Annotated in this window: 57 protein-coding genes and 3 pseudogenes; 39 read left to right on the top strand and 21 right to left on the bottom strand. The window is 68.2% G+C overall.

All coding sequences use genetic code 11. The features are described 5' to 3' along the window. Positions 1-47 precede the first annotated feature (47 nt). Positions 48-3,677 (bottom strand): glucodextranase DOMON-like domain-containing protein, encoded by a 3,630-nt coding sequence (locus VGP60_RS16635; protein ID WP_327548913.1) that lies wholly within the window; start codon positions 3,675-3,677, stop codon positions 48-50. On the opposite strand from VGP60_RS16635, the pseudogene VGP60_RS16640 reads away from it, so the two are divergent. The 3 genes and pseudogenes from VGP60_RS16640 to VGP60_RS16650 form a co-directional block, all read left to right on the top strand. Beyond that, positions 3,676-3,858, top strand: a pseudogene (locus VGP60_RS16640) (response regulator transcription factor); the annotation flags it as partial. The gene VGP60_RS16635 and the pseudogene VGP60_RS16640 sit on opposite strands and share 2 nt — an antisense overlap. Positions 3,859-3,905: 47 nt before the next feature. Continuing rightward, positions 3,906-4,139, top strand: coding sequence for a hypothetical protein (locus VGP60_RS16645; RefSeq protein WP_327548914.1), 234 nt, complete (start codon positions 3,906-3,908; stop codon positions 4,137-4,139). 86 nt (positions 4,140-4,225) lie between these two features. Continuing rightward, on the top strand, positions 4,226-4,588 hold the full coding sequence (locus tag VGP60_RS16650) for a hypothetical protein (RefSeq protein WP_327548915.1): 363 nt from the start codon (positions 4,226-4,228) through the stop codon (positions 4,586-4,588). On the opposite strand, the gene VGP60_RS16655 is transcribed toward VGP60_RS16650, so the two are convergent. Beyond that, complete coding sequence (locus tag VGP60_RS16655) at positions 4,563-5,672, bottom strand: tyrosine-type recombinase/integrase (RefSeq protein ID WP_327548916.1); 1,110 nt, start codon at positions 5,670-5,672, stop codon at positions 4,563-4,565. The two genes, VGP60_RS16650 and VGP60_RS16655, sit on opposite strands and share 26 nt — an antisense overlap. After that, positions 5,669-6,238 (bottom strand): TetR/AcrR family transcriptional regulator, encoded by a 570-nt coding sequence (locus VGP60_RS16660; RefSeq protein WP_327548917.1) that lies wholly within the window; start codon positions 6,236-6,238, stop codon positions 5,669-5,671. The genes VGP60_RS16655 and VGP60_RS16660 overlap by 4 nt, the downstream gene beginning before the upstream one ends. A gap of 107 nt (positions 6,239-6,345) precedes the next feature. Here VGP60_RS16660 and VGP60_RS16665 point away from each other — a divergent pair, with 107 nt between their 5' ends. Continuing rightward, positions 6,346-7,290, top strand: a complete 945-nt coding sequence (locus tag VGP60_RS16665; protein WP_327548918.1) for an ATP-binding cassette domain-containing protein — start codon at positions 6,346-6,348, stop codon at positions 7,288-7,290. Continuing rightward, a complete protein-coding gene (locus VGP60_RS16670) occupies positions 7,287-8,108 on the top strand; it encodes an ABC transporter permease (RefSeq protein WP_327548919.1) in 822 nt (273 codons plus the stop codon). Before VGP60_RS16665 ends, VGP60_RS16670 begins: the two co-directional genes overlap by 4 nt. On the opposite strand, the gene VGP60_RS16675 is transcribed toward VGP60_RS16670, so the two are convergent. After that, positions 8,105-9,151, bottom strand: coding sequence for a serine hydrolase domain-containing protein (locus VGP60_RS16675; protein ID WP_327548920.1), 1,047 nt, complete (start codon positions 9,149-9,151; stop codon positions 8,105-8,107). The genes VGP60_RS16670 and VGP60_RS16675 overlap by 4 nt on opposite strands. 182 nt (positions 9,152-9,333) lie before the next feature. Here VGP60_RS16675 and VGP60_RS16680 point away from each other — a divergent pair, with 182 nt between their 5' ends. Together VGP60_RS16680 and VGP60_RS16685 are read left to right on the top strand one after the other, a co-directional pair. Next, positions 9,334-9,666: a hypothetical protein gene (locus VGP60_RS16680; RefSeq protein WP_327548921.1), complete on the top strand. Its 333-nt coding sequence runs from the start codon at positions 9,334-9,336 to the stop codon at positions 9,664-9,666. A gap of 44 nt (positions 9,667-9,710) precedes the next feature. Next, positions 9,711-11,858 carry a TerD family protein gene (locus VGP60_RS16685; RefSeq protein ID WP_327548922.1) on the top strand — a complete coding sequence of 716 codons (2,148 nt, stop codon included), beginning with the start codon at positions 9,711-9,713 and terminating at the stop codon, positions 11,856-11,858. A gap of 65 nt (positions 11,859-11,923) precedes the next feature. On the opposite strand, the gene VGP60_RS16690 is transcribed toward VGP60_RS16685, so the two are convergent. Beyond that, complete coding sequence (locus tag VGP60_RS16690; protein ID WP_327548923.1) at positions 11,924-12,835, bottom strand: helix-turn-helix transcriptional regulator; 912 nt, start codon at positions 12,833-12,835, stop codon at positions 11,924-11,926. Between the two features lie 154 nt (positions 12,836-12,989). Between VGP60_RS16690 and VGP60_RS16695 the strand changes: the two genes are divergently transcribed. Next, entirely contained in the window at positions 12,990-13,937 is a 948-nt protein-coding gene (locus VGP60_RS16695; protein WP_327548924.1) for an alpha/beta hydrolase, read from the top strand. Between the two features lie 64 nt (positions 13,938-14,001). Here VGP60_RS16695 and VGP60_RS16700 read toward each other — a convergent pair whose 3' ends face one another. Continuing rightward, positions 14,002-14,625 (bottom strand): hypothetical protein, encoded by a 624-nt coding sequence (locus VGP60_RS16700; RefSeq protein WP_327548925.1) that lies wholly within the window; start codon positions 14,623-14,625, stop codon positions 14,002-14,004. A 356-nt stretch (positions 14,626-14,981) separates the two neighbouring features. On the opposite strand from VGP60_RS16700, the gene VGP60_RS16705 reads away from it, so the two are divergent. After that, positions 14,982-16,013, top strand: coding sequence for a hypothetical protein (locus VGP60_RS16705; protein ID WP_327548926.1), 1,032 nt, complete (start codon positions 14,982-14,984; stop codon positions 16,011-16,013). Positions 16,014-16,189: 176 nt separating this feature from the next. Here VGP60_RS16705 and VGP60_RS16710 read toward each other — a convergent pair whose 3' ends face one another. Both VGP60_RS16710 and VGP60_RS16715 read right to left on the bottom strand, forming a co-directional pair. Further along, positions 16,190-16,393, bottom strand: coding sequence for a hypothetical protein (locus VGP60_RS16710; protein WP_327548927.1), 204 nt, complete (start codon positions 16,391-16,393; stop codon positions 16,190-16,192). Positions 16,394-16,573: 180 nt separating this feature from the next. Beyond that, the gene (locus VGP60_RS16715) at positions 16,574-17,113 is read right to left on the bottom strand and encodes an AAA family ATPase (protein ID WP_327548928.1); all 540 of its coding nucleotides are present in this window, start codon (positions 17,111-17,113) and stop codon (positions 16,574-16,576) included. A gap of 482 nt (positions 17,114-17,595) precedes the next feature. Between VGP60_RS16715 and VGP60_RS16720 the strand changes: the two genes are divergently transcribed. Further along, positions 17,596-18,078 (top strand): hypothetical protein, encoded by a 483-nt coding sequence (locus VGP60_RS16720; RefSeq protein WP_327548929.1) that lies wholly within the window; start codon positions 17,596-17,598, stop codon positions 18,076-18,078. A gap of 24 nt (positions 18,079-18,102) precedes the next feature. Continuing rightward, positions 18,103-18,597: a hypothetical protein gene (locus VGP60_RS16725; protein ID WP_327548930.1), complete on the top strand. Its 495-nt coding sequence runs from the start codon at positions 18,103-18,105 to the stop codon at positions 18,595-18,597. A gap of 516 nt (positions 18,598-19,113) precedes the next feature. Here the strand turns inward: VGP60_RS16725 and VGP60_RS16730 are convergent. After that, complete coding sequence (locus tag VGP60_RS16730; protein WP_327548931.1) at positions 19,114-21,330, bottom strand: DEAD/DEAH box helicase family protein; 2,217 nt, start codon at positions 21,328-21,330, stop codon at positions 19,114-19,116. 1,031 nt (positions 21,331-22,361) lie between these two features. Between VGP60_RS16730 and VGP60_RS16735 the strand changes: the two genes are divergently transcribed. Continuing rightward, positions 22,362-23,393 (top strand): hypothetical protein, encoded by a 1,032-nt coding sequence (locus tag VGP60_RS16735; protein WP_327548932.1) that lies wholly within the window; start codon positions 22,362-22,364, stop codon positions 23,391-23,393. A 104-nt stretch (positions 23,394-23,497) separates the two neighbouring features. Here VGP60_RS16735 and VGP60_RS16740 read toward each other — a convergent pair whose 3' ends face one another. Together VGP60_RS16740 and VGP60_RS16745 are read right to left on the bottom strand one after the other, a co-directional pair. Next, on the bottom strand, positions 23,498-24,481 hold the full coding sequence (locus VGP60_RS16740; RefSeq protein ID WP_327548933.1) for an SDR family NAD(P)-dependent oxidoreductase: 984 nt from the start codon (positions 24,479-24,481) through the stop codon (positions 23,498-23,500). Between the two features lie 107 nt (positions 24,482-24,588). Then, the gene (locus VGP60_RS16745) at positions 24,589-25,623 is read right to left on the bottom strand and encodes an aldo/keto reductase (RefSeq protein WP_327548934.1); all 1,035 of its coding nucleotides are present in this window, start codon (positions 25,621-25,623) and stop codon (positions 24,589-24,591) included. A 129-nt stretch (positions 25,624-25,752) separates the two neighbouring features. Between VGP60_RS16745 and VGP60_RS16750 the strand changes: the two genes are divergently transcribed. Next, entirely contained in the window at positions 25,753-26,391 is a 639-nt protein-coding gene (locus tag VGP60_RS16750) for a TetR/AcrR family transcriptional regulator (RefSeq protein ID WP_327548935.1), read from the top strand. Between the two features lie 30 nt (positions 26,392-26,421). Here VGP60_RS16750 and VGP60_RS16755 read toward each other — a convergent pair whose 3' ends face one another. Further along, positions 26,422-27,201, bottom strand: a complete 780-nt coding sequence (locus VGP60_RS16755; protein ID WP_327548936.1) for a TetR/AcrR family transcriptional regulator — start codon at positions 27,199-27,201, stop codon at positions 26,422-26,424. A 71-nt stretch (positions 27,202-27,272) separates the two neighbouring features. On the opposite strand from VGP60_RS16755, the gene VGP60_RS16760 reads away from it, so the two are divergent. From VGP60_RS16760 to VGP60_RS16780, 5 genes are all read left to right on the top strand, one after another. Continuing rightward, entirely contained in the window at positions 27,273-28,235 is a 963-nt protein-coding gene (locus VGP60_RS16760) for an ATP-binding cassette domain-containing protein (protein ID WP_327548937.1), read from the top strand. 5 nt (positions 28,236-28,240) lie between these two features. Beyond that, positions 28,241-29,023 (top strand): ABC transporter permease, encoded by a 783-nt coding sequence (locus VGP60_RS16765; protein ID WP_327548967.1) that lies wholly within the window; start codon positions 28,241-28,243, stop codon positions 29,021-29,023. A 26-nt stretch (positions 29,024-29,049) separates the two neighbouring features. Continuing rightward, a complete protein-coding gene (locus VGP60_RS16770; protein ID WP_327548938.1) occupies positions 29,050-29,496 on the top strand; it encodes a nitroreductase family deazaflavin-dependent oxidoreductase in 447 nt (148 codons plus the stop codon). Between the two features lie 90 nt (positions 29,497-29,586). Continuing rightward, on the top strand, positions 29,587-32,208 hold the full coding sequence (locus tag VGP60_RS16775) for a DEAD/DEAH box helicase (RefSeq protein WP_327548939.1): 2,622 nt from the start codon (positions 29,587-29,589) through the stop codon (positions 32,206-32,208). Beyond that, on the top strand, positions 32,205-33,272 hold the full coding sequence (locus VGP60_RS16780; RefSeq protein WP_327548940.1) for an SWIM zinc finger family protein: 1,068 nt from the start codon (positions 32,205-32,207) through the stop codon (positions 33,270-33,272). The genes VGP60_RS16775 and VGP60_RS16780 overlap by 4 nt, the downstream gene beginning before the upstream one ends. A gap of 203 nt (positions 33,273-33,475) precedes the next feature. Here VGP60_RS16780 and VGP60_RS16785 read toward each other — a convergent pair whose 3' ends face one another. Genes VGP60_RS16785 through VGP60_RS16795 form a run of 3 tightly spaced genes read right to left on the bottom strand, consistent with a single transcriptional unit; the run spans position 33,476 to position 35,405 of the window. Further along, positions 33,476-34,057, bottom strand: a complete 582-nt coding sequence (locus VGP60_RS16785) for a DUF4865 family protein (RefSeq protein ID WP_327548968.1) — start codon at positions 34,055-34,057, stop codon at positions 33,476-33,478. Positions 34,058-34,075: 18 nt separating this feature from the next. Next, the gene (locus tag VGP60_RS16790; RefSeq protein ID WP_327548941.1) at positions 34,076-34,630 is read right to left on the bottom strand and encodes a TetR/AcrR family transcriptional regulator; all 555 of its coding nucleotides are present in this window, start codon (positions 34,628-34,630) and stop codon (positions 34,076-34,078) included. Between the two features lie 25 nt (positions 34,631-34,655). Continuing rightward, positions 34,656-35,405 (bottom strand): hypothetical protein, encoded by a 750-nt coding sequence (locus tag VGP60_RS16795; protein ID WP_327548942.1) that lies wholly within the window; start codon positions 35,403-35,405, stop codon positions 34,656-34,658. A gap of 77 nt (positions 35,406-35,482) precedes the next feature. Here VGP60_RS16795 and VGP60_RS16800 point away from each other — a divergent pair, with 77 nt between their 5' ends. The 7 genes from VGP60_RS16800 (at position 35,483) to VGP60_RS16830 (ending at position 38,983) form a co-directional block, all read left to right on the top strand. Continuing rightward, positions 35,483-35,953: a DUF6518 family protein gene (locus VGP60_RS16800; RefSeq protein ID WP_327548943.1), complete on the top strand. Its 471-nt coding sequence runs from the start codon at positions 35,483-35,485 to the stop codon at positions 35,951-35,953. Beyond that, on the top strand, positions 35,950-36,114 hold the full coding sequence (locus tag VGP60_RS16805) for a hypothetical protein (protein ID WP_327548944.1): 165 nt from the start codon (positions 35,950-35,952) through the stop codon (positions 36,112-36,114). The genes VGP60_RS16800 and VGP60_RS16805 overlap by 4 nt, the downstream gene beginning before the upstream one ends. A gap of 12 nt (positions 36,115-36,126) precedes the next feature. Beyond that, positions 36,127-36,648 carry a GNAT family N-acetyltransferase gene (locus VGP60_RS16810; protein WP_327548945.1) on the top strand — a complete coding sequence of 174 codons (522 nt, stop codon included), beginning with the start codon at positions 36,127-36,129 and terminating at the stop codon, positions 36,646-36,648. A 38-nt stretch (positions 36,649-36,686) separates the two neighbouring features. Then, positions 36,687-37,031 carry a metalloregulator ArsR/SmtB family transcription factor gene (locus tag VGP60_RS16815; RefSeq protein WP_327548946.1) on the top strand — a complete coding sequence of 115 codons (345 nt, stop codon included), beginning with the start codon at positions 36,687-36,689 and terminating at the stop codon, positions 37,029-37,031. Beyond that, the gene (locus tag VGP60_RS16820) at positions 37,028-37,600 is read left to right on the top strand and encodes an SRPBCC family protein (protein WP_327548947.1); all 573 of its coding nucleotides are present in this window, start codon (positions 37,028-37,030) and stop codon (positions 37,598-37,600) included. The genes VGP60_RS16815 and VGP60_RS16820 overlap by 4 nt, the downstream gene beginning before the upstream one ends. A gap of 91 nt (positions 37,601-37,691) precedes the next feature. After that, a complete protein-coding gene (locus tag VGP60_RS16825) occupies positions 37,692-38,129 on the top strand; it encodes a helix-turn-helix domain-containing protein (RefSeq protein ID WP_327548948.1) in 438 nt (145 codons plus the stop codon). Next, complete coding sequence (locus VGP60_RS16830) at positions 38,126-38,983, top strand: alpha/beta fold hydrolase (RefSeq protein WP_327548949.1); 858 nt, start codon at positions 38,126-38,128, stop codon at positions 38,981-38,983. The genes VGP60_RS16825 and VGP60_RS16830 overlap by 4 nt, the downstream gene beginning before the upstream one ends. On the opposite strand, the gene VGP60_RS16835 is transcribed toward VGP60_RS16830, so the two are convergent. After that, positions 38,959-39,243 carry a DUF3626 domain-containing protein gene (locus VGP60_RS16835; RefSeq protein ID WP_327548950.1) on the bottom strand — a complete coding sequence of 95 codons (285 nt, stop codon included), beginning with the start codon at positions 39,241-39,243 and terminating at the stop codon, positions 38,959-38,961. The two genes, VGP60_RS16830 and VGP60_RS16835, sit on opposite strands and share 25 nt — an antisense overlap. A 35-nt stretch (positions 39,244-39,278) precedes the next feature. Between VGP60_RS16835 and VGP60_RS16840 the strand changes: the two are divergent. Then, positions 39,279-39,649, top strand: a pseudogene (locus VGP60_RS16840) (VOC family protein). Here VGP60_RS16840 and VGP60_RS16845 read toward each other — a convergent pair. After that, on the bottom strand, positions 39,633-40,061 hold the full coding sequence (locus VGP60_RS16845; RefSeq protein WP_327548951.1) for a protein-tyrosine phosphatase family protein: 429 nt from the start codon (positions 40,059-40,061) through the stop codon (positions 39,633-39,635). The pseudogene VGP60_RS16840 and the gene VGP60_RS16845 overlap by 17 nt on opposite strands. A 196-nt stretch (positions 40,062-40,257) precedes the next feature. Here VGP60_RS16845 and VGP60_RS16850 point away from each other — a divergent pair, with 196 nt between their 5' ends. Both VGP60_RS16850 and VGP60_RS16855 read left to right on the top strand, forming a co-directional pair. Further along, positions 40,258-41,049 carry a putative protein N(5)-glutamine methyltransferase gene (locus VGP60_RS16850; protein ID WP_327548952.1) on the top strand — a complete coding sequence of 264 codons (792 nt, stop codon included), beginning with the start codon at positions 40,258-40,260 and terminating at the stop codon, positions 41,047-41,049. A 58-nt stretch (positions 41,050-41,107) separates the two neighbouring features. Then, positions 41,108-41,704, top strand: a pseudogene (locus VGP60_RS16855) (sigma-70 family RNA polymerase sigma factor); the annotation flags it as partial. Between the two features lie 19 nt (positions 41,705-41,723). Here the strand turns inward: VGP60_RS16855 and VGP60_RS16860 are convergent. Continuing rightward, positions 41,724-42,119, bottom strand: coding sequence for a helix-turn-helix domain-containing protein (locus VGP60_RS16860; protein ID WP_327548953.1), 396 nt, complete (start codon positions 42,117-42,119; stop codon positions 41,724-41,726). Positions 42,120-42,207: 88 nt separating this feature from the next. On the opposite strand from VGP60_RS16860, the gene VGP60_RS16865 reads away from it, so the two are divergent. Genes VGP60_RS16865 through VGP60_RS16880 form a run of 4 tightly spaced genes read left to right on the top strand, consistent with a single transcriptional unit; the run spans position 42,208 to position 45,321 of the window. Next, on the top strand, positions 42,208-43,008 hold the full coding sequence (locus VGP60_RS16865; protein ID WP_327548954.1) for an NAD(P)H-binding protein: 801 nt from the start codon (positions 42,208-42,210) through the stop codon (positions 43,006-43,008). Positions 43,009-43,023: 15 nt separating this feature from the next. Further along, positions 43,024-43,884: a haloalkane dehalogenase gene (locus VGP60_RS16870; RefSeq protein ID WP_327548955.1), complete on the top strand. Its 861-nt coding sequence runs from the start codon at positions 43,024-43,026 to the stop codon at positions 43,882-43,884. A 13-nt stretch (positions 43,885-43,897) separates the two neighbouring features. After that, positions 43,898-44,671: a class I SAM-dependent methyltransferase gene (locus VGP60_RS16875; protein WP_327548956.1), complete on the top strand. Its 774-nt coding sequence runs from the start codon at positions 43,898-43,900 to the stop codon at positions 44,669-44,671. Continuing rightward, positions 44,668-45,321: a class I SAM-dependent methyltransferase gene (locus tag VGP60_RS16880; RefSeq protein ID WP_327548957.1), complete on the top strand. Its 654-nt coding sequence runs from the start codon at positions 44,668-44,670 to the stop codon at positions 45,319-45,321. The genes VGP60_RS16875 and VGP60_RS16880 overlap by 4 nt, the downstream gene beginning before the upstream one ends. A 3-nt stretch (positions 45,322-45,324) precedes the next feature. Here VGP60_RS16880 and VGP60_RS16885 read toward each other — a convergent pair whose 3' ends face one another. Next, positions 45,325-45,741: a hypothetical protein gene (locus VGP60_RS16885; RefSeq protein ID WP_327548958.1), complete on the bottom strand. Its 417-nt coding sequence runs from the start codon at positions 45,739-45,741 to the stop codon at positions 45,325-45,327. A 5-nt stretch (positions 45,742-45,746) separates the two neighbouring features. Beyond that, positions 45,747-46,826: a hypothetical protein gene (locus VGP60_RS16890; RefSeq protein ID WP_327548959.1), complete on the bottom strand. Its 1,080-nt coding sequence runs from the start codon at positions 46,824-46,826 to the stop codon at positions 45,747-45,749. A 152-nt stretch (positions 46,827-46,978) separates the two neighbouring features. On the opposite strand from VGP60_RS16890, the gene VGP60_RS16895 reads away from it, so the two are divergent. From VGP60_RS16895 to VGP60_RS16915, 5 genes are all read left to right on the top strand, one after another. Next, positions 46,979-47,386 (top strand): YciI family protein, encoded by a 408-nt coding sequence (locus tag VGP60_RS16895; RefSeq protein WP_327548960.1) that lies wholly within the window; start codon positions 46,979-46,981, stop codon positions 47,384-47,386. A gap of 28 nt (positions 47,387-47,414) precedes the next feature. Continuing rightward, a complete protein-coding gene (locus tag VGP60_RS16900; RefSeq protein ID WP_327548961.1) occupies positions 47,415-48,560 on the top strand; it encodes an RNA polymerase sigma factor in 1,146 nt (381 codons plus the stop codon). A 614-nt stretch (positions 48,561-49,174) separates the two neighbouring features. After that, positions 49,175-50,131 (top strand): tyrosine-type recombinase/integrase, encoded by a 957-nt coding sequence (locus VGP60_RS16905; protein WP_414640363.1) that lies wholly within the window; start codon positions 49,175-49,177, stop codon positions 50,129-50,131. Positions 50,132-50,228: 97 nt separating this feature from the next. Next, the gene (locus tag VGP60_RS16910) at positions 50,229-50,948 is read left to right on the top strand and encodes a TetR/AcrR family transcriptional regulator C-terminal domain-containing protein (protein WP_327548963.1); all 720 of its coding nucleotides are present in this window, start codon (positions 50,229-50,231) and stop codon (positions 50,946-50,948) included. A gap of 22 nt (positions 50,949-50,970) precedes the next feature. After that, positions 50,971-52,119: an NAD(P)/FAD-dependent oxidoreductase gene (locus tag VGP60_RS16915; RefSeq protein WP_327548964.1), complete on the top strand. Its 1,149-nt coding sequence runs from the start codon at positions 50,971-50,973 to the stop codon at positions 52,117-52,119. 128 nt (positions 52,120-52,247) lie between these two features. On the opposite strand, the gene VGP60_RS16920 is transcribed toward VGP60_RS16915, so the two are convergent. Then, complete coding sequence (locus VGP60_RS16920; RefSeq protein ID WP_327548969.1) at positions 52,248-52,580, bottom strand: hypothetical protein; 333 nt, start codon at positions 52,578-52,580, stop codon at positions 52,248-52,250. Positions 52,581-52,697: 117 nt separating this feature from the next. Here VGP60_RS16920 and VGP60_RS16925 point away from each other — a divergent pair, with 117 nt between their 5' ends. Continuing rightward, positions 52,698-53,483 carry a glycerophosphodiester phosphodiesterase gene (locus VGP60_RS16925; RefSeq protein WP_327548965.1) on the top strand — a complete coding sequence of 262 codons (786 nt, stop codon included), beginning with the start codon at positions 52,698-52,700 and terminating at the stop codon, positions 53,481-53,483. Positions 53,484-53,569: 86 nt separating this feature from the next. Further along, positions 53,570-53,856: helix-turn-helix transcriptional regulator (locus VGP60_RS16930; protein ID WP_327548966.1), on the top strand; the 287-nt coding region annotated here is incomplete at its 3' end.

A 53,856-nucleotide genomic window follows, 5' to 3' on the forward strand; every position in this document is an offset into this window, starting at 1 on the left:
ACACTCGTAGCCACTCACGAGCCACGCACCCAAGCTACGCCTTTCGGCTAGCTCAGCGGCACTCCTTGCACCCTCACCGGTCCCAGCGTCGGGTTCAGTTCGGTGGTCTGGTCCACCCCGGCCGGGGTGAGGACGTCCATCGCCTTCGGGGCGGTGGACGGGTCGACGCCGCAGATCGGGCTCGTCCCGCCCGCCGCGCACAGCCCGAAGGTGTAGCTGCCCGCGGCCGGGGTGAACCCCCGCGCCTGATCCGGGTTGCCACCCTCTTGCCCGGTGAGCACGACGGCGAACTTCCAGCCCGGACCCGGTGTCCCGAAAGCCGCCTTCGGCACGCTGATCGAGATATAGCGCGAACTCTGGCTCGCCTGCACGGCCGCCGTCCCGAGCCTGGCGCCGGACGCATCCGAGAACACCGGATCGGCGAACCCCTGCACCTCGATGATCCGGCTCCACGCGTCCGCGGGCGCGATCGTGTACTGACGAGCCGGGAAAGGCGCCGCGACGGATGTGGTGGCCGCCGCCGGATCATGCGCGTAGACGGTCAGCAGCTGCGCACCGAGCGCCGAACCGAACGTCGGGCTCAGATCACGCAACCGCGCCCGCAGGACGAGGGTCTCGCCGGCGTCGATCACCTGGAACCGCTGGAGGTCGAACGCCCCGGCGTGGAAGTCGCCCGCGGTCGGGTAGGTGTACGTCCCCGGCCCGTAGTCGTCCCCGTCGGGGTCGGCGAAGTCGGCCAGCACGGTTCCGGTCACGAAGTCGGACGTGATCGTGCGCTGGACGTATCCCGTGCCGCGGTGCGTGGTCGCGGCGGCGGTCACCACGGTCGTGCCCAGCGGCGTCGGGACCTGGGCCGTGAACGTCCCGGCGGCGCTCGCTTTGGTGCTGACCACGGTCGTCGCGCCGCCCGCATCGGTGGCCGTCGCGGAGACCTCGACGGTGCTGCCCGCCGGAGCCGTACCGGTGACGGTGGCTGTCGCCGTCTCGACGCTGTCGGGAGCGCTCACCGTAACCGGCACAACTGCCGGGGGAGCGTGGTCGACGTACCGCGACCGGACCTCACCCGGCTGCTCGACGAGACGCCCGGCGTCGACGGCGCGGGCCAGCCGGATGTACTGCGCCTGCGCCCAGCTCAGTGGCGACGCCGAGCCGACGGACTCGCCGGGCTTGAACCCGATCGAGGCCACCGCCGGATCCGTGCCGAAGGGCGACGCGGGAACGGGCGGGTTCTCCCAGATCTGCTCGGGGATCAGCCCGGAGCCACCGGTCTGCGCCTGCATCGCCGTCAACAGCCCACTCGCCGCGCGGCGATCACCGGTCTGGATCAGCTGCTCGCCGCGTTCGCCCGCGAGCACCGGCCAGAGGTGCCCGGACCCCGTGTTGCCGGTGGGCCACGGCCGCCCGGTCGGGTCGCAGGTCGTCGGATCGGGCTCGTAGCAGTCGCCGTAGCCGTCTTCACTGCCTGCCGAGCCGGTGCCGTAGCGGTACCAGCCGGGCCCGTTCGGGGTGTCGCGCTTGAGGACCTGGTCGACCACGGCGAGGGACTTCTTGACGTCCGGATCGTCGGCGGGAAGCACTCCGAGCCTGGTCAGCTCGAGGAAACCGGCGTCGACGACCGCGCGCTGATCGGTAACGACTGAGCCGTTACCGAGGTTGTACTCGGTTCCGGTGTCCGGATCGCCGTTCTTGGTGAGCCGGACGAAGTACCGGCCGTCGCCGTACGGGCCGGTGGTCGTGACGGTCCAGTTCTTGATGCTGCGCTGGAAGTGGTCCGCCGTCGCGAAGTACACGCGCGACCGCGCCGGGTCGCCGTTGCGCTCGGCGATGGTGCCGGCCGCGACGAGTCCGGCAATTTCGGCGGCGATCGTCGAGGGCGAGTACCCGCCCTGCTCTTCCCAGCGCTCCGAACCGAAGGACGGGCCGTGCGCGACGACGAAGTCCGCCGCCGGTCGGATGTGGTCGCGGTAGAACGCGCGATCGCGGTCCAACCCGACCTGCAGCGCCATCAGGATCGGGTACGCCGTCTCGTCGAGCTGGTCGCCGCCGGAGTCGGGTGCCTTCTTGCCGTTGAGCATCGAGTTACGCGGGAACCGGCCGTCGGGTTGCTGCTGCCTGCCGAACAACCAGGTGACGGTGGAACGCGCGGTTTCGAGGTCACCCGCGGCGAGCAGCCCGGAGAAACTCTCGTAAAGGTCGCGGGCGAAGATCTCGCGGTACGAACCGAAGTAGACCGGTTTCCCACCGGGAGCGTCCCCCGCGCTGACGGCCTGGCCCCACGGGCTGCCCAGCGACGCGACCACCGCGCCCTTGAACGTCTTGTCCTCACTGGCTTTGAGCACGTTCACCGAGTGCAGGTACGCGGCCCGGTCGGAGTCGTTCACCCGCCGCAGCTTCGCGTCGTAGTCCCGCCAGCCGGCCGTGTAGCGCTGGTAGGTCTGCGCGTACGGCGTCCGGACGCTGGCGCCGGCGGTGTCGACCGCGGCCGACGGCGTCCGCCCGAAACCGAGCGAGAGCGTGACGGGCTCGCGCGGCTGGAGGTCGAGCTGCGCGGTCTGCACCACGTTGCCCTTCGACGCCGTCGGCGTGGTGTCGGTCAGCTTGCGCGCGGTGTCCAGCTGCGTGAGCCCGTCGCGAGCGGTGCCCGCGAAACCGCTGCTGGTGGCGAGGAACTTGCGGTCCGCGCGCAGTGCCGCGGCCTGCGGGACACCATAGTCGCGCTCTGGAGCGCTGGTGACGGTGTTGGTGTCCCCGCTGACCAGCGCGGTGGTCCCGGCGTCGACGGAGGCGTCGTCCGCACCGCCGTTGGGTGCGCCGCCACCGCCGTTGCCGTTGATACTGGCGTCGTACCGGACATAGACCTTGAGGTCGTTCCCGTTGCCGCGCAACGGGTCCAGCCGGGTCCGCAGCACGACACTGTCACGCGCGGGGTCGGTGATGTACTCGGTGACGAGCCGGTACTTGCCGTTGCGCGCGGTCGAGGTGACCTCGCACGCCATACCCCCGGCGTCGGTCGCGCGGACGGTGTACGTGGTGTCGCGGCTCTGCAGGTCGGTGAAACTCCGGCCGTCGGTGACGACGAACTGCAGCGTCTCGACGTTGGTGTTGTCGACCGTCGGCGCGTAGACGTCGGACAGCACACCGCCGGCGACGGTGTACCAGACCTTGCTGGTGTCGTTGCGTGCCGTGCCGAGGCAGTCCTTGCGGGCGAGGCCGAAATGCGACAGCGCGCCCGGCCCGGGATCGGGCGCGGCCGCCGCCACCGGCGTGAGCGTGGTGAAACCCAACAATGCGCAGAACGCTAAAGCCGGTACGACCCTGGACCGATTCATACCTCGAATCCGAACACACCCACGCCCGGCGGACAACGGCCGAACGGCGGTACCCGTTAGACGTCCCGGCGGCGCAGCGCGATCACGGCCATGAGCACGGCGGCGACTCCGTAGCCCACCAGCACGATCAGCGCGACGGCCCACCGCGCCGAGCCCCAGCCCGGCCAGCGCCAGCACGGTCACCGACAGGCCGGACGCGAGCAGCAGGGGCAGGTCGTCGGTGAACGAACCGGCGTTGAATCCCATGGTGCGTTCACCCACGATGACCCGTCCGAGTGCGTAGCTCGCGAACAGGAACCCGTACGCGGCGACGAGCGAGGTGGCCGCGACCACCGACGCCTCGGCCACGCCGATCGCCCGGGGCCTGTCGAACACCGAACTGGCGGCTCATCTGCACCTCGGCGCGGCGACGGTGAAGACCCATATCAGCCGCCTGCTCACGAAACTCGGCGCGCGGGACCGGGCGCAACTCGTCATCACCGCCTACGAGAGCGGGCTCGTTACCGCGTCCGGGAAGAGCACCGGATGAGGGCGGTCATTATCGTTGGGGTCGCTACCGACACGAGATTGGCCACGATGACAGAGTCACAAGCGGACGGATCGCTCACCGTCGAGCAAGCACAGGCGAAGGTCGACGGTGAACGGGGCAAGCTCGGCACGATCATCCGCATCGCGGCGCGGGGGCGGGTCACGTTCAACTGGCACCACGCCGAGCGCGTGTACGTCGTGCTCAAGAACCGGAAGGTGATGCACCGCGGTCCCGTCCTCGCCGACGCCGTGGACGCCTACAACAAGACGGTCGCCCGCTGAGTCTCACCAGCGGCTGAGAGCCTTCGACGGCGAAGTAACCCCGGTCGGGCCCGCTTTCCTGGGACTCCCGTTACTAGGCTGGTCGTATGCATCCACTCGCCAACGTCGAAGGTCAAGACATCCATGGAATCCCCGCGACCCAGTGGGGTGAGCTGGACGCCGACCTGGTCGGGACTGTCGTCGAGGTGAGGATCGTGTGCGCCCATGCCTTCGGAGTGGGCGTCGAGTTGACCGCCCATAGGGCCTACGGGCATGTCGACATTCCTAGCATCAAGGATGGTTACGTAACGCTTGAGATAATCTCGGAATATGTCGGCGAACTCAGGAAAGCTCTTCTGCTGGCAGCGGATCCGGGTCGGCAACCCAAGCTGACGCTCCGTCAGTCTGTAATTCAGGAGAGAACCGGGGCGAAGTATCCGGCCCTCAGCCGCCCCGGTGGTCGGCGATGATCTGAGCGAGGGTGTGCACGGGCGAGGTGTCGAGCTTGTGGCGATGCGCGTCGTAGCTGTCCCGGGTGGTGCGGATGTCCGCGTGCCCCAACAGGTCCTGCACCTTCTGTACCGGAACGTCATGCGACAGCAGCAAAGTACCGGTGGTGCGCCGCGCGGTGTGCGGGCTGATGTGCGCGGCGCCGGGGATCCCCGCCTGCTCGGCGAACTTGCGCAGCGTCTGCCAGACATCCCGCTGCCGCAACGCTTTCCCGCCCGGTTTGCCGGTGTCGTGGGCATGCGGCGCTGTCGCCAGCAGTGGTCCGGACAGTTTCGTGACGGCCACGCCTTCGCGGGCCGCGCGGACTTCGAGGTAGCGGTGCAACGGCCGTAGCGCGGGCGGGACGAGTGGCACGAAGTCCCGCAGGCCGCCTTTCGCGGTGTAGCGCAGAATGGTGTGCCCGGAGTCGACGTCGAGATCCGGGACAGTCGCGCTGGTGATGCCGGTGACCCGCAGACCGGTGTAGAACAGCAGACACAGCAACGCCGCGTCCCGCCAGGACGCCTCGGTTTCGTTGCGGCGCGCGCGGCTTTCGGCGTAGTCCAGCAGCGTCGCGGTCGAGCGCTCGTCCAGTGCCGGCAGCGGTGACACCTTGCCGCGTTTGGGCCGGGTCACCGCGCCGATCGGGTTGCGGTCGGCGACGTCGTTCGACTGCAGGTACCGGTACCAGCTCGACACCCCGGCGAGCGTGCGCGCGACCGTCGACGGCGCCGCGGGCCGGGGGAGACCGTCGCGGCCGGTCACCGTCAGCGTCGTCTTCCACGCGTCGACGTCGGCGCGCCGGGCGTTGAGCGGGTCGAGTCCGGTGCGGTCGCACCAGGAGAGCCACGCGGCGAGGTCGGCGTAATAGGCACGGCGGGTGTGGTCGGTCTTGTCGGCGGCCAGCCAGAGCATCGTCACGTGACGGATCGCGTAGCGGTCCAGCGGATCGGCCGGGGGGAGTGCTGGCAGCGCGTCGATCGCCTCGGCCAGGCCCTCCCAGCTGACCACGCCGGAGGCCTCACCGGTGGGCGGGCCGAGCTTGTCGAGCTGGTACGAGGTCATCGGAGGATGCCCTTCTCGAAGGTCCGGATCACCGTGGCGGTGATCGCGTGGCGGGGCATCTTGCCTCTCGCGGCGTCTTCGCAGGCGGTGTAGACGAGCGCCCAGAGCGCGTGCTCGATCCACGCGGCGCTGACTTCGGCGTCGAAGACCCCTTCGGCCTGGCCGCGTTCGATCAGCGCGATCCCCGGTTGCGGATCGTCGGGCTCCTCGGTGGACTCGCGTCCCTCGAGTGTGCGCGGGTCGCCGAAGAGGAACTGCAGCCTGTCGCCGACGTCGACCAGTGCGGCGACGAGCCGGCGCATGGCTTCCAGCGGCGGCCCGTCTTCGAGTGCTGCGGCCGTGAGGGATTCGTAGAGGACTTCGAAGGAGTCTTCGATGACCGCTTTGAGGAGTTCGTCGCGGTCTGGGAAGTATCGGTGCAGCGTGCTGCGGCCGACGTCGGCCGCGACGGCGATGTCGGCGAGGGTCGCGGTGCGGTCGCGGGCCAGTACGGAGGCCGCCGCGCTCAGGATCGCGCGCCTGGTCCGGCTGCGTGCGCCGGACTCCTGGGTGTCGGTACCGCTCATGATCAAAGCGTAGCAGCGAGTGACCGATCTGGAACTCCGAAAGATATTTATGGGACATTTATGTCCCATACTGCTACCTTAAAGTCTCATCCGAACAAGGGGCAGACATGGACACCTTCGCGGTCGTCGCCGAAGGACTACGCAAGCGCTACGGCGACACCCACGCACTCGACGGCTTCGACCTCGCCGTCCCGGCCGGCACCGTCTGCGGACTGCGCCCGAACGGCGCCGGGAAGACCACGGCCGTCCGCATCCTCAGCACCCTGCTGCGCGCCGACAGCGGGCACGCCACGGTCGCCGGGTTCGACGTCACCCGCGACGCCGCCGAGGTGCGCTACCGGATCGGCCTGACCGGCCAGGAACCGACCGTCGACGAGATCCTCACCGGCCGCGAGAACCTCCAACTGTGGGGACGGCTCTACCACCTGGGCAAACGCGGCGCGGGCCGCCGGGCGGACGAGCTGCTCGACCAGTTCGGGCTGGCCGACGCGGCGGGCAAACGCGCCAAGCACTACTCGGGCGGCATGCGACGACGGCTCGACCTCGCCGTCGGGTTCATCCTCGCGCCGCGGGTGCTGTTCCTCGACGAGCCCACGACCGGGCTGGATCCGCGCAACCGCAACGAAGTCTGGAAGGCGATCCGCGCGCTCGTCGCCGGCGGCACCACCGTGCTGCTCACCACCCAGTACCTGGACGAGGCCGACAAACTCGCCGACCAGATCGCGCTCATCGACACCGGCCGCGTGATCGCCGAAGGCCGCCCCGCCCACCTCAAGTCGCTCATCGGCGGCGACCAGATCGACCTCGTGCTCCCCGATCCCCGCGATCTCACCGAAGCGGCCGGAATCCTCGCCCGGATCACCACCGCCGAACCCGCCGTCGACCCCGACATCCGTGCCGTCCACGTCCCCGCACCGGGCGGGATCGACGACCTCACCGATGTCGTACGCGCCCTGCACACCGCAAGCATCGCCATCGAGGACATCGCGCTGCGCCGCCCCACCCTCGACGAGGTCTTCCTCCGCCTCACCGACCGGGAGGTGGCGGCGTGACCGTCGTTCCCCCGATGCCCCGGACCTGGTCGAGCCGCCTGCGCTGGACGGTGGGCGACAGCTGGACCATCGCGCGCTCCGGGCTCATCCACTGGACGCGCAACCCGTCGGTCATCCTCTACAACCTGCTGCAGCCGATCGTCATGGTGGTGCTGTTCGGCTTCGTCTTCGGCAGCGCGATGTCGGTGGCCGGGGGCGGCGACTACCGCGAGTTCCTGATGCCGGGCCTGTTCGCGCAGACCATGATGTTCGGCGTCATGTCCACGATGATGGTCATGTCGGTCCACGCGACCAAGGGCATCACCGACCGGTTCCGCTCGATGCCGATCTCGCCGGCCGCCGTGGTGCTCGGTCGCAGCGCCAACGACATGCTGAACTCGGTCCTCGAACTCGCCATCCTGGTGCTTTGCGGCTGGGCCGTCGGGTGGAACTGGCACAACGGCACGGCGAACGCCTTGGCCGCGATCGGCTTGTTGCTGCTCCTGCGGTTCGCGCTGATCTGGGTCGGCATCCACCTCGGCCTGATGATCACCCCGGAGGCCGCCGGCACCGCGTACGTGGTGCTGATGCCGCTCACCATGCTCGCCAACACCTTCGTCTCCCCGACGCAGATGCCCGGCTGGCTCAGCGGGATCGCCGAGTGGAACCCGCTGTCGGCCACCGTCGCCGCGACCCGCGCGCTGTTCGGCAATCCCGGCTGGGGCGGGGATTCCTGGGCCGCGCAGCACGCGCAGCTGCTCGCGATCGGCTGGCCCGTGCTACTCGTCGCGGTGTTCCTGCCGCTGTCGGTCCGCCGCTACCGGCGCCTGGACCGCTAGACGGCAGCCCGGACGAGCCGGTCGATCTTCTGGACGACCGCGAGACCACCGCGTTCGGCGTTGGACAGCATCACCACGTCGAGATCCGCGGCCGGGTAGTGCCGGACCATATTGCTGACGCCGGTGTTGCCGCCACCCTTGGAGTACGCCCACACCGAGTCGTCGGGCTCGAGGGTGAATTCCAGTCCGAAGCCGTACCAGCCGTCGGTCTCGTGCCGGACCTGCGGCGTGAGGAACAGTTCGGTCCGTTCCGGCGAAAGCAGTTCGCCCGCTCGCAGGGCCCGCAGGAACCGCACCAGGTCGGGCGCGGTGACGTGCGCGCCGTCGGAGGCCGAGCCGATGGGCGGGTAGCTGAAGATGTTCTGCTTCCACCCCGTGCGCTTGCCCTCGGCGTCGAGCACCGGATCCCAGCCCTCGGCGACGTCGGGCGCGGCCTCGCGGCGGTCGTAGAAGTCCGACGAGGTCATGCCCGCGCGGGCGAAGACGTCGGCGCGGATGTGGTCCCGGTACGGGGTTCCGGTGAGTTCCTCGATCGCCAGGCCCACCAGGATGAATCCGACGTTGCAGTACCGGACACCCGCACCGGGCGCGAAGTTCGGCGGTTTGTGCGCGAACTGCGGCAGGTAGTCACGAGCTTCGGTGACCGAGTAGACGGGCTTGTCGACCCACAGCGCTTCGTAGCTCTCACCGGCTTCTTCGTCGGCGTCGTCGGCGATGCCGGAGCTGTGGGTGAGCAGGTGGCGGACGGTCACCGCGGGCGAGATCGTCGTACCGGCCAGGTCGACGATCTCGGTGATCGGCGTGTCCAGGTCCAGCTTTCCCCGGTCCACCAGCCGCAGCGCGGCGACCGAGGTGAACAGCTTGGTGATGGACGCGGTGTCGAACCGCATGGCCTCGGTCATCGGCACCGGCCAGCGCCGGCTGGCCCAGCCGTACGCCCCGGAGAACTCGGTCCGCTCGCCGCGGCGGATCAGGACCACGCCGGAGAACTCATCGGCGGCCGCGCGGGCGCTCAGCCAGGCATCCAGCTCGGTGAAGGGCATGCCGCGACGGTAACCGGGGAAAGGCACCCGGGTCGCCTGAATTAGGACTCGCTGAACCGCCGTTCACCGCACAGAACGCGGCCGCTTCGGCGCGTCGCCGCCGACCTGCGGGGTTCGGAGATCACCATCGGAGCTGCGAAGGACGACGAGATCGAGCAACTGACACCCGCCAGGAGCGCTCCATGTCCCATCTCACCGCCACGAGTCCGCCCCGCTGGTACGTCACCGGCGCCCTGCCCGAGCCGGGCAAGACGGCGCATCTGACCGAACGGGACCCCGACGACCGGCGCTACGGCCGCTCGGTGTGCGGGACCGAACGGGCGAGGTTGTGGGACGAGGTGGACGTCCTGGCGACCGGTGCGACGGTGGAGGTCTGCCCGCCGTGCGCGGCGACGCTGTCGGCCCCGATGCCGCGGCTCACGCAGAGCTGCCCGGCCACCGGTCGGGGAAGCCGGCGCGGCCAGTCCCGGCGGCGCCCTGCCGAACAGCTCTCGCTCAACCTCCCGACACCCTGAACTAATCGGTATGCCAGAGCGGCTTCGGCTGTCACGCTGACGGCATGCTCAAGGAAGTGATCATCCGGAAGACGCTGCGAGTCCCCGCCGTCACCGGTCCGGCCGGGGACAGCCAGGCGGTGGCCCGGCAGCTGGACGCCACCCTGCTCACCTCCGGGTTCAAGGCGTCCCGACAGCTGCTGGAGCACCTCACCGGGCTGGAAAAGGGCCTCGCGCTCGAGGTCGCCCAGGAGGTCGTGGGCGCGGTCAAGGTCCTGGTCGGCGACCACGTCCAGCACAACTCGTACTTCATCGACTTCCCGGCCAACGTCCCGGACACGATGAAGTTCTGGGTCAAGTGCCTGCGGCACTCACTGCTCAACACCGGGACGATCCCCGTGCTCCCCGATGGCTCGGTCAACCTGCTCGCCCTGCCCCTGTACGGCCGCTACCAGCACACGTACGCCGAGCTGCTCGCCGCGCACGACGAGCTGATCCCATCGATCAAGGACCGTCTCACCGTCGTCCACCTCGGCCGGTCGCTGGAGGTCGAAGCCCACGAGCTGTATCTGGCGCTCGCGGGCAGCCCCACTCCGTTGACCGACGCCGACCTTGACGCGCTGCGTGTGCTGGCGCGGTTCTGCCTGGACGCCGAGCAGCCCGAAACCATTCCGATGCGCGAGAACAAGGCTGTGGTCAACGCCGTCCGGCTCGCCGCGCGCACGCCGCTGGAGCCGGTAGACACCGTCACAGACGTGCTGCGCCTGGCCTGCGAGGCGTCCGGCGGCGACGTCACGCTCGAGACCACGACCCGGTTCCGGGTGTTCTCCCGTCCCGAACGACGGGCGCTGATGTCGGTGCTGGACCAGGTCGTGGCGGCGAACCCGGCGAAACTCGTCGACGTCCTGCGCCACACCCGGCGCTGGCAGCGGCTCGGCGAACGCCTGCACCCGCACGAATACGACCGGTTCCCCCACGCCCAGGACGTCTTCGCCGTCGCACGCGGCGACCAGCCCCTGCGGTCACTCGCGGGCCGGGTGGAACTCGCGTTCGGCGCCGGGGACGTGCTGGGCGCGGTCGACCAGCTGGCCGTCGCGCCGGGAACGCTGATGCGCGGGCTGGACCGGGTACTGCGGGCCTGCTCGCCCGACGAGACCGAGCGGGTGCTCAAGGTCGTGCGTTCGGTGCTCGGCCAGGTTTCGGGGCGGGTGCTGTGCTCGATCCGCGAGCACGTCCAGAACCGCACCTCGCCGGACTCGGTCCGGATGTTCGCCAACCGTGCCGGCCGGGTCTGGGTGACCGAGGACGAACGCAAGCCGCTGGACGCGGGCGTCGTCGAACGGCTGGGCGCGCTGCTCGACGACGAGCTGACGCGGCGGCTGCCGTCGTACCGCAGGCTCGTCGTCGACCCCGCGGTGCTCGGGCTGGCGGTGCCGCTGTCGGGGAAAGCCACCGAGAGCGGGTTCGCCGTCATGCCACGCGGGTCGATCACCCCGGTCGACGGGACGTCGCTGCGCTTCTTCACCTACTGGAAGCAGCGCTCGGAGATCACTGACTTCGACCTGTCGGTGGCGATGCTGGGGGAGGACTTCGAGCCACTCGGCCACGTGTCGTGGACCAACCTGACCGGGTTCGGCGGGAAGCACTCCGGGGACGTCACCGATGCGCGGGACGGGGCGTCGGAGTTCATCGACCTGCGCCTCGACCGCGTTTCGGCGCGTTACCTCGTGCCGCAGGTCCACGTCTACTCCGGGGAGGGTTTCGACAAGGTCGAAGAGGCGCTGTTCGGGTTCATGACCCGCGACGCCGCCCAGCGCGGCCTGCCGTACGAACCGCGCACGGTCCGGATGCGCTCGGCGCTGTCCGGAGGTAGCCGGATCGTGTTGCCGCTGGTGTTCTTCCGCGGCGGCGACGGCCGTTGGTGGGCGAAGTGGATGCACCTGGGGGTGCGCGGCCGGTCCTGGGGAAACCAGACCGAGGTAGGTAGTCTCGGTACGTCTTCGCTGGTGCGAGGCATCGTGGAACGCCGGTTCCTGCTGCTGTCACACCTGGTGAAACTGTTGTGTGCCAAGGCGGAGACGTACGCGCTGTACGAACCGGGGATGGAGCTGACCGAGCCGGTCACCTTCGTCGGCATCGAGCGTCCGGAGGAACTGCCCGAGGGATCGGACGTGTTCGCACTCGACCGGTTAAACGAGTTGATCCCGGGCTGACGACCCTGTTAGCGTTCTTTCAGCGAGGCTATGAGGGAGCTTCCTTCTAACCCTGTATCGGACATTTAGCTTCCTCCTTTTCCTCGCCGCGACTCATGGCCTGCCGGGCGAACCGGCAGGCCATTTTCGTGTGCGGGGTATTCCGCGGTCCACGAGGCGAGGATGCGCAGCGCCTCGTGCGACGGCGTGCCGGGTTCGGCGGTCATGACGACGAGCCGCTGGTCATGGTCGTCGGGGCAGTCCCAGGTGTCGCAGTCGAGGGTGAGGTCGCCGACGACCGGATGGTGGAAGGCTTTTGTGCCGTAGCTGGTGCTGGCGACCCGATGGGCGGCCCACCACTGACGGAAGTCGGGATCCTGGACGGAAAGCTCGCCGACAAGGGTGACCAAGCGCGGATTGTCGGGGTCGCGGGCCGCTTCCATGCGCAGGACGTCCACGCAGGTGCGGGCGGCTTGCTCCCAATCGGCGTAGAGACTGCGCACGGCCGGATCGGTGAAGAGGAGCCGCACATAGTTGCGCCGGTTCTCCGGGATCCGTGCGAAATCCGTGTACAGGGCGGCGGCCACGGAATTCCAGGCCAGGATGTCCAGATGGCGGCCCATTACCAGGGCGGGTGTCTCGGTGAGCTGGTCCAGCAGCCGCCGCATCGGCGGCCTGACCCGCTGGACCAGCCTCCGGCGCGGACGAGCGGCCGTCTTCCCGGCCAGCTCATACAGATAGTCCCGCTGGTCGTCGTCCAGCCGCAGCGCGCGGGCCAGCGTGGCCAGGACCGACGCCGATGCCTGCAGCCTGCCCTGTTCCAAGCGGGTGTAGTAGTCGACGCTGATCACCGCGAGCTGGGCCACCTCTTCCCGGCGCAGCCCCGGGACGCGGCGCGGAGCCCCGGTGTCGGGCAGGCCCACACCCCGCGGGCTCAGCTCGGCACGCCGGGCCTTGAGGAACTCCCCGAGCTCCGTGAGATGGGTGTCGCCGTTCATGAGTTCCATTATCACCGCTGGTAGTGGCTTTGTGGGGAGGCAGGTTTCTTCCCAGTCATGGTCGTTCCTCCGAAGGAACTGGCCTCTTTTACCCGGGCCGGTACTGGCCGAACCTGGAGGAGTCCCGTCCCGAAGTTCGTTGGAGAACAGCACCATGAAAACAGCAGTCACCTTTCCCAGCGCCGGTCTGCGGCTCGCCGGCCACCTCTACACACCCGACGACAGGATCGGTGGCCGTCGTCCCGCCATCGTCGTCTCGCATCCCATGAGCGGGGTGAAGGAGCAGACCGCAGGTCTCTACGCCGAACGCCTGGCGCGCGCGGGTTTCATCACTCTCGCCTTCGACGCCGCCTACCAAGGCGAGAGTGAAGGCGAGCCGCACCTGCTCGAAGATCCGTCCCATCGTGTCGAGGACATCAAGAGCGCCGTCACGTTCCTGATCCTTCGAGACGAGGTGGACGCCGAGCGCATCGGCGCGCTCGGCATCTGTGCGTCGGGCGGCTACGTCATACCCGCCGTGGCGACCGATCACCGGATCAAGACGGTCGCCACGGTCAGCGCCGTGGACACCGGCAGCATGTTCCGCGAAGGCGTCGGCCGCACACAGGCCCCCGAAGTCCTCCAAGCCATGCTCGACGCCGCAGGCGAGGCCCGCGTCGAAGAAGCGCGGGGCGAGCCCGCGCGGCTGCAGCAGATTCACCCGGACACGGGGGAGCAGGCGATGAGCCTCGGGCAGCACACCTACGACGGCTGGGAGTACTACCGCACGCCGCGTGGCAGTCACCCGCGGTCGGCGAACCATTTCGTCTTCCGCAGCATCGACCTGATCGCGCAGTTCAGCGCCTTCGAGCGGATCGAGCTCGTCTCGCCGCGCCCGCTGCTGATGATCGCCGGGACGGCGGCGGCCACCGCGTATCTCAGCCGTGAGGCGATCGAGAAAGCCGCCGAACCCAAGGAGCTCTTCTGGATTGACGGCGCCACCCACGTCGACCTGTACGACAGGGAGGAGTACCTGCCGACCGTGATCGCGAAGCTGGACGACTTCTTCACGGCTGGTTTGGGCGCGGCATCGTCAGCCGTTCCGCTTCACGGTCTGCGGTAAGAGCGCCCTCGGCCACCTTCCGGCCGGGGGCGCTCCGCCACTCAAGTGGCGCAGGGCAGTTTGACTACGCGGCCTTGTGGTGCCGGCCGTTCTTCGACTTTGCTTTCCGCGTCTGCCACTCGTGAATATTGATCACCATCTGCGGAGAACTCACCTGACCAGCCGGTTCCGGTTCAGGTTCCGGGCGGTCATTGATCTTGTCGATCTTCTCGCCAATTTCGTCGAGCCTGCGAAGGCCTCGTTCGACCTGATGCGCAACGTACTTCACCACAAACAGGGCCAGCAGCCCTGCTGCGAAGAAAAGCGGGTTGACCGCGCCGGCGGCGTGGTGCGCGATGACGGAATGGGCGTTGACACCCATTCCGACGAAGAAACTCAACCAGGTTCCGGCTTCACGCCACCGAGAGGTCCGGAAGATGAGGGAGTCTTTGCGCGTGGCGCGCACGTCCGCGCATTCGGTGAAAAAGAGACCGACGATCACCGATGCGAGGTACGCGTACCAGGAGTTCGTGATCCCGATCGCTGCCATCGCTATCCAGCTGGCCCCGATCAGCGGCCAAGCCTGCATGGTCGGCATCTTGATGTTCCGGACCGACTGCCCGGCGTCGAGGGTCCAATTGAGCCCGAGCACACCCCAAAGGGCGGTTTCCCAGGGCCCCTTGGCGGTCGTACCATGGTTTGTCGACATGTTTGGCTCCTTCCATGGGCTACGTGTCGAGCGTCAAGACCCGGCCGACACCGGATCCTGACCAAGAGATGCGGCCACCCAGATGCGATGGCCGCATCTCTTTTTGCTGGATGGATTATTTTCACTGTAGCCGCGTAACCGATGGCAGAAGCCATTTTCAGAGGGCTCGATACTGATCCCTTCGCAAGGATTCTTATTTATTCTCCAAGCCTTGAAGATCTACGTTTCTTACCAGTTCCACCGTTACTTTGAATCTCGCCCATGCCGTCAGCAACATAATTGTTGGCGATCCAGGCAGTATCTGAAATGTTGTGCGCCCCGCGAAACATTCTGCGCTGCGGGGCGACCTTGTTGACATGACTAATCCCGAGTACAAAATCCCGACCAAGGTCACCTTGGACCGGCTGGCCACGCTGGTGGCGCTCCACAGGTACAGCGGCTCCGTGCTCGACGCGGCCAAGGAGGTCCGGCTGGGCGAGACCAGCGTCAGGAACCACATCCGCGATCTGGAGCAGGAACTGGGTGGCGGCAACCTGGTCACCCGCAGCAACGGTTGTATGCCGGTCACCATGCATGGTGAAGACATCGTGCGGCTTGCCAGGGACATCCTCGCCCGCACCGTCGGGCTCACCCGCGTGGCACGGATGGAGTGCACCGTGGCGTTCCTGCCTCAGCACGCCTACATTGTCGCGCGGGCGAAGAAGAAGCTGGAGGAGACCAGTGACATCCTGCTCCGGCTCGAGGTTCTTGCCGAGCATCACCGCTCACGCAGCAGCTTCGAACAGCACGTTCTCGAGCCCATGACGCACGGCGCCCTGGACCTGGCCATCGGGCTGCCCACCGCCGGAAAGAGCCTCACGACGTTCCCGCTTTACACGACCCGGCTGGTGGCGATGGTGCCCAAGCGCGATGCCCCGTCGCACCTGACGCTCACCCAGCTCGTGAGACAGCACGAACTCCTCCTGCCACCACCGGAAACACGATCACGGATCCTGCTCGAGGGCGAGATCGAGGCGCACGTGCCCGCGGAACTGGTCCGGGAGATGAAGATCGGGCTGGAGGCCTATGGCACCAAGGTGCTGACCATTTTCGCCTACGAGGGCCACGGCACAGTCGTCGCGCCCGAGGACATCGCGCATCCCTTCATGGTCGACAACGCGTTCGGTGGTAACCCCGCAAAGGACTTCGTGTGGGTGCCGGTGACTGTCGACGGGCCCGATGACGCCTTGACCCACCGGGTCGTCGTGACGATGCCCAGCAACACCGGCCGACGTCGACCACACCTCGAACAGATCGTCCGCGCGCTCCAGGATGCGTCAAAGTCGTTGAACGTATCCACCAAGGGGCACAGCTGCGACAGAACTCCCAGCCTTCGCAACGACTCCTGAACCTGCCCGACCGCATCCCGCGCCGCTTCGACTCGACACCGAACGATCCGCGGCGTGGTCGGCGACCACGCCTGTGCCAGGAGTCAGCTATCGGTGAGCCAATGCGGCTCGTAGCCGTTACCGATCCCGAAGGGGACCTCCCCGACGCGGATGTCGGAAAGGTCCCCTTCAGTGCCTCACCAGCAGGCTACATGGGCTGGGTGCGCGCAGAGGATGCCCAAGGTCTGCTGGCCGCTGTCGAGATGTACCTGGCCGACGGCGTTCGTGGGCGCGGCACTCTCGACTGCCGAAGCGACGCCGCCGAGTCCCGTCAGCGTGATTCCGGCCGCGAGCAGCGACAGCGCCGCGAACTTCCGCAATGAGGGCATTCCATCTCCCATGGTTCCTCCTCCAGTCGAGCGGTACTCCGGTCATTCCGGATCCGCTACCGGCTCCACGCAACCACAGGTCGCTAACTTTTCACTAAGTGCCTTCCAACGGCCGTGGAGACGATGACACAGTCCGGAACCGGGACATTGGCGCCTGGTTTTCGGGCGTCCGGGTGACCCTCTGCCGTTTCGTCACGGTGACGATCGCGGGGCGTTCAGTGACACGAGCCGGTCGATTTCCACGGCCGCCTGGTGCGGAGATTTCCCAGTCGTGTCAACGACAGTCGCCGATTTTCTGAGCCAGGGCAAGGCGGCCTGGTAGGGGTCGAGGTGATCCAATCGCCATTCCCGGGCGCTTTGGTGCTCCGACCGGTCTTCCTCGATCCGGCGGACGAGTTCACTTTGGTCCGCGTGCAGCACGAAGTGGTGCACCTTCACGCCTTCGTCGGCCAAGCCGTCGAAGATCTCGTTCGCGTACTCCTGGACCAATACGGTCTGAGGCGTGACCAGAATGCCCCCGACATGGCGGAGCACCTGAACGATCGTCGCGCAGACCAGTGGCCGCCACGGCGGCAGATGCTGGAAGTCGCCGGGCGGCTCCGGCAGGACATGCCGCAGCATGTAGCCGACCTGTTCGGAGTCGAAGATCCGTGACCGCGGCAGGAGCTTGACCAACTCACTGGCAGTGGTCGTCTTCCCGGCCCCGAACGTCCCGTTGAGCCACACGATCATGCTCGACGGTATCGCGGATCGCCTTGCCCACTTTTTCTGAGCCCTGATCGGCTCTGCCAAGCCGGTGTCGGTCCTCATTGAAGATGAGTTCCTTCGATACTGTCGACCTGCGGTAACGCAAGTATGTTGCGCGGTGTTCAATGGTATGAACTCAGTTCATCTGCGTTGTTTGGGTGAACATGTGTACATCAAAATTTGGGCCGACTATCCAGTCAGTTGGCCAGCTTCGGCAGGCGGACGCAGGCAAAGCAGCAACAACACACGGGCAGTGTGGTGATCGGGCGCTGTGCTCGCCAGCGGTATCCCCGCCGCTGGCGACCAGGTCCTGCAGGGCTCCTCGCGCTCGACAAGCTGGTTGCCCTGAGCGCGCAAGCAGACGGTAGTGGCGATCCCGAGGCAGCCTTCGGGTTACAGCAGACCGCGTCGGACAACGCGCCGGCCGCGTCCTCCAGCCTCTGACCTCCGACCAGGTCGAACACACCATGACCGCGGCCACCCGCCCGGCGGACCCGCTCATCCTCGCGCTGGCCAGCATCTACGCCGCACGCCCCGGCGGCATCCGCGACCTGCTGCTCGACGACATCGATCTCGGCAACCGCCGACTCACCATCGCCGGGCGCACACGCCCCCTCGACGAGATGACCCGCCGCGCCCTGCTGCACTGGCTCGACCACCGCCGCACCCGCTGGCCCACCACCGTCAACCAGCACCTGCTGGTCAACATGCGCACCGCCCTGACCACCGGCCCGGTCAGCAGCTACTGGCTCAACACCACCTTCCGCGGCCACGACGCCACACTCGACCGGCTGCGCATGGACCGCCAACTCGAGGAAGCACTCACCCACCGAGCCGACCCACTGCATCTGGCCCTCGTGTTCGGCCTCGACGAGAAGACCGCCATCCGCTACGCCAACTCCGCGCGCCAACTTCTGGCCACCGAAGCCGAACGCGACCACGGCCCGTGAGATCATCACCGAGGAGGTGCGCGGATGACCACCCAGGAGGAACGGGCACGACGACGCCTGCGTGATCACCTCAACGCAAGCGAGGACGTGGTGCACGCGGTGCTGGCGTTCCGGATCGGCGGTGCCAAGGAGCACGTATCACTGGGCGGCGCCGGGCTCGCAGGAGGCCTGGGTCGCCTTGCCTCGAGCGCCGTGACCTCAGCCGACGCCGGACCCGCCGACGCCCCCGAACTCCCAGTGCCGCAGCGGTGCTTCATCGTCCTCACCAACCACCGCCTACTCGTGATGACGTTGGGCGGATTCGTCGTCGCCGGACCGAAGAAGGTGCTGCATTCCCTGCCGTTCTCGGCGATCGACCGGGTTTCCGACCCGGTGAAGGACGGCTACCTCGCGGGGACGTCGCGGGTCATCGTCGGGCTGACCACCGGCATGGTCCTGCGCTGGGAGTTCCCGCGCATCCAGATCAAGCGCGGCGACGCACTCCTGGCCGACCTGCGGCATCACCTCTCCGCACCCTGATCCGACGGTCACGAGTCACTCCCGGTCTCGTCGGCAAGCACCACCGAGCCGACCCACTGCACCTGGCCCTCGTGTTCGGCCTCGACGAGAAGACCGCCATCCGCTACGCCAACTCCGCGCGCCAACTTCTGGCCACCGCAGCCGAACGCGACACTTCCGGTTGAGCACGAACCCACGGCACGAGCCCTGTTCCTGGCGGTGGTAGACCCTCGGGTTCCCCATGAGGAACCTTCACTCTCGCTGAACCCACGGTCTTCTCGGGGTCCCCGTAGTATCCGGGAAATTTCGCGCGAATATGACTGAGTAGGCTCCTGACCAGGGGTTCCCGGAGATCGGCCGGGAGGACTTGTTCTGGTTCTGACCGGTTTCGGTGGCAGGCGTGGCCGAGCCGGGTGCCGCAGCGTGGCGGGCGGCGCGAGACGATGGCCCCGGCAACGACGACAGGAGGTAGCCCCGTGGCAGACGTGGCGACGATGGCACCGTTAAGACTGCGCTGACAGGACTTCGGCCGGAGGGCTAACCATCTTGTCGCGAGCGGCCGAGTAGGCCACCTGTAATCCTGCCGAGCCCGCCGCTCAGTTCCCGCTGTTGCGGTGGTGCCTGGAACGCCCGGTAGCGTTGTTTGGTGACGCACAGGATGACGGCGTGCATGAATCTCTCGCGGTCAGGCACTTGCACTGCCCAGCGTTCGTCGGTGCGCGTGTTCCACAGGACACCCCTCTGGTAGCCGCCCATCACCAAGTACAGCGCCAGCTGGAGGAACATGGCGCGGTCGAGTTCGGAAACGAACTTGAGCTCGTAGACCTGGCCGTCGTGCACGGCGTCGGCGACACCCACGAACCTGATCGGTGTCGCCGCCGGTGCTGCGACAGCCGTGCCGGACAGGTCCATCGGCACCTGCGCCGCGCAGTCGCGGGGGAGCTGTGTCGCCAGTCGTCTGGTCAGTGCGTCGCGCACCTCGCCGCTGACTTTTCGGGTGACCTGTTCTGCGTAGCGCATCTGGTCCGTGTCGACGGCGGTCAGCAGCAGCGAGTTGTCCCAGGGGTCCTCGCTCAGCTTGCCGCTTAGCTGCTTCGCGATCGGTTTGGGGTTGAGGATCACTTCGAGGGCGGGGTTGTACCTGTCGAAGAACACCGCTTCCTGGTAGTGCCCCACCACGGGGGAGAGGTCGATCAGCCCGTCGACGCGGTCGATGGTGATCTCCTCACCCGCGCCGTCGTCGAGGCGCCGGCTGTCGAGCAGATCGACACAGGCCTGGAGGTTCTCCGCGTAGGTGAAGTCGAAGCAGTCCGACGCCAGCAACGGCTTGTCATACGTCGGCAGGTCCTCGGTCAGGAGCTGCGTGAATCGCAGTATGGGGATGAAGCCGATGCTCTTGGGTTGCCGGTGAGCATGTTGTGACCGCACGAAGAGAACGTCGTGCTTTCCCCGGGAGGCCGCGACCAGGAACACGTTGCGCAGGACGGTCGTGTCGACGTTCGGGAACCCGCAGCGCATGTTCCACATGGCCTCGTCGTAGTCGAACACCACGCTCACTGGCCGTTCCAGGCCTTTGCTGGAGTCGTACGTCGTGAACACCGCGGTGTCGTCGCTGTAGGTCACCGAGGTGTCGCTGTCGCGGATGGAGGCGTAGACGGTTTCCTTGTTGAAGATTTCACCATGATCGCGTTCCAGGTGATTTAGTGCCTCGGCCATCTGGCCGTTGCGTCTGTCCAGGCACAGCAGGTCGCCGGGCTTCTTCGCTCTCATGAAGTCGAGTGCCTCGTGGTAGGAGACATACCGGATCGTCTGGTCGGGGTTGACGCCCACCACCGGCTTGTTCCATGCCTCGCTGAGCTGCGCGCCGAGTTCCTGACCGGCCCGGAAGGACTGTGTGAACGGCATCAGCTCGGCCTGCCGGGTGATCTCCCTGGTGAAGCGCTGCACGTCCAAGGTCGTGTTCGAGTGCACTTTCTGAGCCAGGTCACCGACCAGCACGGTCTGCATGGACGGGTTCAGCGACTTGATGTTGCGCAGCAGCTGCGCGTACTCCTCGTTGATGTCCTGGTACTCATCGACCACGAGCAGGTCAAATCTGGGGAACCACGCCGAGAGGCTGGTAAACGCCGCGTTGAACCGTCGGATGGATTCATCAAGACCGCATTTGATACCCGCCCTGAGCAGTGAGGGGTACACGATTCCGTGGTAGTTCTGCACTTTTGCGTGTTTCACCCGGCGTTGCGCGTCGGCTTTCAACAGCTTGCTGTAGGTCAGGTACAGCACCCGCCGGTCCCGGCCCACTTCGGTGCACAACGCCTGAATCGCTGTGGTCTTGCCCGATCCCACCGTCGCATCGACAATCACATCCTGCCCCGCCCGCACCGCGTCGATCATCCGCCGCTGTTCGCCACTCAACGGCACAGAAGACACCGCGGCACCGCGGCCATGATTTTCCCGCTGGCTCGATGTCCGGCTCGGGCTTGTGGTCACAGCGAAGTTCGGGTTGGCTGCCAGTTGCCTCCGCAACACCGCCTCGCCATCAGCCCGCAACGCCGGCCGCAGTTGCGGCGGCAGCAGCACCTGACACCGTGCCTGCAGCGCACGGGGCGTGCGCTGCAACGTTCCCGCCAGCGCGTCCAGCGCCACACCACGCCGGAGCCCGTCCAGCAGCGTCGCGGTGTCCTCCGCCGACCAGGCCGCGCCCGCACGGCGCGGTGCGGACCCGGCGCCGTCGCTCCTGCTGTCAGTAGTCATCCCATCACGCTATCGACAACCAACGACAAAGTTTGCCGGTTCCATGAACCAAGGGCCCCGGGCTGCGTGCGATCTGATCAGGCGCCAGTTGGCAACACGGCGAAGTCGGCGTGGGCCTGCGTGACGACGTGGTTCAGCACCGGACCGGATGGCCCTGCGCCACAACGCCTTTCCGGGGGCTCGAGAAGGATCGATCACCGCTGGCCAGACCGTATGCGCCCGAAATTCCCCGGAACTACGGCAACTCCTTACTGTCCAGCGAATGCCCGTCGTCCTTGGCCAGCGTCCCCACCACGATCAGGTCTTCCGGTTGTCCATCCCGCTTCACGAGCGAGGAAGGTAGCCCCGCACCGGCAACGCGGTCGGCTGGCCAACTCGAGCGCGTGGCCTGCGATGCGGCTCAAATTGTGGTGGATAGTGACACTTATCCACCACATCGATGCTTGGGCATCCCTACCGGGGGAGCGGGTCCTCGAGCTGACCTTGACTCGTCCTCCCGGCCGGCGCGCCGCCCACCCTGCTCCCGCTGCACCTGTCTTGGATCCCTTCCGAGGATGGTCCGGCGGTCCGAGAAACAGGAACCGACCTGCGTAAACGCGGCTGCAAACACGCGTCGGCCTGCAGAGGACCGGTAAGAACCAGGTGTAACGGTGATGTCTGTCCTGTCCGAGAAGATGTTGCCTACAACGGTCGAAAACCATGCCTCTGACCAGGCGAAATGCTCTCAGATCAATTCTGAGCGCCGAACGAGGGCCCGTCGATGTCGTTACATCCTGCGACCGTCGATCGTTCAGCAGGGTCGAACGACGCAACTGAACTGAGCCAGGCGGGCCAAATAGCGCACCTTTACCGATTTTGCCGCACCTATCTTGAGCGCCGACAGCCGGTAGTTCTCCCTCGCGGAACTCTGCCTCGGACACTCCGTCATAACAGGCATTATCACGGTGCCTCACCACGGTAAGGTTACGCAGTAACGCGACACGCGATATTGGTTACACCTAACGCGTACGCGATACTGATAGGGTCATGTGGTGTCGGAAACCCAAGAAGAAGCCCCGGAAACGCCCCAGATCTGCGCTCTGGACGGCTGTGAGAACCCGTTGCCGCCACCGGCCATCGATGCGGAGGGGCGACGCAAGGGCGGGAGACCGTCGGCGTACTGCGGGAAGGCGCATGCCGATGCCGCGTCGCGGGCGCGGCGAACGGCCACGATCGCGTCCGTGAGCGACCCGCTCGCGGACGTCCGGCGGCTTGCCGAGGGTTTCGAGCCCGCGGCCGCGGGCTTGGTCGAGTTGCTTCAGGGGATGCGCGCGAGCTTCGCCGAGGCGGAGACGGCGGCGCTGGCACGGGTGACCGAAGCCGAGGCGCAAGCCACGCAGGCTCGCAAGGAAGCCGATGACGCTCAGCAGGAATCGCTGAAAGCCGAGACGGCCCGAAACCAGGCGCTTGCCGCGGCACGCGACGACAGGCTGGCTCGGGCGAAGGCTGAAAAGCTGGCTGAGCGTGCGGCGGAGGACGCCGAAGAACACAAGCAGCGCGCGTGGAGTGAGATCGCCGCCCACGAACGGGCCCGCGGCGCGGCGGAAGCGGCGGCTCGCTCCGCCGACGCCGCGCGCGACGAACTCGCCGGGGAGGTCCGGAACCTCCGTGAGCAGTTCCTGGCCCTGCGCGCCGACAGCATCGGACTCACCAAGCAACTCGCCGAGCGCGATTCGGCGCTCTCGCGCCTCGCCGCCGAACATGAGGCCGCCCTCGAACGGCTCGACCACGCCCGCAGGCTCACCGCCGACACCGAACGCGACCGCGACTCCGCGCGCCGCGAGTCCACGGAAATCCAAGGTGAACTCCAGGGTGAACGCGACCGGGCGACCGAGGAGAACACCGCACGCCGACTCGCCGAAGCGCGGGCCGCGGGCCTCGCCGACGACCTCGCGCTCGCCCGCGACCAGGTCACCTCCGGTCAGGCCAGGCTCGACCAACTGGTCGCCCAGCTCACCGAACTTGCCCGGCCCGTCGAACCCCCAGCCCCCGAAGCGCCCGTCACCGAGGACGTGCCTTCGTGAGTGGCAACAAGTGTTCTAACACTCGTAAACACTCACGACCCCCACGCGCCTGACCGCCGGAACGCTATTAAGGGTCCCTGAAGCCGGACGTGCGGGTGCGGACGTCACGCCTTGAGAAGCTGCTCGCTCAGCTCCCAGAGCCGTTCGGCGGACTGCGGGTCGATGGAGTGCGACACAATGTCGCCCGAGGCCTCCTGCGCGGTGACGGGCGGCTGGTTGTCGTTCAGCTGCGAGACGTCGTTGTTGTTCAGATAGACACCGCCGATCTCGGCGAGCAGGGGGCTGGTGGCCGCGAACACGATGGTGCTGGCCCCTTGCCGCGGCGTCTTCTTCCCACGGTCGGGGTCGATGATCGGCCGGCCGGACTCGTCGATCAGTCCCATGGCCCGCTGCGCGTCCTCGCCCACCGACCTGTTGAAGGCCGTGGCGGCCACGACGCCCGGGTGCGCGGCGTAGCCACGGATCCCATCGGCGGCCCATCGGCGGTCCAGCTCGACGGCGAACAGCACGTTCGCAGTCTTGGACTGGGCGTAGGCGAGGTGGGGGTCGTAGCCGCCGGTGGTGAAGTGCGGGTCGTCCCACAGGATGTCGGACATGCGCTGGGCGCCGGACGACGTGTTGACGACCCGGGCACCGTGAGCAGCGCGCAGTGCGGGCAGCAGGCCGAGGGTCAGCTGGAAGTGGCCGAGATGGTTGGCCGCGAACTGCGCCTCGTAGCCGCGCGCATCCCGTACGACCTCGGCGGGGGCCGGGAAGCCCGCGTTGTTGATCAAGATGTCGAGCGGGCGGCCGGAGTCGATATAGCGGGTGGCGAAGGCGGCGATCGAAGTCGGATCGAGGAGGTCGAGCTGACTGACCTCGACGCGCTCGATCCCGGCCACCGCGGCCGCGGCACGGTCCGGGTCGCGCGAGCCGACGGTGACCGAGGCGCCGGCCTTGGCCAGTGCACGGGTGGTCACCAGGCCGAGCCCGGAGTGTCCGCCGGTGACGACGACATTCTTGCCGGTGAGGTCGATGCCCGCGAGGATGTCGTCGACCGTCGACGCGGCGGTGAACCCTGTCCCGATGGGGTGCTGCTTGTGAGTCATGAAACCAGTCCTGTCGTAGTGGGTTGGCAGTGTTCTGGAGCACGGCGGCGCGCACCAGTTCGCCGTGCCACCGGTCGAGTGGGTGCGGGAGCGGTAAGGGGAAGCGGTCAGGCGGCGGCGCGTTCGCTGACGGGTCGGCGGCGGAGGTTCGAGCGCTGGAGGGCCAGGGGCACGTAAGCCTGGTCGAGCGTGCCGACGTCGGTGCCGGGCGGGACGATCTCGTCGATCCGGTCGAGGATCTCGTCGGTGAGGGTGACGTCGAAGCCGGCGAGAAGGTCGTCGAGCTGCTCCATCGTGCGCGGCCCGAGGAGCGCGCTGGTCACGCCGGGATGGGCAATGGCGAACGCCATCGCGAGGTGGGTCATCGGCAAACCCGCCTCTTCGGCGAGTGGGATGAGCTGTTCGACGACATCGAGCCGGCGCTCGTCACTGAAGACCTTCAAGAAGGGCAAAGCGGCGCGGACGAGGTCGGTCTGCTGGCCCTTGCGGACGCGGCCGGTGAGCATTCCCTGCCCGAGCGGGCCCCACACGAGCGTGCCCATCCCGTAGCGGTGCGCGATCGGCAGCACCTCGCTTTCGATGCCGCGGTTGAGGATCGAGTAGCACGGTTGCTCGGTGTGGAACCGTTCCAGTCCGCGCCGCTCGGCGACCCACTGGGCTTCGACGATGTCGGAGGCGGGCGTCATGGACGACCCGATGGCCCGGACCTTTCCGCTGTGGATCAGGTCCGAGAGCGCGGACAGCGTCTCCTCGATGTCGGTGGCGGGATCGAGGCGCTGGATTTGGTAGAGGTCGATGTGGTCGGTCCGCAGACGGCGCAGTGAGTTCTCGACCGCGGTCATGATCCAGCGCCGCGAGGTGCCTCGCTGATTGGGATCATCACCCATCGGGAGACTGAACTTGGTCGCGAGGACGACGCTGTCACGACGGCCTGTGAGCGCTTTGCCCACAACCTCTTCGGACGCGCCCCGGGAGTACGCGTCGGCGGTGTCGATGAGGTTGATCCCCGCGTCCAGTGCCTTGTGGATGATGCGGATCGAGTCTTCGTGGTCGGCGTTGCCGATGGACGCGCCGAGCATCAGTGCGCCGAGCGCGTAGGGGCTGACCTTGATACCGGTCCGGCCGAGGGTGCGGTACTGCATGCGGGTTTCTCCTGAGGTTGTGGTCGAGGTGCCGTGAGCACTCGCTCGATGCCGTACCCTTGGACCAAAGCGGAACGCTTTTCCAGAACTATACGGAAAGGCTTTCCGGTTAGCAACCGAAGGAGTGTCGTGACGGAGAACATGGCGCCGACCGGGGTCGACTCGAGCGGCTCGGCGGGTCCGAGCGCACCCGAACGCGCGCCGCGTCGGCTGCGCGCCGACGCGCAACGCAACGTCGACTCCTTGCTTGAGGCGGCGAAGGCCGTCTTCGCCACGTCAGGCGTGGACGCGCCCGCGAAGGAGATCGCCGATCTGGCCGGCGTCGGGGTCGGGACGCTGTACCGGCACTTCCCGCAGCGCTCGGACCTGGTCAAGGCCGTGCTTCAGCGTGAGATAGATGCCTGCGCGGACGCGGGCCCGGCGCTCGCCGCCGCGCACGAGCCAGGAACAGCGCTTGCGAAATGGCTCCACCGATACACCGAGTTCGTCGCGACCAAACGAGGACTCGCTACAGCCCTTCACTCCGGCGATCCGGCGTTCGACGCCCTGCCCGGCTACTTCTATCAGCGACTCGGACCCGCTCTCGGGTCGCTGCTCGAAGCCGCGGCAGCGAACGGTGAAATCCGTGCCGGCATCAGCGCCAAGGACCTCTTGCATGCCGTCGCCCATCTGTGCCAACCCGTGCCCGGCGAGGGAGTCGCGTACAGCAGGCGCATGGTCGCACTCCTCGTCGACGGACTGCGCTACGGCGCCGATACTCGCTCCTGAAGTCGTGCACGGAGCGGTTCGTTCCGTTGCTCAGCCCGCGCGGGAAATGACGAGGGCCTCGATCCCGTCGAGCACGAGCGGCAGGCCGAAGGCGAAGTTACGGGCGGGGTCGAAGGCGGATTCGTATTCCTCGCCGGCGGCACTGCCGACCCGGCCGCCGAGGGGGAACTTGGTGCCGTCGACGACTTTCGCCAGTGTCGGCGCGCTGGCTTCCCACCACTGCAGGTCGGTCATGCCGCTGCGCTGCGCGATCTGGGAGGCGTCGATCGACGCCCGCGCGGCGCCTTGGACGTACCTGATGACGACATTGATGACGGAGTCCATCTCCAGGTCGGTGAGGCCGATGCCGTCGACCGCCTCCAGCTCGCGCTCGTACTTGGTCATGGTGAGCGGGCCCAGCGGGGGACGGTTGATGATGACCTGGAGCATCCAGGGATGGCGGTGGTAGAGCGCCCAGTTGGCGTTCGCGATGTACTCCAGCCGCGCGCGCCAGCCGGCTTCGGTGTCTTCGGGCGGGGCGACCTCGCCGTGGACGGTGTCCATCATCAGGTCGATGAGTTCGGCCTTGCTGGGGATGTAGGTGTAGAGCGACATGGTCGCGACGCCGAGGTTGTCGGCGATGCGCCGCATGGACAGCGCGGAGAGGCCTTCGGCGTCGGCGAGTTGCACGGCCTCGGCGACGATCATCGCGACGGTCAGCTTGGGTTTCGGCCCGCGACGTGGGCGTTCCTGGATTCCCCACAGCAGTTCGATACTGCGCTGGGGGTCTCCGCCGCCGGTGTACTCCGTGCTCACCAGATCATTCTCCACACTTGAACTCTATACGACGTACGGAGTTGTGCTACAGTTATTCCGTACATAGTACGAAGTAAGGGGTCTGGGTGAATTCTCCTGAATGGGCGGTCGTCGCCGAGGGGCTGCGCAAGCAGTACGGCGACACCGTCGCGTTGGACGGCCTCGATCTGAAGGTGCCGAAGGGAACGGTCTGTGGCCTGCTCGGGCCGAACGGGGCGGGCAAGACCACTGCGGTGCGCATCCTGAGCACGCTCCTGCGGGTCAGCGGCGGACAGGCGAAGGTCGCGGGGTTCGACGTTGTCCGCCAAGGCGCCGACGTGCGCCGCAACATCGGGCTCGTCGGCCAGAGCGCGGCCGTGGACGAGATCCTCAGCGGACGGCAGAACCTGGTGATGTTCGGCCGGCTCTACCACCTCACGCCTAAAGCGTCGGCCCGTCGTGCGGACGAGCTGCTCGCGCAGTTCGGGCTCGCCGACACCGGCAGCAAGCCGGTGAGCCAGTACTCGGGCGGTATGCGACGGCGTCTCGACCTGGCGGCCGGGCTGATCCTCGCGCCGGCGGTGCTGTTCCTCGACGAGCCGACCACCGGCCTCGATCCCCGTGGCCGCAACGAAATCTGGGCCTCGGTCCGCGCGCTCGTCGCCACCGGCACCACGGTCCTGCTCACCACGCAGTACCTCGAGGAAGCCGATCAGCTGGCCGATCGGATCTCGGTGATCGACCACGGCCGGGTCATCGCTAGCGGCACCCCGGACGAGCTCAAGACGGCGATCGGCGGGGACCGGATCGAGCTCGTCCTGCACAGCGCGGCCGATCTCGGCCGGGCCACACAGGTCGTCGAGCACACCGTCGGGGAGCCGGTGACGACCGACGAGGACGGCCGGCGGCTCAGCGCCCCGGTCCGCGAACGCGTCCTCGCCCTGACCGAGGTGGTCCGCGCACTGGACGACGCCGGGATCCTCGCCGAGGACATCGGCCTGCGCCGGCCCACCCTCGACGAGGTCTTCCTGCGGCTCACCGGCGATCGCGAACACCAGAAGGCGGCATGACCTCGATCCGATGGGCCGCCGCGGACGGCTGGACCGTGACGCGGCGCTACCTCACGCACCTGGCGCGCCAGCCGTTCCAGGTCGTGATGATGGTGGCGTTCCCGATCCTGATGATGCTGATGTTCGGGTACCTGCTCGGCGGCGGGATGGTGGTCCCCGGTGGCGGGGCGTACCTCGACTTCCTGATGCCGGGCATGTTCGCCATGACCATGCTCTTCGGGATGTCCACGACAATGGTCGCGGTGCTCGACGACGCCGCGAAGGGCGTGACGGACCGGTTCCGGTCGCTGCCGATGGCGCCCTCGGCGGTGCTGGTGGGCCGGAGCACCGCGGACATGCTGAACTCGGTGATCGGACTGGCCGCGATCCTCGGCTGCGGGCTCGTGGTGGGCTGGCGGCCGCACGGCACCGTCGCCGAGACGGTCTCGGCGATCGCGCTGCTCCTGTTGCTGCGCGTCGCGTTGCTGTGGATCGGGATCTACCTGGGGCTGGTCATCAAGACGCCGACGATGGTCCCGCTGGTACAGACCCTCGAGTTCCCGATCGGGTTCCTGTCCAACGCCTTCGTCGCGTCGAGCACCATGCCGGCGTGGCTGGGTGTCGCCGCCGAATGGAACCCGCTGTCCTCGACGGTCACGGCCATCCGGGACCTGTTCGGCAATCCGGGTGCCGGTGGCGATTCCTGGATCACCGGGCACGCCACGCTGATGGCCGTGGTCTGGCCACTCGTGCTGCTGGCGATCTTCGCGCCGCTGTCGGTCCGCCGCTATCGCCGTCTGAGCAACTGAAACCCCTCGACATCAAGGAGAACCGTATGAGCGAGACCCGCACACCGCCGCGCTGGCTGAAGCCGATGAACAAGGTGTTCGTCACCCTGCAGCGCAGCGGTCTGAAGCTGGGCGGGATGCACGTGCTCACTATCGTCGGCAGGCGCAGCGGCAAGCCGCGCGCCACACCGATCTCGGTGATGGACTTCGAGGGCGAGCGGTACGTCGTCGGCGGGTTCCCCGGCGCGGACTGGGTCAAGAACGCCCGTGCCGCGAGCGAGGGGACGCTGTCGTGCGGCCGGAGGCGTGAGCAGGTGAAGCTGGTCGAGCTGACCGTGGAGGAAGCACGTCCGGTGCTGCGGGCGTTCCCGGTCATCACCCCCTCGGGAGTGTCGATCATGAAGGACGCGGGTGTGGTGAGTTCTGATTCGCCGGACGAGTTCGAGGCGCTCGCCGGGATCTGCGCCGTCTTCCGCTTCGACCCGCTCACCTAGGCAAACCTGACACCATGGTTGCGTTGGATGCGACCATGGTGGCTTTTCAAGCACGGGCGCGCGGGGCGGGAGTAAGAGGAGACTGTGGGGATGACTGGGGAAGACGCGGCCGCGCTGGTGCGCTGTGCCGTGCGGTTCGAGCAGGGGGATCCGCCGCGGACGGGCGGGCTGGTGTTCGGTGGCACCGAGGAAACGCGGCTGTCGATCGCCGACGCGATTCCCGTGCTCGTACTGGCCACGCGGGACGACCACGCCCATCCGACGGCGGCGTTCTGGGGACAGGCCGTGCTCGTCGCGCTGGACCTGGTGGCGCGCGGGCGGATCCTGCCCGGGGTGTCGCCGGGGGACTTCGACGCGTGGCGGATCGGTCCCCTCGACCAGGACGACCTCACCCGTATCCACGCCCTCGACCCGTCCGGCCCGGTGCGGCCGTTCCTCGACGCCGTCGCCGACGAGCTGCCCCGCACCCCGGCCGCGACACTGGCCACGGGGACGTCGGCGTTCGCAGCTCCGGCACCGCAACGCGTGCCGGAGCTGCGTGGCTGGGCGGAGGAACTCGCGGCCGGGGTGGACTCCGGGGTCCGCATCTCGCTGCGGGTCGAAATCTCCGGCGACGACTATTTCGGCGGGGACTTCCGCGCGGTGCTGCAGTGTCACAGCCTGGCCGACCCGGCGCAGGTGGTCGACGCGAGCGAGTTGTGGGCGGGCTCGGTCCATCACCTCGGTCCGCAGGCCAGGGTCGACGCGCTGCTCGCGGTGCGCCGGGCGGCGAGGGTGTGGGCGCCGCTGGAAAGGCTGCTCAACGCCGCTGTGCCGGACGAGCTCACCCTCGCCGACGCCGAGGTCGACGAACTGCTGGACGAAGCGTCTCCGAGGCTCGCCGCGATCGGCGTCGTCGTGCACTGGCCGAAGGAGCTGACCCGCGAGCTCAAGGCCCACGGTGTGGTCGGTTCGGGCGAGTCGGTGCCGTCGTTCTTCGGTGACGGTGCCTTGCTGGGCTTCAACTGGCAGCTGGCGCTGGGCGACGATCCGCTGACCGCGGCCGAGATGGACAAGCTCGCGGAGGCCACGCGGCCGGTGGTGCGGCTGCGCGACCGCTGGATGCTCGTCGACCCGGCGCTGGCGCGCAAGGCCCGGGACCGCTCGCTCAAACCACTCACGGCCCTCGACGCGCTCACCGCGGCGCTGACGGGATCCGCGGACGTCGACGGTGAGCAGGTCGAGGTCGTCTCGAGCGGCTGGCTCGACACCGTCCGCCGTCAGCTCGCCGAACCCGCGAGCGACACCGTGCCCGCCGCACCGGCCGCACTCGACGCGACACTGCGGGATTACCAGCTCCGCGGGCTGCAGTGGCTGGTGAAGATGACATCGCTGGGGCTGAACGGCTGCCTCGCCGACGACATGGGGCTCGGCAAGACGATCACGCTGATCGCGTTGCACCTGCATCGCCAGGAGACCGGGGCCGAGGGGCCGACGCTCGTCGTCTGCCCGGCATCGCTGCTGGGCAACTGGGAACGCGAGATCCGCCGGTTCGCGCCGGGAACCGCGGTGCGCCGCTTCCACGGCACCGAACGCTCACTCGACGACGCCGGTGACGGGTTCGTGCTGACGACGTACGGCACCATGCGCGTCGACACCGCGCGGCTCGGTGACGTCGAGTGGGGACTCGTGGTCGCCGATGAGGCCCAGCACGTGAAGAACCCGCGGTCGAGCACGGCGAAGGCGTTGCGGAAGATCCCCGGCGCGACACGGATCGCGCTGACCGGCACACCGGTGGAGAACAACCTGTCGGAGCTGTGGGCGATCCTCGACTGGACCACGCCGGGCCTTCTCGGCACACTCGGCGAGTTCCGGACGCGCTGGGCGGAGCCGATCGAGGCGAACCACTCCAGTGAAGCCGGCGAGCGGCTGTCCCGGCTCGTGCGGCCGTTTTTGTTGCGGCGTAAGAAAACCGACCCGGGAATCGCGCCGGAGCTGCCGCCGAAGACCGAGACGGATCGCCCGGTGTCGCTGACCCAGGAGCAGGCGGGGCTCTACGAGGCCGTCGTGCGCGAGACGTTGGCCGAGATCGCCGGGAGCGACGGGATGGCCCGGCGTGGCCTGATCATGAAACTGCTGACCGCGCTGCGGCAGATCTGCAACCATCCGGCGCAGTACCTCAAGGACCAGCGCGCCACCGCGGACCGGTCGGGCAAGCTCGAGCTGCTCGACGAGCTGCTGGACACGATCCTCGCCGAGGACGGCGCGGTGCTGGTGTTCACCCAGTACGTCGTCATGGCGAAGCTGATGGAGCGCCATTTCGCCGACCGCGGGATCCCGACCCAGCTGCTGCACGGCGGCACGCCGATCCCGCAGCGCGAAACCATGGTCCGGCGGTTCCAGGACGGCGAAGTCCCCGTTTTCCTGCTGTCGTTGAAGGCGGCGGGCACCGGGCTGAACCTGACGCGGGCCGATCACGTCGTGCACTACGACCGCTGGTGGAACCCGGCCGTGGAGGACCAGGCGACCGACCGCGCGTACCGGATCGGCCAGACCCGGCCCGTCCAGGTGCACCGGCTCATCGCCGAGGGCACGCTCGAGGAGCAGATCGCCACCCTGCTGGAAGGCAAGCGCCACCTCGCCGACGCCGTACTCGGCACGGGCGAGGCCGCGCTGACCGAGCTGTCCAACGAGGAGCTCGCGGACCTCGTCGCACTGAGGAGCCACCGATGACCGACCGAGTCCGCGGGTTTCCCGCCTTCGCCGCCGCCAAGCGCGGCCGCGGCACCTTCGCCCGGTCGTGGTGGGGCAAGGCGTGGATCAAGGCGCTGGAGGACACCGCGCTGGCCCAGCAGCCACTCAAGAACGGCCGCCGGTACGCCTACGCCGGGCGCGTCGGCACCATCACGGTCAGCCCGGGGCGGCTCGCGGCGATGGTCGACGGCGGCCCGGAGGGCACCTTCCGCACAGTGGTGTCCGTGCCGCAGCTGACCGACGTCGAATGGACGCGGTTCCTCGACCGGGTCACCTCACGCGCCGGGCACATCGCGGCGCTGCTCGACAAGGACATGCCGCACGACCTGGTCGACGCCGCCGAGGACGCCGGGATCCAGCTGCTGCCGGGGATCGGCGACCTGGAACCCGACTGCGACTGCCCGGACTGGGAACTTCCGTGCCAGCACGCGGCGGCGCTGTGTTATCAGGCGTCGTGGCTGCTGGACGCCGACCCGTTCGTGCTGTTGCTGCTGCGAGGGCGCGGGGAGCGTGAGCTGCTCGACGAGCTGCACGTCCGCAAGGCGCCGACCGCGATGGCGGGGATAGCGCCGGACGTCATCGCCGCGCTTGTAGCGAACGCCGCCGACCGGGCGCGTGACCACCTCGCCGGTGTCGCGCTGCCGCACGGGATGCGGGAGGACACCGTGCGGATGGCCGCCACCCAGGCGGACACCCAGGTCGTCAGGCGGTTGCGCACGGACCAAGGACCGGAGTTCGACCGCGCGGCGCGGGCGTGGTTCTACGGCGGCGCCGAAGGCCTGGCTGTGCTGGACACGCCGTGGACACCGCCGAAGAAGGCGATGACCCGGGCCCGGTTCGCGTGGGCGGACGCGTGGCCCGGCGAGGACCTTCCCGCGCTCGAGGTGTCGAAGAACCGTTGCACGGCGAGCGGTTATCACCTGCAGCTGCGCCTGGGCAGGGACGGCCGGTGGTACCCGTACCGCGAGGAGGCCGGGGAATGGTGGCCGGCGGGCCAGCCGGACGCCGATCCGGCGACGGTGTTCGGCAGGCAACTGGCGTGAGGTGTCTCGCGCGATAGAGACCGCCATCTGTCGACAGATGGCGGTTGGTGACGCTGGAAGGTCGTGCGATCGCTCGGTGCGGTTGTCTCAGGCGGTGACTGTTGATCCGGCCTCTGACAAGTGGGAGCGGCGAGGCAAGCGCCCTGATGTGGCGGCTGGACGTCAGCCAGTACTTCCACGCCATGCGCACTCGGTCCTGAAGATCAGGCCTGCCAATGCCTGCCCCGCGGGAGGTCGGCGACTTCCGGGGTCGAGAGGTGCAGGATCTGGTAGCGCGTTCCCGCGGACTCGGGCGCGGTGTCCTCCCACAACGTGAAGTGGATCAGTTCCCAGCCGCGGGGGTCGACGGCCAGCGCGGTGGAGTGGACGCCGTCGGCGGCGGCGCGCTGCCGCAGGTCGTCGAGCGCCTCCTCGATCCTGGTCGCGGGGTCGGTGTCCGGCGGGATGGTTTCGCTGCGACGGCTGGAGGTGCGGGGGAGTGCGGCCGCGGCGGGTCCGTCCTCGAACGCCAGGCCCGTCCAGTGCTGCACCGAGGGGCGGCCGAACGAGTCGATGATGCCGCGGAAACCGTTGCCCCATAAGAAGGTGTTCATCCCGGCGAGGTTCCGCCAGAGGTAGAACGGCGAGTACTGGTTGACCGTCGAGCCGTCCACGCCGCGTTCGCGGATTCCGTAGGCCTTGAGCCCGAGACCGGGGAAGGTGTCGAGCAGCGCGCCTTTCGTGGCGACGCGGTGCCGGATGATGCCCATGTCGTAGTCGGCGGGCAGGGTGATCTCGTACTGCATCGCGTGCACGGGTTCTCCTCAGTGGGTGCGCAGCAGCGCCAGCGCGCCGGTGATGGCCTGGTCGAACGGCTCCGCCGAGCCCGCGGCACGAGCCAGGACGTAGCCGCCCTGCAAGACCGCGACGAGCGTCGTGGCGGTGTCGGCCGGGTCGAGACCCGCGAGTTCGCCGTGGTGCTGCCCCTCGGCGATCACCTCGGCCAGCCGCCCGCGCAGCCACGCGAAGGTCTCGTCCACCGGCGCGCGCAGTTCGGGACTGTCGACGACCTCGGGGTCCTGTGACAGCCCGCCGATCGGACAGCCGCGCAGGACGTCCCGCTCGCGGCGCAGGTACGCGGTGATCCGCTCGACGGCCGTGCCGGGCTCGGCGAACTGGGCCTCGGCCTTGGCGCGCATCTCGTCGGCGGTGCGGCGCATCGCGGCGAGCGCGAGAGCGGGCTTCCCGGCGAAATGGTGGTACATGCTGCCCTGCCCGGCTCCCGCACGCTGCTGGATCATCTTCGGGCTGGTGCCGACGTAGCCGCGTTCCCAGAGCAGTTCGCGGGTGCTCTCGATCAGGCGGTCCGGGGTGGTCATAGCTGTACATACTAGTAGGTACAGCTTAGTCCGCTTCCACGAAGGGCTCCCCGCACTCGCCGCAGGAGATCGCGCCCAGGTCGAACACGGACCGCGCGGCGCGGATGCGCCGGGGTTTCTCGCAGCGGCAGACCGCGGCGATGTAGTTGTTGCCGCCCTTGTGGGCGCCGCGGCCGTCGACCGGGCCGAGGTTGACCGGCGCCGGGGCGGGCGCTTCGGGGTCCTCGCGGCTGGTTGCCGATGGCTCCGGGCGTGTGAATGCCTGTTGGGCGACCTCGGTTTCGGTGTGCCGCCAGACGGTCAGCGCCGCGTCGAGTGCGTCGAGCCGGTCGCGGTAGGCCGCGGCCGTGGCGGCGGGGACGGTGGTGGCCGACCAGCCGTTGCGGTCCTCTTTGGACACCGTGATGCCCATTTCCCGCGCCAGCTCCGCGAACCGCTTGTTGTGGTAGCGCCCGTCGCTGACGTCGACGATGTCGCGGGTGACGGCCAGGCCGTGGGCCGCTTCGTGCAGGGTGGTGCCGAGGATTTCCGATGCCGGGCGCCGGAGGCCTTCGGCGCCGAGGAAGAACTCCGCGCGAGGATCCTGGTCTTCGCCGACATGCCAGCGCGAGCGGGCGAAATGCCCGTGGATCTCTGTGGTGGTGCCCATCGTGCCCGACGCGATCACGAGCACGGCCTCGGGCACATCGGCGTGGCGGCGTCGGATCTCGGCCCACAACTGTTCGACTGCGTGCATGACGCGGGTGGTGGGCCCCAGTTCGGCGAAGACCGGCATGCCTCAACCTACCGCTTAAGCGGTAAAGCCCAGACCTGGGCGCGGGTACCGACCACGGATAGGCCACTATCGGCGCGGTGACTCAGATCCGTGCCGACGCCGGGATACGACATCTGCTGCTCGCCGCGGGGCTCGGCGTCGCCGCCGGGATTTTCGTGGCCTGGGCCTATTACACGACCGGTATCCGCGATCTCGCGCACAGCTTCACCATCTGGGCCGGGCTACTGGTCGCCGTCTCGGCGCGCCGCGAGCCGAAACAGGCGGCGACGGCGTCGGTCGTCGCACTGATCGCCGGCGTGCTCTGTTTCTACTTCGGCCGGGACGTCATCTACGACCTGAAGTACCCCGCCAGTTCCTACGGCGTCGACCCGGACACGGTGATCCTGTGGTGCGTACTGGCGGTGGTCGCCGGTGTCGTGCTGGGGGTCGCGTTCTCCCGGATCGGGCGCGAGGACTGGCCGGGGGCGATCACCACCGCGCGGGCGCGGCCGGGCTGCTGCTCGCCGACACGTACCGGAAGTCCCAGTGCACGGTCGACGTCGGCATGATCGTCGCGACCTGCCTGGCGTTGCTCGTCATCGCCGTCTCCGCACACCGGAGCCGGGCGCAGCTGCGCAAAGTGGTGATTCTGCTGATCCCCGGGATGCTCGCGGGCTACGTTCTGGTGTCGGCGCCGGACGTGCTCGAAGAAATAGTCCGCTTCCTCTAGGAGTCACCCGCGTTGGAACATCCCGCTGAGCTCCTCACCCGCGGCCCGGTCCGGCTGCGCCGCTGGCGTGCCGACGACGTCGACCTCGTGCACCGGGTCGTCGCCGAGTCGCTGCCGCATCTGCGGCCGTGGCTGAAATGGGCGACGGACTCCTACGACCGTGACGCGGCCGCGGAGTTCCTGGCGCAGTCCCGGGATCGCTGGGCCTCCGGCAAGGCCTACGGGTACGCGATCACCGAGGACGGCGTGGTGGCCGGGTCGTGCGCGCTGATGCGGCCGCCCATCGGGGGTGTGCTGCAGCTCGGGTACTGGCTGCATCCCGCGCACACCGGCCGGGGCCTGGCGACGATCGCGTCGTCGCTGCTCGTCGAGCAGGCGGCGCTGCTGCCCGGGATCACGCGGGTGGAGATCTGGCACGACGTGACGAATGTTGCCAGTGAAGCGGTACCCCGGCGTCTCGGTTTCGTCGAGATGGCCAGGCAGAGCATCCGCGGCGAGGCCGGGACCGACGTCGTCTGGGAGCTCAAGCTTTAGCCTTGACTTATATAAGTAGCGCCTTTTAGTATTGCCCGGTGCACGCGTTCGATGTCCTCGGCGACCCGGTCCGCCGCCGCATCCTGGAACTGCTCGCCGACGGCGAACTGGCCGCCGGCGACGTCAGCGCGGTCGTCCAGCGGGAGTTCGGGATCTCCCAGCCGGGTGTGTCCCAGCATCTGCGAGTGCTGCGCGACAACGGGTTCACCACCGTCCGCGCGGAGGGCACCCGCCGCCTTTACTCCGTCGACCCCGCGCCATTGCGGGAGATCGACCTCTGGCTGGAGCACTACCGCAGGTTCTGGACCCCGCACCTCGACGCACTGGCCACCGAACTGGCTCGCGGCAAACGCGAGCGGCGACTCAAAGGAGAAACCCCATGAGTGACACCTCCGACCCCATCGCGGACACCGGGCGCGAGTTGCGTGACCACGACAGCGGACTCAAGGTCCTGGCGATCCGCCGGGTGTACAACGCCGACGTCGACGATGTCTGGGACGCGCTCACCGACCCTGAAAGACTCGCCCGCTGGTTCCTGCCGATCACCGGGGACCTGCACGTCGGCGGCCGCTACAGCCTGGAAGGCAACGCCAGCGGCGAGATCGTGCGCTGCGAGAAGCCCCGCGAGATCGGGCTGACCTGGGAGTTCGGCGGCGGCACCAGCGACGTGCTGCTCATGCTGACCCCCGAGGGCGACACCACGGTCTTCACCCTCGAGCACTCCCCGGTGCCGCCCGAGATCATCGTCAACGCCGGGCCGGACATGTGGGGCCTGGGCGCCGGCTGGGAAATGGGCCTGACCGCCTTGGGGGACTACCTCGGCGGCAGGCTGCGCGAGGGAACCTCGGCCGAGTGGATCGCCAATTCCACTCCCGAGGAGCTCATGGCCGCGGGTCAGCTCGCCGGTCGGATCAGCGACGCCTGGGCGGCCGTGATCACAGCCAAGAACTGAAGGTGTCCGATTTTTCCTCTATCCTTCCCTAAGGGGACGTGTCTAAAGTGCTTTTAGCGCACTTCGGCGCACCTCCTCTTAGGAAACGGACATGTCTCAGCAGCTGTATTCGGTCGACGAGGTCGCGAACCTCCTCGGCCTCCACGTACGCACGGTGCGCAACTACGTCCGCGAAGGCCGCCTCAAGGCGACCCGCATCGGCAAGCAGTACCGCATCTCCCACGAAGACCTCGAAGAACTGACCGGCGGGCAGCTCGAACCGCCCGTCCGCGTGACGGCGAGCCGCGAACGCCACGCCGAGGTCTCCAGCATCGTGCAGATCGACGCCATCGGCCCGGACGACGTCCACCGCCTCGCGACCTTGCTCATGGCCGCCACCTCTCACCGTGGGGCCGAGGACGAACCCCTGCATATCGAGACCTCCTACGACGAGGTCCGCGGCCGGTTGAAGGTCATCCTGCTCGGCTCGCCGTCCGACACCGCGAAGCTGCTCCAGATGGTCGACCTCGTGATCGGAGCGGACCGATGAGCGCCGTCTACAAGACCGAAGCCGGTGGCCGCGAGGTCGAGCGGCGCTACCGCGAGCTCCTTGAGCATTGGCCCACTCCCCATGAGCAGCTGCGGATCCCGACCCGTGAGGGTGAGACCTTCGTCGTCGTGTCCGGCCCGGAGTCCGCGCCACCGCTGCTGCTCCTGCACGGCGCGGGCGGCAACGCGTTGACGTGGGCGAGCGCCGTCCCGAGCCTGGCACAGCATTTCAGGATGTACGTCGTCGACGTGATCGGCGAGCCCGGCCTGAGCTCGCCCTCTCGTCCGCCGCTGGACACCGAGGAGCACATGCTGTGGCTCGACGACGTCATGGACGGACTCGGCCTGGCGAGCGCGCCGATGGTCGGCGTGTCGCTCGGTGGCCTGCTCGCGCTGGACTACGCGACACGCCGCCCGGACCGCGTCGAACGGCTGGCGCTGCTCAATCCCGCGGGTGTCGGCAAGTTCAAGACCGCGATCCTGGTCAAGCTCCTGTTCCTCGGCATGCTCGGCGACTGGGGGTTGCGCCGGAAACTGCTCGTCGCCGGCGGTGCCGAGCTGGGTGAGTCGACCGCGGCCGAGTTCGTCATGCTCGTGTTCAAGCACTTCAAGCCCCGCCTCGAGCCGGTCCCGCTCTTCGACGAGGACACGTTGCGCGGCCTCAGGATTCCTACGCTGGTGCTGCTCGGTGCGCGCGACGCCATGATCGACGCCCGCGGCACTCAGCGCCGTTTCGAGCACGCCGTACCGCACGCCGAAGTCGTTGTCCTGCCCGAGGCCGGGCACTTCATCGGTGGCGAAGCGCCGCCGATCCTGGACTTCCTGCGCGCTCAGAACCCAAAACGCGCGAGGTAGTGCCAGACCCGCTTGAGCGCCTGCTCGTCGTGGCGGCCGGTGCGGGACGCGTCGCCGAGGATCTCCGGATCCAGGTGCCCGTCCCGCGCCAGCGTCGCGCCGAGCTCGACATACTCCGGCCCGCGGTAGGTGGGATGACGTCGTAACTCCTCGACGGAGAGCCGGAAACCGCCGTGCCACTCGACCGGGCAGGGCAGCTCGCGCGCGTCACGCTCGACGTCGGTGCCACGGTAACAGGGGTCGAGTACCAGCGCCTCCACATCGATTCGCCACCGTCTCGTACTTCACCGACGACATGACCGAAGCGACACGCTGGTACACCGAGCTACTCGGCGTCGAGCCGTACTTCCAGCGCCCCTGGACGGCCCGCCCGCCTACGTCGAGTTCCGCGTCGGCGACTACCAGCACGAACTCGGCCTCATCGACAGCCGCTACGCACCGCACAGCACCGCGAACGGCCCCGCCGGCGCCGTCCTGTTCTGGCACGTCGACGACATCCACGCCACCCTCGGCAAGCTCATCTCCCTGGGCGCCAAGGAACACGAACCGATCACCCCGCGCGAAGCCGGGTTCGTCACCGCGTCCGTCGTCGACCCGTTCGGCAACATCCTCGGCATCATGTACAACCCGCACTACCTGGACATCCTGGCTACGAAAACGCCATGACCCACCGGCGCTGCCACGGCGTCTCCACGGCCCGCGGGTGGTAGTTCGCCCGCACCCACCCGACCGCGTCGGCCGGATCCACCCCGCCCAGCACGGCCAGACACGCGACGACCGTGCCCGTCCGGCCGACGCCACCACCACAGGCGACCTCGACAGCCCGCCCGGCCAGCGTGTGCTCATGCAGCGCACCGATCTTCGCGACAGCGTCCGCGCGGTCGCGGGGGAGGAGGAAGTCCGGCCACTCGACCCACTCGTGCGGCCACGTCAGCCCGGCGTCGTACTCACGGCGCATCCGCCGGCTGCCCAGATACAGGCCATGGTCGGGGACACCCACCGGTGCGGGCCGACGCAGTCCTCTGCCACGAATCCAGCCACCGTCCGGCAACCGGATCGCCCCGGGAAGTTCGCTCATGCCCCATCTTCCCGAATCCCGCCGACGAGCCACCATCGGCCCGCGCTAGGCTGGGCTCTCCAGCAGTGGACGTACCGAGGAGGTGAGACCCATTACCGCTGACACAAGCGGGGTGCTCTCACCTCATGGCCGTGCGGTCCGCCCGGCGTAGGTGAGCCGTGAGAGCCCCCTTCGGTATCCCGAAAGGCTCGCTCTCATGACCGTCTCCCCGTCCGTGCTCACCTCCACCTTGATCGTCACCAGGCTGCGCGCCGCCGGCTGTGTCTACGCCGAAGACGAAGCGCAACTGCTCATCACCACCGCCACCACCCCGGCCGAACTCGACGACATGGTCGACCGCCGCCTCGCGGGCCTGCCCCTGGAACACGTCCTGGGCTGGGCGGAGTTCTGCGGCCTCCGGATCACCGTGGAGGCGGGCGTGTTCGTGCCCCGCCGCCGCACCGAGTTCCTCGTCCACCAAGCCGCCGCCCTCGCCCCGCCGGGAGCCGTCGTCGTCGACCTCTGCTGCGGCTCGGGCGCGGTCGGCGCCGCGCTCGCCGCGACACTGGACCGCACCGAACTCCACGCCGCCGACATCGACCCCGCCGCCGTCCGCTGCGCCCGCGACAACATCCCCGCCGCACTCGGCCACGTGTACGAAGGCGACCTCTACGCACCACTGCCCGCCACCCTCCGCGGTCGCGTCGACATCCTCGCCGTCAACGCGCCCTACGTCCCCACCGAAGCGATCGGCCTGATGCCCCCGGAAGCCCGCCTGCACGAACCCCGGGTCGCCCTCGACGGCGGCGCCGACGGCCTCGACGTCCAACGACGCGTCGCCGCCGAAGCCACCCAGTGGCTCGCCCCGGGCGGGCACCTGCTGATCGAAACCAGCGAACGCCAGGCCGCGAGCACCGCGGAAACCTTCGCCCGCAACGGATTGAGCCCCCGGATCACCAGCTCCGACGAGCTCGACGCCACCATCGTCATCGGCACCCTGCACCACTAGTCACATTCTCCCGGGCCCGTTCGTCACTGCTACGAACGGACGACAGACCACCACGAGAGAATGCGCCGTCCAGGAAGGCTGGCTCCGCCTCAGCCGCGCCGACACCAGCGACGTCGAGAACCTCGCCGGCTGGCTGACCACCGTCGTCGGCCGCGTCTGCCTGGACATGCTGCGCTCTCGACGGACACGCCGCGAAGAACCCCTCGAGTACGGCGTCTCCGAGCCGATCGACGGAGCCGACCCGGAGCACGAAGCCGTCCTGGCCGACTCCGTCGGTCTCGCCCTGCTCGTCGTCCTCGAAACCCTCGCCCCCGCCGAGCGGCTCGCGTTCGTCCTGCACGACATGTTCGCCATGCCCTTCGACGAGATCGCCCCGATCGTCGGCCGCTCCACGACAGCGGCACGCCAGCTCGCCAGCCGCGCCCGCCGCCGCGTCCAAGGCGCCCCCGCGGTCCCCGACGTCGAACGTCAGCGCGAAGTCGTCGACGCCTTCCTCGCCGCCTCCCGCGGGGGAGACTTCGCCGCACTCGTCGCCGTCCTCGACCCCGACGTCGTGCTCCGCGCCGACAGCGTCGCCATGAACAGGATCACCGGCATCACCGTGCTCGCCGACCCCGACACCCTCCACGGACTCGAACTGGCCGCGCTCAGCTGACCTCGTCAACTGGCCGCGCTCAGCTGACCTCGTCGAACTCCGCCTGCACGGCCAGGATGTCCAGTACGTTGCCCCGGATCCAGCCGAACAGCTCCGCCAGCGGCTCGCTCGTGCCCTTGCCCAGCGGAGTCAGCCCGTAGGTCACCCGGGGCGGCGTGGCCGGCTCCACCGCGCGCCAGACCAGGCCGTCCCGGACCAGTGTGCGCAGCGTCTGGGAGAGCATCTTCTCGCTGATCCCCTCGATGCTCTGCCGCAGCTCGAAGAACCGCAGCGCGTTCGGCCGCAAGGCGATCAGGACCCACACGCCCCACCGGCTTGTGACGTGGTCGAGCACCGTGCGCGCCGGGCAGTCGGTGTGAAACACCTCATAGCCACCCGCGGTCTCCTGGGCTGTGGGCTGCGTCCATTCCGGCATGCCGGGACCTTACTTCAAGGTACGTCCTTACCAAAAGTAAGCCTGATTCCTACTGTCCATGGAGACCGAACACCATGGGGAGCAGCACATGATCGCAGTAACCGGAGCGGCCGGAAACGTCGGACGACCACTCGTCCAGACACTGACCCAGGCAGGCGAAGAGGTCACCGCCCTTTCCCGGCGCCCGTCCGACACCCACCGGCAAGCCGACCTCACCGACCCCGACAGCCTCGAAACCGCGTTCGAAGGCGCCGACGCCCTCTTCCTCCTGTGCCTCGGCGACAACCCGCGCGCCATCCTCGACGCCGCCAAAGCCAGGGGAGTGGGACTGGTCGTCCTGCTGTCTTCGATCGGCGCCCGCACCCGGCCCGACGCCTACCCACAGCCGCGAGCGTTCGAAAACGCCGTCCGGCAATCCGGCCTCGACTGGACGATCCTGCGCCCAGGAGGCTTCTACACCAACACCTTCGGGTGGGCCGACACGATCCGCGCACACCACACGGCGCCAGCCCCCTTCGGCGACATCCGGATCCCCACGCTCGACCCGGCCGACATCGCCGCCGTCGCGGCCACCGTACTGCGGGAACCAGGACACACCGGCCGCACCTACGAACTCACCGGCCCGGCCCCGATCTCCCCACGCGAACAAGCCCACACGATCGGCGACGCACTCGGCACCCCCGTCCGCTTCGTCGAGCAAACCCGCGACCAAGCCCGCGCCGACATGCTGCGATTCATGCCCGAACCGGTCGCCGACGCCACCCTCGCCGTCCTCGGCGACCCGACAGCCGACGAACAACGCGTCAGCCCCGACATCGAACACCTCCTCGGCCGCCCACCTCGCACCTTCGCCCAGTGGGCCACCCAGAACACCGCCGCCTTCAGCTGACCAGGAAGAACCACCATGCCCACCGCACCCGTCCTCGGCTCCACCATCCACTACCAAGAACTCGGCACCGGCGCCCCGATCGTCTTCCTCCACGGAAACCCGACCTCGTCCTACCTCTGGCGCAACATCCTGCCCGCCGTCGGCGACCCCGGCCGACGCCTCGCCCCCGACCTCATCGGCATGGGGGAGTCCGGCAAACCGGACATCGACTACACCTTCGACGACCACTCCCGCTACCTCGACGCCTGGTTCGACGCACTCGGCCTCGACAACGTCGCCCTCGTCGGCCACGACTGGGGCGGCACACTCGCCTTCGACTGGGCCGCCCGCCACCCGAACCGCGTCCGCGGCGTCGCGTTCACCGAAACCATCGTGAAACCCATGACCTGGCAGGAATTCCCCGAAGGCGGCCGCCCGCTGTTCGAAGCGATCCGGACCAAGGGAGTAGGCGAAACGATGATCCTCGACGACAACGTCTTCATCGAACAAGGCCTGCCCGCCACCGTCGTCACCACGCTCACCCAAGAAGACCTCGACGCCTACCGCAAGCCGTACCCCACCAGGGAAAGCCGCCGGCCACTGCTGCAATGGCCCCGCGCCATGCCACTGGACGGCGACCCCGCCGACGTCGTCGCCCGGATCACCGCCTACGACGCCTGGCTCGCCACCAGCACCGACATCCCCAAACTGTTCCTCACCTTCGAACCCGGCGTCGGCACGATGATGACCCCCGACATGATCGACTGGTGCACCACGCACATCGCGAACCTCGAAGTCGAGAAACACGGACTCGCCGGGCACCACACCCCCGAAGACCAACCCGACGCGATCGCCGCAACACTGGCGAACTGGATGGACAAACACCACCTGCGCTGACGATCATCGCCAGGTGACCTCGAACGAACTGCACCTCGACCGCGATCGAGCCGAGTCCTTCGGCTCGATCGCCGAGCAGTACGACCGCTACCGCCCCACCTGCGCCCCAGCCCTCATCGACGACCTCGTCGCACTGAACCCGAGTCAGGTGCTCGACGTCGGCTGCGGCACCGGCAGAGTCGCGGCCGCCCTGACCCGGCGCGGCCTGGACGTCCTCGGCGTCGAACTCGACGAACGCATGGCCGAAGTCGCCCGCGGCCACGGCATCCCCGTCGAACTCTCCGCCTTCGAAACCTGGGACGACACCGGACGCCGCTTCGACCTCATCACCTGCAGCGACGCCTGGCACTGGATCGAACCCACCCAAGGCCTCACCAAAGCCGCCGCACTACTGCGCCCCGGCGGCACCTTCGCCCGGCTCTGGAACTACCACCTCCTCGACGACCACGTCGCCGACGCCTTCGACACCGTCTACCGCGAGCACGCCCCCAGCGCCGACCCCCACGCCCGCGGCCCACAGAACATCACCGAACCCTCCACAAAGGACGGCCAATTCGCGCCAGGGGAGACGAAGACCTACCACTGGGAACGCGCACTGACCGCCGACGAATGGATCGGCATGGCCGCCACCTTCAGCGACCACCAACGCCTCGCACCAGAAAGCCTTGCCACGCTTAAGAAAGCACTCCACAAGACCATCGAGGAACTCGGCGGGACCGTGCACGCCCACGGCAGCACCTACGCCATCCTGAGCCAGGGGAGAGGCGCGATACGGTCTACGCCATGACCGAACCCTCCTACCTGAACACCACCCGCATCGCCTACGACACCGTCGCCGCCGACTACGCCGAACTCCTGCGCGACAACCTCGCGGAGAGCCCACTGGACCGCGCGATGCTCGGCGCCTTCGCCGACCGCGTCAAGGCAGACGGAAACGGCGAGGTCGGCGATCTCGGCTGCGGACCCGGCCGCGTGACCGAACACCTACACTCGCTGGGGCTGAACGCGTTCGGCGTCGACCTGTCACCGGGGATGATCGCGGTGGCGCGCAGCATGTATCCCGATCTGCGTTTCGACGAGGGCCTGCTGACGGCGTTGGACATCAAGGATGCCGCACTGGGTGGGGTCGTCGCGTGGTACTCGATCATCCACACGCCACCGGAGCTGCTGCCGAAGATCTTCGCGGAGTTCGCGCGGGTGCTGGCGCCGGGCGGGCAGCTGTTGATGGCGTTCCAGGTCGGCGAAAACGAACGCAGGCACATCCAACAGGCCTACGGCCATGAACTCTCGGCCTACGCGTACCGGCTGTCGCCCGACCACATCACCGACCTGCTGAGCAAGGTCGGGATCGTCGTGGACGCACGACTCGTGCGCGAACCCGGCGAGCTGGAGAAGACCCCGCAGGCCTACCTTTTGGCCCGCAAGACAGGGGAGTAGCCCTTACCCCAGCCAATCCAGGCTGTCGTAGTTGTGGTCGTCGTCCTCGCCGCCCCTGCGGCGGCGAGGCGGCGGAGACACCGGCGGCGCCGGCGGGGCGGCGGGACCGCCATCGGGCACACCGGCACGTTCGTCCTCGGCCAACTGCTCCAGCTTCGCCTCGCCGTTACGCGCCGCGTCCTGCTTCTCGTGCTCGGAAGCCGTGGAATACCACGAACTGAACGCGCGCACGCCACTGCCCAACGCCTCGTCGTACACCCCAGAGGTCACGATCCCACTGGGCGTGAGCCGACCCGCGAGCAAACCCTTCGCCATCTCCGCCAGCTCGGGACTCTTCGTGTTCTCGGCAAGCTTCTGCAGCAACTGACGCCGGTGCCGGGTCAGCCCGGGGGAGAACTCCGCGAAAGGTTCCTCGGTCATGATCCTCATTTCACCGCTGGGTGCTGGTACGAGCCGGGGAGCGGATGGGCCTTGAAGCCGCCCTGGTCACTCATCACCATCAGGATCTCGGCGTGGGCGATCCTGGTGATGTTCTGGACCGTGTCGAACAGCTCGCCGATCTTGCCCCAGGCCTTCGCGACCTGGATGCACTGCCACGCCGCCACCGACCACAGGATGGCGGGAGCGATCACCGTCTCGGCCATGACCCCACCGGCCACGAGCTCGGCGACGATCCAGAACACCTCGTCATAGATGGTCTGCACCAGGGCGCCCGCGACCTCGGAGAACTCCCACACCGCCAGGGCCACCTTGTGGTAGTTGTCCCGCAGCTTCTCGAACGCCTGCTTGTGCTCCTCCAAGGAACCGCTCAGGCGCTGGAAGTACTCCAACGACGCGTTGGCCGCCTTGCCACTCCAAGCCCGAAGAAGGAGCTGGTGGTTGTCCCTGACGTTGACACCGACGTCGCTGCAGAAGAACCCCAGCGAGTTGAACGCGCTGCCACACTTGGCGAACGCCGTCCAGTCACCCGCGATCCACTCGCTGACCTGATCGGCGGGACGCACATGGATGAGGACATCGAGGATTTCCTGGGTCCAATAGCCGGGACTGAAGAAGTTGCTGATCGCGTTCACCACCGCCATCGGATCCTGGAACTCGTCCGGTTCCTTCGGCGGCGAAAGGCGACCTTCCGGAACCATCGTTTCCTGGAGGATGAACGGGCCGACGAAGGTGGGGACGGTCGGCGCGTCTTTCCCGGGATAGGCGTTGTCGAAGCGCTCGGCCTCAGCCTGGTCGGTCGTCTCGTAGTACTTCGCGGCTTCCCGCAACGAAAGCGCGTCTTCCTTGCACACCGCCGTCAACTGCTGGATCGCCGTCTTCACCTGCGATTGCAGGGCGTCGTGCGAGGTGAGGAATTCCGCGATCAGCCCGTCGTCACGGTCGGAGATGCCGAGATTGTCGTTGACGTAGGTCGAGGCGACCTCGGAGTGCTTTTCCTGTTTGTCGAGGATGCCGCCGAACTGCCGGATGAGACCCGGTGACGCCTGGAAACCCAAATCACTCAACCCCCGCGGTAGCCGATCTTGTTCGCGGAGCGTAACAGCGCGCCAAGATGTGCTCGAAAAGAATTTGGCCGAGGATGTCGAGACCGGCCCGGCGGCTCCGTCCCAGGGGCAGAAGCGGCCACCAAGGCCGCACCACACCAAGGAGACCCACCATGGCGAAGTACCTGCTTCTCAAGCACTACCGCGGCGCCCCTGACGCCGTCAACAACGTACCGATGGACCAGTGGACCCCGGGGGAGATCGCGGACCACATGCAGTACATGGGCGACTTCGCCACCCGCCTCGAGGGCACCGGTGAGTACGTCGACGGCCAGGCGCTCTCGCCAGAGGGCACGTTCGTCCGGTACGACGGGGAGGGCCGCCCGCCGGTCACCGACGGGCCCTTCGCGGAGACCAAGGACCTCATCGCCGGCTGGATGGTGATCGACGTCGACACCTACGAGCGCGCGCTCACGCTCGCCGGCGAGCTGTCGGCAGCCCCCGGGGCCGGCGGCAAGCCGATCCACGAGTGGCTTGAGCTGCGCCCGTTCCTGACCGAGCCGCCGACGGTCACGGAGTGACCCGGACCGGCCAGGGCAGAATCAGGTGATGGACGAACTGCTGCTGCGGCAGCTGACTCCCGCCGTGATCGGCGTCCTCGTACATCGCGGAGTCGACTTCGCGACGGCCGAGGACGCCGTGCAGGAGGCACTCATCCAGGCCTCGCTGACCTGGCCGGACCGGCGGCCCGCCGACCCGAAGGGCTGGCTGGTCACGGTCGCCTGGCGCAAGTTCCTCGACGCCCACCGCTCCGAGGCCTCCCGTCGCGACCGTGAGCAGCGGGCCGAGGCCGAGCCACCGCCAGGACCGGCCGAGGCCGCGGACGACACGTTGCAGCTCTTCTTCCTGTGCGCCCACCCGTCGCTGACCCCGGCCTCCGCGGTGGCCCTCACGCTGCGCGCCGTCGGCGGTTTGACGACCCGGCAGATCGCCCAGGCCTACCTCGTGCCGGAGGCGACGATGGCGCAGCGGATCAGCCGGGCCAAACGGACGGTCGGTGGCGTGCGGTTCGAGGAGGCAGGCGACCTGGCGACGGTGCTGCGGGTGCTCTACCTGGTCTTCAACGAGGGCTACACCGGCGACGTCGACCTGGCCGCGGAGGCGATCCGGCTCACCCGGGAGCTGGCGTCGATGACCGAGGACGAGGAGACCGCGGGGCTGCTGGCGTTGATGCTGCTGCACCACGCCCGGCGCCCGGCGCGGACCAGGCACGACGGCAGCCTGGTTCCGCTGAACGAGCAGGACCGTTCCTGCTGGAACACCCGGCTCATCGCCGAGGGCGTCGACGTCCTGCAGACAGCGCTGGGTCGTGACCGACTCGGTGAGTTCCAGGCCCAGGCCGCCATCGCCGCCCTGCACGCCGACGCGCCTCGTGCCGAGGAGACCGACTGGGTGCAGATCGTCAGCTGGTACGACGAGCTGCTCCGGCTCACCGGCAGTCCGGTCGTGCAGCTCAACCGGGCCGTCGCGGTCGGCGAGGCCGATGGGGCACGGGCGGGGCTCGCGGCTTTGGCCACCGTGGACCCTGACCTGCCTCGCCACACCGCGGCGTCGGCATACCTCCACGAGAAGGCGGGCGACCTGCCGGCCGCGGCGAGGTTGTACGCCGACGCCGCCCGGTCCGCCTCCAACCTCGCCGAACGTAACCATCTCACCCGACAGGCGGCACGGCTCAATCACGTGCCGCGGGGGTGAGGCCGCAACTCGTTACTTAACATAATGTAGCTTATCGGCGTTATGCCGACCTGGGGATATCAGCCCAGGAGGGGCCCAGAACCCGCCGATGCGCCAGATTGTTCGCAGTCATCCGTGAAGGCCTCCTTCACGGCGCCTGACGCTGTGAAGGAGGCCTTCACGGACCTTCCACCAAGTAAGACAGCGGCCTGGACTCCCTAGGAGAAGTGCTCGGGAGGTTGACAGATGGGTGCGGCGGGACGTGCTGTGAGTCGACGTTAAAACGTCACAGTGACGAATAAGTCTGGGTAAACGGAGTCTCGGAGAACGTCGATGTTGACCTTGCCGGGCCGCCCACTGGCCCCCGATAGCTTCCTGGCGGGTGGATGGCTGCGGGCAACGCTCTAAGCTGGCACGACGTGCCCGTGTCGGCAAAAGGTCACATAGGGGCAAATCGGGCGGACGGCGAGCCGTTGTCCCCCGAGTGGGCTCAGCCCCTTCTGGACAGGTCTGTCATGCATAATCGCTATTATGCAGCAAACTGCAGAGTGCAAGGGGCGTAATTACTTGCATGCGGCAAGCAACTACCCGTCGCTACTTCCAGGACTGTCGGTGCCGTGCTGTACAAGATCCACATGAAGGTTCTTGAAGCACAGCAGGCGTTCTTCGCCGCTCGCCGACCACGGAAGGACTCCCCGCACACCACCGACGCCTACCGCCGCGACCTGGCGGGCATCACCGCGCTCCTGTCCGACTCCCCCGACGACCTGTCCGTCGAAGATCTCACAGCTCAGGCCCTACGCACGGCCTTCGGAGCCTTCGCCGACGGGCACGCCAAGAGTTCCGTGCTGCGCGCGTGGTCGACCTGGAACCAGTTCCTGACCTTCTGCGTTTCCGACGGCTTGCTGGCCGGGAACCCGATGGGCGCGGTCGCGCGACCGAAGGCCCCTCCCCTGGTTCCGAAGCCACTACGGGGTGAAGATACGCCCGAGCGGCTCCTCACCGCGGCCGCCGGCGGGGCGCGGCAAGCCCGGGATCCCTGGCCAGAACGAGACGTCCTGGTGATCGCGCTCGGGCTGGTCGCGGGCCTGCGGTCGGCCGAGATGCGCACGCTGACGGCCCGTTCGCTCGCCGGGCGGCCGGGCGAGATGCGACTGCACGTCCATGGCAAGGGCAGCCGTGACAGATCGATCCCGGTGCAGCCGGTCATGGAGAAGATCATCGAGGCGTACCTCGAATCCTGCCGGCGCCGGTTCCCGCACGAGCGGTTCGGTCGCTCGACGCCGTTGCTCTTGGATCGCGCGGGCGAGCCGATCGGCCGCGGCGGGCTCGAGTATCTCGTGAAGTCCTGTTATCGGTGGGCCGGGTTGCATGACCGCGTCCCGGTCGGCGCGAACCTCCACGCATTGCGGCACACGTTCGCGACCAGACTCGCCGAGGACGGCGCAACGGCGTCGGAGATCATGACCCTGCTCGGCCACGCCAGCCTCGCCACGAGCCAGAACTACATCGAGGCGACCGGCCGGGAGCAGCGGGCCGCGGTCGCGAGCAACCGCACCTACCAAGCCCTCGACGGCGTACTCGGCTCTTGAGCCCGGGAGCCTCTGGCGGAGACGCTGCTGCGCAGATGAGACGCTAACGAGCGGTGCTCGTAACGAGCGGTGATCGTTCCCCTGCTATCGTTCCGTTATGGCCGAAACCCCTGCACATGTACCGAAGAGCCGGCGCGATCGGCCGGCCAAAGCCCCCCTCAGCCGGGAGGCCATCGTCCAAACCGGGCTCGACCTGCTCGATGGCGGAGGCCTGGCCAACCTGAGCCTGCGCAAGATCGCCACAGTGCTGGACACCGGCTCAGCCTCGCTCTACGTCTACGTGCAGAACCTGCATCATCTCCACGCCCTCATGCTGGACAAGGCGCTCGGCGAGATCGCCGCGCCGGTCACGGATCAGGCTCCGCTCGAGCGGGTCAAGTGGGTCCTGGAGTCCTACCTGCGGATCCTGCTCGCGCGCAAAGGGCTGGCGCAGATCGCCGCGACCACGATGCCCGAGGGCGAGAACTGGATGCGGCTCAACGAGATCCTGCTGGACGGCCTGCTTGAGGCCGGCGTGCTCCCAGAGCGCGCCGCGTGGGGAATCGACCTGCTGTTGCTCCAGATGACGGCGACGGCCGCCGAGAAGAGCGCGTGGGGCGAGCAGGGCGATGTGATCGGCCGCACCGAGCGCACGTATGCGGTGGCTGCCGAAGAGGCCTACCCGCGCCTGCACCAACTCCACGATCTGATCTTCGACGGCCCGGGGCCCCGCCGTCTCGCCTGGTTCGTGGAGGCCTTGCTAGGCGGCATCGCCCACACCCCGCTGCCGGCTAAGCCCACTGCGAAAGAGCCGGGCCGCGCCGCCTCGCAAGCCTGACACAACACCAAGGAGAGCCATCATGACCAACACCCACCACCCCATCCTCGTCGTCGGGGCCGGGCTCGGAGGCCTCGCCCTCGCCCGCGTCCTGCACGTGCATGGCCTCCAGGCCGCCGTCTTCGACCTGGAGGCCGACCGCTACGCCCGCACCCAGGGCGGCATGCTCGACATCCACACCGAAAACGGCCAGGTCGCGCTGCACCACGCCGGACTCACCGACGGGTTCCGTGCGCTGGTGCATCCGGGCGGGGAAAGCGAGCGGGTCCTGGACAAGTCCGGGACGGTCCACTGGGACAACATCGACGACGGCACCGGCGACCGCCCGGAGGTCGACCGCGGGCAGCTGCGCGACCTGCTGATCGACTCACTGCCCGAGGGGACGATCCGGTGGGGCGCCAAGATCACCGCCGCCCGTGCCCTGGGCGACGGCCGGCACGAAGTGACCTTCGCCGACGGCGCCACCGTCACCACCGACCTGCTCGTCGGCGCGGACGGTGCCTGGTCCAAGATCCGGCCGCTGCTCTCCGATGCCCGGCCGGCCTACACCGGTATCTCATTCGTCGAAGCCGACCTGCTCGACGCCGATGCCCGGCACCCGAAGGAGGCCGCCATCGTCGGCGGCGGCGCGCTGTTCGCGCTGGAGGGCGGCAAGGGGTTCCTCGGCCACCGCACGACCAGCGGCACCGCGCACATCTACACCGCGATCCGGACCTCCGAGGATTGGCTGGACACGATCGACTTCAACGACGTCGAGGCCTCGAAGACGAAGGTGCTCGCGGAGTTCGAAGACTGGGATGACAGCTTGAAGGCGCTGGTGGCCAACGCGGACGGCCCACTGGTGCCGCGCAAGATCAACGCACTTCCGGTCGGCCACCGCTGGGACCGGGTCGCGGGCGTGACGCTGCTGGGCGACGCCGCCCACGTGATGTCGCCGTTCGCGGGGGAAGGCGCGAACCTGGCGATGCTGGACGGGGCGCTCCTCGGTCTGGCGATCGCCGAGCACCCCGGCGAAACGGAGAAGGCCCTGGCCGCCTATGAGGCGGCGCTGTTCCCGCGAAGTGCCGTCAAGGCGCGGGAGTCCCTCGAAGGTATCGATCTCTGCTTCAGCGATAAGCCGGTTGATCGGCTCGTCGAGTTGTTCAGCGCCACACCGCCGGACAACGCCTGACCACGCAAGCCCCGTCGATCAGTCGGCGGGGCCTGCGTGGTCAGGCCGCTACTCCTGTGGTGCCCGGCTCTGGTCCATCCCGGGTTTCGTCACCGTGACGGATCTTGCCGGGGTTCCAGGACGGTGATCTAGCGGAGCTGTTCGAGCTCCTTGGCCGCACGGGCGATCTCGTCGGCCAGTTTGCGGAGCTCCTCGCGGTCGGCGCCGTCGTCGGCGGCCGTGACGATGTCCTCGGCGGCGCATCGGAGCTGGAAAAGCCGGTCCTGGAGGGTGGCGATCTCGGTGTCCGACATGACGACGGCGTCTTCAGGGAGGCCGCTGCGCTGGACGGCGGCTCGGCGTTCGTAGGCGCGCTGACGGCAGGACTGGCCGCAATAGCGGCGGCGACGTCCGACGTTGCCGCTCTCGGGAAGCCGGCGTCCACACCATCCACAATGCTTCGGCGCGGCCGGACGCCGCATCGCGACCAGTTCCTCACGGGTCGCCGCGGTCTGCTCCGCCACATCGCTCACGCGGAAGACCCTAGCTGGCCACCAGCTGCTCGTGCCCAGGCCACGCCGAAAGGGCAGACTGAGGGGGTGGCGACCACACACCCATACCTCGCGACCCCACACCCCCGCGCCTTCGCGCACCGCGGGTGGCATCTCGACGAGCTCGACGGGATGGAGAACTCCCTGTCCTCGTTCCGGCGGGCGGTGGCCGAGGGCTACCGGTACGTGGAGACCGACGTGCACGCCACGTCGGACGGCGTGGTCGTGGTGCATCACGACGCCCGGCTGGACCGGACGACGGACGGTACCGGCGTCATCGCGCAGCAGACGTGGGATCAGGTGCGTCACGCGAAGGTCGGCGGCCGCGAGCCGATCGCGCGGCTCGAGGACGTGCTCGAAGAGTTGCCGTCGGCGCATCTGAACATCGACGTGAAGACGGCGTCGGCGGTCGGGCCGTTCCTGCGGACGATCGAGCGGGCCGGGGCGTACGACCGGGTGGCCGCGGCGTCGTTCTCGGATTCGCGGCTGGCGAAGATGCGGAAGCTGGCGGGACCGAGGCTGGTGACGTCGATGGGCCCGCGGTCGGTCGCGGCGATCCTGGCCGGTGGGCGGCTTCCGTTGCTGCACTTGGGTGCTCTCGCTCGTGGCGCGATGGCGCAGGTGCCGGTGCGGCAGGGGAAACTGACCATTGTGGACAAGGCTTTCCTGCTCGCGGCGGACAAGGCGGGTATCGAGGTCCACACGTGGACGATCAACGACGCCGACCAGATGCGGGAGCTGCTCGACCTCGGCGTGCACGGGATCGTGACCGATCGGCCCGATCTGCTGCGCCAGGTTTTGATCGAGCGCAAAGCGTGGCCCACCGTCGCCTGATGCGGGTGCCGCACCGCTGGCGCCGTTGAGGTGAATCCCGGCGTGGCCTATGCCACTGGCAGGTGCAGCGGTTCTAGTGTCGGCGAATGACTGAGGAATCGACGGCGCGACGCCGCGAACTGGGGACCGAACTGAGGCTTCTGCGTAAGAAGCAGAACATGAGCGGACATCATCTGGGGCGGCGGCTGGAGTGGGCGCCGAGCAACATCTCACGGTTGGAGACGGGTGTTCGCCCGTTGCCGCTGGTGGATGTGGCGGTGTTCCTGGCGTCCTGCGGGGCGAGCAAGGACGAACGGGAGCGACTACTGGCTCTCGCCGCATCGACCGAGGATCTTTACTGGGTGCGACCGTATTTCGACAAACTGACCGATCC

Source organism: Amycolatopsis sp., from assembly GCF_036008905.1.
Taxonomy (GTDB): domain Bacteria; phylum Actinomycetota; class Actinomycetes; order Mycobacteriales; family Pseudonocardiaceae; genus Amycolatopsis.

What these genes read in the sequence shown, in the direction of transcription:
- VGP60_RS16645 (WP_327548914.1), top strand. Translation starts at nt 3,906, where the DNA reads ATGACAGAGTCACAAGCGGACGGATCGCTCACCGTCGAGCAAGCACAG.
- VGP60_RS16650 (WP_327548915.1), top strand. Translation starts at nt 4,226, where the DNA reads ATGCATCCACTCGCCAACGTCGAAGGTCAAGACATCCATGGAATCCCC.
- VGP60_RS16655 (WP_327548916.1), bottom strand. Translation starts at nt 5,672, where the DNA reads ATGACCTCGTACCAGCTCGACAAGCTCGGCCCGCCCACCGGTGAGGCC.
- VGP60_RS16660 (WP_327548917.1), bottom strand. Translation starts at nt 6,238, where the DNA reads ATGAGCGGTACCGACACCCAGGAGTCCGGCGCACGCAGCCGGACCAGG.
- VGP60_RS16665 (WP_327548918.1), top strand. Translation starts at nt 6,346, where the DNA reads ATGGACACCTTCGCGGTCGTCGCCGAAGGACTACGCAAGCGCTACGGC.
- VGP60_RS16675 (WP_327548920.1), bottom strand. Translation starts at nt 9,151, where the DNA reads ATGCCCTTCACCGAGCTGGATGCCTGGCTGAGCGCCCGCGCGGCCGCC.
- VGP60_RS16680 (WP_327548921.1), top strand. Translation starts at nt 9,334, where the DNA reads ATGTCCCATCTCACCGCCACGAGTCCGCCCCGCTGGTACGTCACCGGC.
- VGP60_RS16685 (WP_327548922.1), top strand. Translation starts at nt 9,711, where the DNA reads ATGCTCAAGGAAGTGATCATCCGGAAGACGCTGCGAGTCCCCGCCGTC.
- VGP60_RS16690 (WP_327548923.1), bottom strand. Translation starts at nt 12,835, where the DNA reads ATGAACGGCGACACCCATCTCACGGAGCTCGGGGAGTTCCTCAAGGCC.
- VGP60_RS16695 (WP_327548924.1), top strand. Translation starts at nt 12,990, where the DNA reads ATGAAAACAGCAGTCACCTTTCCCAGCGCCGGTCTGCGGCTCGCCGGC.
- VGP60_RS16700 (WP_327548925.1), bottom strand. Translation starts at nt 14,625, where the DNA reads ATGTCGACAAACCATGGTACGACCGCCAAGGGGCCCTGGGAAACCGCC.
- VGP60_RS16705 (WP_327548926.1), top strand. Translation starts at nt 14,982, where the DNA reads ATGACTAATCCCGAGTACAAAATCCCGACCAAGGTCACCTTGGACCGG.
- VGP60_RS16710 (WP_327548927.1), bottom strand. Translation starts at nt 16,393, where the DNA reads ATGGGAGATGGAATGCCCTCATTGCGGAAGTTCGCGGCGCTGTCGCTG.
- VGP60_RS16715 (WP_327548928.1), bottom strand. Translation starts at nt 17,113, where the DNA reads ATGATCGTGTGGCTCAACGGGACGTTCGGGGCCGGGAAGACGACCACT.
- VGP60_RS16720 (WP_327548929.1), top strand. Translation starts at nt 17,596, where the DNA reads ATGACCGCGGCCACCCGCCCGGCGGACCCGCTCATCCTCGCGCTGGCC.
- VGP60_RS16725 (WP_327548930.1), top strand. Translation starts at nt 18,103, where the DNA reads ATGACCACCCAGGAGGAACGGGCACGACGACGCCTGCGTGATCACCTC.
- VGP60_RS16730 (WP_327548931.1), bottom strand. Translation starts at nt 21,330, where the DNA reads ATGACTACTGACAGCAGGAGCGACGGCGCCGGGTCCGCACCGCGCCGT.
- VGP60_RS16740 (WP_327548933.1), bottom strand. Translation starts at nt 24,481, where the DNA reads ATGACTCACAAGCAGCACCCCATCGGGACAGGGTTCACCGCCGCGTCG.
- VGP60_RS16745 (WP_327548934.1), bottom strand. Translation starts at nt 25,623, where the DNA reads ATGCAGTACCGCACCCTCGGCCGGACCGGTATCAAGGTCAGCCCCTAC.
- VGP60_RS16770 (WP_327548938.1), top strand. Translation starts at nt 29,050, where the DNA reads ATGAGCGAGACCCGCACACCGCCGCGCTGGCTGAAGCCGATGAACAAG.
- VGP60_RS16775 (WP_327548939.1), top strand. Translation starts at nt 29,587, where the DNA reads ATGACTGGGGAAGACGCGGCCGCGCTGGTGCGCTGTGCCGTGCGGTTC.
- VGP60_RS16780 (WP_327548940.1), top strand. Translation starts at nt 32,205, where the DNA reads ATGACCGACCGAGTCCGCGGGTTTCCCGCCTTCGCCGCCGCCAAGCGC.
- VGP60_RS16785 (WP_327548968.1), bottom strand. Translation starts at nt 34,057, where the DNA reads ATGCAGTACGAGATCACCCTGCCCGCCGACTACGACATGGGCATCATC.
- VGP60_RS16790 (WP_327548941.1), bottom strand. Translation starts at nt 34,630, where the DNA reads ATGACCACCCCGGACCGCCTGATCGAGAGCACCCGCGAACTGCTCTGG.
- VGP60_RS16795 (WP_327548942.1), bottom strand. Translation starts at nt 35,405, where the DNA reads ATGCCGGTCTTCGCCGAACTGGGGCCCACCACCCGCGTCATGCACGCA.
- VGP60_RS16805 (WP_327548944.1), top strand. Translation starts at nt 35,950, where the DNA reads ATGATCGTCGCGACCTGCCTGGCGTTGCTCGTCATCGCCGTCTCCGCA.
- VGP60_RS16820 (WP_327548947.1), top strand. Translation starts at nt 37,028, where the DNA reads ATGAGTGACACCTCCGACCCCATCGCGGACACCGGGCGCGAGTTGCGT.
- VGP60_RS16825 (WP_327548948.1), top strand. Translation starts at nt 37,692, where the DNA reads ATGTCTCAGCAGCTGTATTCGGTCGACGAGGTCGCGAACCTCCTCGGC.
- VGP60_RS16830 (WP_327548949.1), top strand. Translation starts at nt 38,126, where the DNA reads ATGAGCGCCGTCTACAAGACCGAAGCCGGTGGCCGCGAGGTCGAGCGG.
- VGP60_RS16845 (WP_327548951.1), bottom strand. Translation starts at nt 40,061, where the DNA reads ATGAGCGAACTTCCCGGGGCGATCCGGTTGCCGGACGGTGGCTGGATT.
- VGP60_RS16850 (WP_327548952.1), top strand. Translation starts at nt 40,258, where the DNA reads ATGACCGTCTCCCCGTCCGTGCTCACCTCCACCTTGATCGTCACCAGG.
- VGP60_RS16860 (WP_327548953.1), bottom strand. Translation starts at nt 42,119, where the DNA reads ATGCCGGAATGGACGCAGCCCACAGCCCAGGAGACCGCGGGTGGCTAT.
- VGP60_RS16865 (WP_327548954.1), top strand. Translation starts at nt 42,208, where the DNA reads ATGATCGCAGTAACCGGAGCGGCCGGAAACGTCGGACGACCACTCGTC.
- VGP60_RS16870 (WP_327548955.1), top strand. Translation starts at nt 43,024, where the DNA reads ATGCCCACCGCACCCGTCCTCGGCTCCACCATCCACTACCAAGAACTC.
- VGP60_RS16880 (WP_327548957.1), top strand. Translation starts at nt 44,668, where the DNA reads ATGACCGAACCCTCCTACCTGAACACCACCCGCATCGCCTACGACACC.
- VGP60_RS16885 (WP_327548958.1), bottom strand. Translation starts at nt 45,741, where the DNA reads ATGACCGAGGAACCTTTCGCGGAGTTCTCCCCCGGGCTGACCCGGCAC.
- VGP60_RS16895 (WP_327548960.1), top strand. Translation starts at nt 46,979, where the DNA reads ATGGCGAAGTACCTGCTTCTCAAGCACTACCGCGGCGCCCCTGACGCC.
- VGP60_RS16900 (WP_327548961.1), top strand. Translation starts at nt 47,415, where the DNA reads ATGGACGAACTGCTGCTGCGGCAGCTGACTCCCGCCGTGATCGGCGTC.
- VGP60_RS16905 (WP_414640363.1), top strand. Translation starts at nt 49,175, where the DNA reads ATGAAGGTTCTTGAAGCACAGCAGGCGTTCTTCGCCGCTCGCCGACCA.
- VGP60_RS16910 (WP_327548963.1), top strand. Translation starts at nt 50,229, where the DNA reads ATGGCCGAAACCCCTGCACATGTACCGAAGAGCCGGCGCGATCGGCCG.
- VGP60_RS16915 (WP_327548964.1), top strand. Translation starts at nt 50,971, where the DNA reads ATGACCAACACCCACCACCCCATCCTCGTCGTCGGGGCCGGGCTCGGA.
- VGP60_RS16920 (WP_327548969.1), bottom strand. Translation starts at nt 52,580, where the DNA reads ATGCGGCGTCCGGCCGCGCCGAAGCATTGTGGATGGTGTGGACGCCGG.